46 protein-coding genes and 1 riboswitch (2 of these 47 cut by a window edge) are annotated in these 57,363 nt (G+C 67.8%); of the genes, 22 read left to right on the top strand and 24 right to left on the bottom strand.

Annotated features, from left to right (window positions below; genetic code table 11):
* A protein-coding gene (locus PDM28_RS14005; RefSeq protein WP_311182496.1) for a response regulator transcription factor crosses the window boundary here: on the bottom strand, positions 1-368 show its 5' portion. Its footprint begins 334 nt before the window's first position; the window shows 368 of its 702 coding nt (coding positions 1-368); its start codon is at positions 366-368; its stop codon lies off the left edge, out of view.
* A gap of 131 nt (positions 369-499) precedes the next feature.
* Between PDM28_RS14005 and PDM28_RS14010 the strand changes: the two genes are divergently transcribed.
* From PDM28_RS14010 to PDM28_RS14020, 3 genes are all read left to right on the top strand, one after another.
* Positions 500-2,212, top strand: a complete 1,713-nt coding sequence (locus tag PDM28_RS14010; RefSeq protein ID WP_311182497.1) for an ArnT family glycosyltransferase — start codon at positions 500-502, stop codon at positions 2,210-2,212.
* 109 nt (positions 2,213-2,321) lie between these two features.
* Entirely contained in the window at positions 2,322-3,056 is a 735-nt protein-coding gene (locus tag PDM28_RS14015) for a phosphatase PAP2 family protein (RefSeq protein WP_425507604.1), read from the top strand.
* 80 nt (positions 3,057-3,136) lie between these two features.
* Positions 3,137-5,116 carry a M2 family metallopeptidase gene (locus PDM28_RS14020; RefSeq protein ID WP_311182498.1) on the top strand — a complete coding sequence of 660 codons (1,980 nt, stop codon included), beginning with the start codon at positions 3,137-3,139 and terminating at the stop codon, positions 5,114-5,116.
* Positions 5,117-5,242: 126 nt separating this feature from the next.
* On the opposite strand, the gene PDM28_RS14025 is transcribed toward PDM28_RS14020, so the two are convergent.
* Entirely contained in the window at positions 5,243-5,629 is a 387-nt protein-coding gene (locus tag PDM28_RS14025) for a hypothetical protein (RefSeq protein WP_102945417.1), read from the bottom strand.
* A gap of 49 nt (positions 5,630-5,678) precedes the next feature.
* On the bottom strand, positions 5,679-6,845 hold the full coding sequence (locus tag PDM28_RS14030; protein ID WP_311184698.1) for a multidrug effflux MFS transporter: 1,167 nt from the start codon (positions 6,843-6,845) through the stop codon (positions 5,679-5,681).
* Positions 6,846-7,192: 347 nt separating this feature from the next.
* Positions 7,193-7,294, top strand: a riboswitch (glycine riboswitch).
* 86 nt (positions 7,295-7,380) lie between these two features.
* Between PDM28_RS14030 and gcvP the strand changes: the two genes are divergently transcribed.
* From gcvP to PDM28_RS14045, 3 genes are all read left to right on the top strand, one after another.
* Entirely contained in the window at positions 7,381-10,260 is a 2,880-nt protein-coding gene (gene gcvP / locus PDM28_RS14035) for an aminomethyl-transferring glycine dehydrogenase (protein ID WP_311182499.1), read from the top strand.
* Between the two features lie 260 nt (positions 10,261-10,520).
* Complete coding sequence (locus PDM28_RS14040; RefSeq protein ID WP_311182500.1) at positions 10,521-10,835, top strand: hypothetical protein; 315 nt, start codon at positions 10,521-10,523, stop codon at positions 10,833-10,835.
* A 115-nt stretch (positions 10,836-10,950) separates the two neighbouring features.
* Complete coding sequence (locus tag PDM28_RS14045) at positions 10,951-11,331, top strand: hypothetical protein (protein WP_311182501.1); 381 nt, start codon at positions 10,951-10,953, stop codon at positions 11,329-11,331.
* Positions 11,332-11,411: 80 nt separating this feature from the next.
* Here PDM28_RS14045 and PDM28_RS14050 read toward each other — a convergent pair whose 3' ends face one another.
* Both PDM28_RS14050 and PDM28_RS14055 read right to left on the bottom strand, forming a co-directional pair.
* A complete protein-coding gene (locus PDM28_RS14050; protein ID WP_102945413.1) occupies positions 11,412-12,806 on the bottom strand; it encodes an amino acid permease in 1,395 nt (464 codons plus the stop codon).
* A gap of 136 nt (positions 12,807-12,942) precedes the next feature.
* Positions 12,943-13,653, bottom strand: coding sequence for an AraC family transcriptional regulator (locus PDM28_RS14055; RefSeq protein WP_102945412.1), 711 nt, complete (start codon positions 13,651-13,653; stop codon positions 12,943-12,945).
* A gap of 170 nt (positions 13,654-13,823) precedes the next feature.
* Between PDM28_RS14055 and PDM28_RS14060 the strand changes: the two genes are divergently transcribed.
* Together PDM28_RS14060 and PDM28_RS14065 are read left to right on the top strand one after the other, a co-directional pair.
* Positions 13,824-15,908, top strand: coding sequence for a catalase (locus PDM28_RS14060; protein ID WP_311182502.1), 2,085 nt, complete (start codon positions 13,824-13,826; stop codon positions 15,906-15,908).
* Positions 15,909-15,920: 12 nt separating this feature from the next.
* Positions 15,921-16,337, top strand: a complete 417-nt coding sequence (locus PDM28_RS14065; protein ID WP_311182503.1) for a hypothetical protein — start codon at positions 15,921-15,923, stop codon at positions 16,335-16,337.
* 127 nt (positions 16,338-16,464) lie between these two features.
* Here PDM28_RS14065 and PDM28_RS14070 read toward each other — a convergent pair whose 3' ends face one another.
* Positions 16,465-16,809 carry a SymE family type I addiction module toxin gene (locus PDM28_RS14070; protein WP_311182505.1) on the bottom strand — a complete coding sequence of 115 codons (345 nt, stop codon included), beginning with the start codon at positions 16,807-16,809 and terminating at the stop codon, positions 16,465-16,467.
* A gap of 368 nt (positions 16,810-17,177) precedes the next feature.
* On the opposite strand from PDM28_RS14070, the gene PDM28_RS14075 reads away from it, so the two are divergent.
* Positions 17,178-17,717 carry a hypothetical protein gene (locus PDM28_RS14075; RefSeq protein WP_311182506.1) on the top strand — a complete coding sequence of 180 codons (540 nt, stop codon included), beginning with the start codon at positions 17,178-17,180 and terminating at the stop codon, positions 17,715-17,717.
* Here the strand turns inward: PDM28_RS14075 and PDM28_RS14080 are convergent.
* From PDM28_RS14080 to hflK, 7 genes are all read right to left on the bottom strand, one after another.
* Positions 17,683-18,501 carry a hypothetical protein gene (locus PDM28_RS14080; RefSeq protein ID WP_311182507.1) on the bottom strand — a complete coding sequence of 273 codons (819 nt, stop codon included), beginning with the start codon at positions 18,499-18,501 and terminating at the stop codon, positions 17,683-17,685. The two genes, PDM28_RS14075 and PDM28_RS14080, sit on opposite strands and share 35 nt — an antisense overlap.
* Positions 18,502-18,565: 64 nt before the next feature.
* Positions 18,566-18,790, bottom strand: coding sequence for a hypothetical protein (locus PDM28_RS14085; RefSeq protein WP_102945405.1), 225 nt, complete (start codon positions 18,788-18,790; stop codon positions 18,566-18,568).
* Between the two features lie 89 nt (positions 18,791-18,879).
* Entirely contained in the window at positions 18,880-20,136 is a 1,257-nt protein-coding gene (locus PDM28_RS14090) for a HipA domain-containing protein (RefSeq protein WP_311182508.1), read from the bottom strand.
* Positions 20,133-20,390: a helix-turn-helix domain-containing protein gene (locus tag PDM28_RS14095; RefSeq protein WP_311182509.1), complete on the bottom strand. Its 258-nt coding sequence runs from the start codon at positions 20,388-20,390 to the stop codon at positions 20,133-20,135. The genes PDM28_RS14090 and PDM28_RS14095 overlap by 4 nt, the downstream gene beginning before the upstream one ends.
* 290 nt (positions 20,391-20,680) lie before the next feature.
* Positions 20,681-21,973, bottom strand: coding sequence for an adenylosuccinate synthase (locus PDM28_RS14100; RefSeq protein ID WP_070207108.1), 1,293 nt, complete (start codon positions 21,971-21,973; stop codon positions 20,681-20,683).
* A 218-nt stretch (positions 21,974-22,191) separates the two neighbouring features.
* On the bottom strand, positions 22,192-23,055 hold the full coding sequence (hflC, locus tag PDM28_RS14105) for a protease modulator HflC (protein ID WP_102945402.1): 864 nt from the start codon (positions 23,053-23,055) through the stop codon (positions 22,192-22,194).
* Positions 23,052-24,185, bottom strand: coding sequence for an FtsH protease activity modulator HflK (gene hflK / locus PDM28_RS14110; RefSeq protein ID WP_311182510.1), 1,134 nt, complete (start codon positions 24,183-24,185; stop codon positions 23,052-23,054). The genes hflC and hflK overlap by 4 nt, the downstream gene beginning before the upstream one ends.
* A gap of 187 nt (positions 24,186-24,372) precedes the next feature.
* Here hflK and PDM28_RS14115 point away from each other — a divergent pair, with 187 nt between their 5' ends.
* Both PDM28_RS14115 and pilH read left to right on the top strand, forming a co-directional pair.
* Positions 24,373-25,368 carry a YhdH/YhfP family quinone oxidoreductase gene (locus PDM28_RS14115; RefSeq protein ID WP_311182511.1) on the top strand — a complete coding sequence of 332 codons (996 nt, stop codon included), beginning with the start codon at positions 24,373-24,375 and terminating at the stop codon, positions 25,366-25,368.
* 89 nt (positions 25,369-25,457) lie between these two features.
* Positions 25,458-25,841, top strand: a complete 384-nt coding sequence (gene pilH, locus PDM28_RS14120; RefSeq protein WP_102945400.1) for a twitching motility response regulator PilH — start codon at positions 25,458-25,460, stop codon at positions 25,839-25,841.
* A gap of 37 nt (positions 25,842-25,878) precedes the next feature.
* Here the strand turns inward: pilH and PDM28_RS14125 are convergent, their stop codons facing one another.
* Positions 25,879-26,778 (bottom strand): DnaJ C-terminal domain-containing protein, encoded by a 900-nt coding sequence (locus PDM28_RS14125; RefSeq protein WP_070207113.1) that lies wholly within the window; start codon positions 26,776-26,778, stop codon positions 25,879-25,881.
* A 223-nt stretch (positions 26,779-27,001) separates the two neighbouring features.
* Between PDM28_RS14125 and PDM28_RS14130 the strand changes: the two genes are divergently transcribed.
* The 3 genes from PDM28_RS14130 (at position 27,002) to PDM28_RS14140 (ending at position 28,973) form a co-directional block, all read left to right on the top strand.
* On the top strand, positions 27,002-27,484 hold the full coding sequence (locus PDM28_RS14130; RefSeq protein WP_311182512.1) for a peroxiredoxin: 483 nt from the start codon (positions 27,002-27,004) through the stop codon (positions 27,482-27,484).
* A gap of 30 nt (positions 27,485-27,514) precedes the next feature.
* Positions 27,515-28,111 (top strand): ferritin-like domain-containing protein, encoded by a 597-nt coding sequence (locus tag PDM28_RS14135; protein ID WP_311182513.1) that lies wholly within the window; start codon positions 27,515-27,517, stop codon positions 28,109-28,111.
* An 82-nt stretch (positions 28,112-28,193) separates the two neighbouring features.
* Positions 28,194-28,973 (top strand): hypothetical protein, encoded by a 780-nt coding sequence (locus PDM28_RS14140; protein ID WP_311182514.1) that lies wholly within the window; start codon positions 28,194-28,196, stop codon positions 28,971-28,973.
* Positions 28,974-28,993: 20 nt separating this feature from the next.
* On the opposite strand, the gene pbpC is transcribed toward PDM28_RS14140, so the two are convergent.
* The 6 genes from pbpC to prpB form a co-directional block, all read right to left on the bottom strand.
* Entirely contained in the window at positions 28,994-31,321 is a 2,328-nt protein-coding gene (gene pbpC / locus PDM28_RS14145; RefSeq protein WP_311184699.1) for a penicillin-binding protein 1C, read from the bottom strand.
* 50 nt (positions 31,322-31,371) lie between these two features.
* Complete coding sequence (locus tag PDM28_RS14150; RefSeq protein WP_311182515.1) at positions 31,372-36,282, bottom strand: alpha-2-macroglobulin family protein; 4,911 nt, start codon at positions 36,280-36,282, stop codon at positions 31,372-31,374.
* A 111-nt stretch (positions 36,283-36,393) separates the two neighbouring features.
* A complete protein-coding gene (gene prpF, locus PDM28_RS14155) occupies positions 36,394-37,584 on the bottom strand; it encodes a 2-methylaconitate cis-trans isomerase PrpF (RefSeq protein ID WP_311182516.1) in 1,191 nt (396 codons plus the stop codon).
* A 49-nt stretch (positions 37,585-37,633) separates the two neighbouring features.
* Positions 37,634-40,252, bottom strand: coding sequence for a Fe/S-dependent 2-methylisocitrate dehydratase AcnD (acnD, locus tag PDM28_RS14160; protein WP_311182517.1), 2,619 nt, complete (start codon positions 40,250-40,252; stop codon positions 37,634-37,636).
* Positions 40,253-40,330: 78 nt separating this feature from the next.
* Entirely contained in the window at positions 40,331-41,488 is a 1,158-nt protein-coding gene (prpC, locus tag PDM28_RS14165; protein ID WP_102945394.1) for a bifunctional 2-methylcitrate synthase/citrate synthase, read from the bottom strand.
* Between the two features lie 28 nt (positions 41,489-41,516).
* Complete coding sequence (prpB, locus tag PDM28_RS14170) at positions 41,517-42,416, bottom strand: methylisocitrate lyase (protein ID WP_172448103.1); 900 nt, start codon at positions 42,414-42,416, stop codon at positions 41,517-41,519.
* Positions 42,417-42,565: 149 nt separating this feature from the next.
* Here prpB and prpR point away from each other — a divergent pair, with 149 nt between their 5' ends.
* Together prpR and PDM28_RS14180 are read left to right on the top strand one after the other, a co-directional pair.
* Positions 42,566-44,161, top strand: a complete 1,596-nt coding sequence (gene prpR / locus PDM28_RS14175; protein WP_311182518.1) for a propionate catabolism operon regulatory protein PrpR — start codon at positions 42,566-42,568, stop codon at positions 44,159-44,161.
* Between the two features lie 467 nt (positions 44,162-44,628).
* Positions 44,629-47,181: a hypothetical protein gene (locus tag PDM28_RS14180; RefSeq protein ID WP_311182519.1), complete on the top strand. Its 2,553-nt coding sequence runs from the start codon at positions 44,629-44,631 to the stop codon at positions 47,179-47,181.
* A 66-nt stretch (positions 47,182-47,247) separates the two neighbouring features.
* Here PDM28_RS14180 and pdxH read toward each other — a convergent pair whose 3' ends face one another.
* On the bottom strand, positions 47,248-47,847 hold the full coding sequence (gene pdxH, locus PDM28_RS14185) for a pyridoxamine 5'-phosphate oxidase (protein WP_311182520.1): 600 nt from the start codon (positions 47,845-47,847) through the stop codon (positions 47,248-47,250).
* A 41-nt stretch (positions 47,848-47,888) separates the two neighbouring features.
* Between pdxH and PDM28_RS14190 the strand changes: the two genes are divergently transcribed.
* The gene (locus PDM28_RS14190) at positions 47,889-48,719 is read left to right on the top strand and encodes a kinase (protein ID WP_311182521.1); all 831 of its coding nucleotides are present in this window, start codon (positions 47,889-47,891) and stop codon (positions 48,717-48,719) included.
* An 18-nt stretch (positions 48,720-48,737) separates the two neighbouring features.
* On the opposite strand, the gene PDM28_RS14195 is transcribed toward PDM28_RS14190, so the two are convergent.
* A complete protein-coding gene (locus PDM28_RS14195) occupies positions 48,738-48,941 on the bottom strand; it encodes a dodecin family protein (protein ID WP_102945469.1) in 204 nt (67 codons plus the stop codon).
* Between the two features lie 95 nt (positions 48,942-49,036).
* On the opposite strand from PDM28_RS14195, the gene PDM28_RS14200 reads away from it, so the two are divergent.
* Genes PDM28_RS14200 through mdtD form a run of 5 tightly spaced genes read left to right on the top strand, consistent with a single transcriptional unit; the run spans position 49,037 to position 53,473 of the window.
* A complete protein-coding gene (locus tag PDM28_RS14200) occupies positions 49,037-49,579 on the top strand; it encodes a shikimate kinase (protein WP_311182522.1) in 543 nt (180 codons plus the stop codon).
* Positions 49,576-50,685 (top strand): 3-dehydroquinate synthase, encoded by a 1,110-nt coding sequence (gene aroB / locus PDM28_RS14205; protein ID WP_311182523.1) that lies wholly within the window; start codon positions 49,576-49,578, stop codon positions 50,683-50,685. Before PDM28_RS14200 ends, aroB begins: the two co-directional genes overlap by 4 nt.
* Positions 50,686-50,734: 49 nt before the next feature.
* A complete protein-coding gene (locus PDM28_RS14210) occupies positions 50,735-50,989 on the top strand; it encodes a WGR domain-containing protein (protein WP_070207126.1) in 255 nt (84 codons plus the stop codon).
* Positions 50,986-52,059 carry a uroporphyrinogen decarboxylase gene (hemE, locus tag PDM28_RS14215; RefSeq protein WP_311182524.1) on the top strand — a complete coding sequence of 358 codons (1,074 nt, stop codon included), beginning with the start codon at positions 50,986-50,988 and terminating at the stop codon, positions 52,057-52,059. Before PDM28_RS14210 ends, hemE begins: the two co-directional genes overlap by 4 nt.
* Before the next feature lie 10 nt (positions 52,060-52,069).
* Entirely contained in the window at positions 52,070-53,473 is a 1,404-nt protein-coding gene (gene mdtD / locus PDM28_RS14220; protein ID WP_311182525.1) for a multidrug transporter subunit MdtD, read from the top strand.
* A gap of 46 nt (positions 53,474-53,519) precedes the next feature.
* Here mdtD and PDM28_RS14225 read toward each other — a convergent pair whose 3' ends face one another.
* Complete coding sequence (locus tag PDM28_RS14225) at positions 53,520-57,074, bottom strand: hybrid sensor histidine kinase/response regulator (RefSeq protein ID WP_311182526.1); 3,555 nt, start codon at positions 57,072-57,074, stop codon at positions 53,520-53,522.
* 21 nt (positions 57,075-57,095) lie between these two features.
* Positions 57,096-57,363 carry the final stretch of a hybrid sensor histidine kinase/response regulator gene (locus PDM28_RS14230; RefSeq protein ID WP_311182527.1) on the bottom strand. The gene runs 2,933 nt beyond the window's last position, so only the last 268 of its 3,201 coding nucleotides appear in the window; its start codon lies off the right edge, out of view; it ends in the stop codon at positions 57,096-57,098.

Genomic DNA, 57,363 nt, shown 5'->3' on the forward strand with positions numbered 1-57,363 from the left:
CGGCCCTGCGCGCGCACGTGCAGCGCTTCGAGCCGCACCTCCAGTTCCGGCAGTGCGAACGGCTTGGTCAGGTAGTCGTCGGCACCGGCGCGGAACCCGGCGATCTTGTCGGGCAGTTCGTCGCGCGCGGTGAGCATGATGACCGGTACTTCCAAGCCATGTTCCTGGCGCAGGCGACGCAACACCTCCGGACCTTCCATGCGCGGCAGCATCCAGTCCAGGATCAGCGCGTCGTAGTTCTGCGTGGTCGCCAGGTGCAGGCCGGTGATGCCGTCGGGCGCCACGTCCAGCACGTGTCCGCGTGCTTCGAAGTATTCGAACAGGTTGGTGACCAGCTGGCGGTTGTCTTCGATGACCAGGAGCCGCATGCGTCGGGTACTCGGGGGCAATGCCCCATGGTAGCGGCTGGATTGTCGGAATCAGGTCGCAATCAACCCATTCGACACATTTCCTACATGAAATAGGCCAAAGTCCCCCCTTTCCATGCGAGCGGCCGCCCTTGTCGACGACTCTGCTGCGCCATCACTGGCGCCTGTTGACCCTGCTGGCCCTGCTGCTGGCATTGGCGGCCGGCATCGGCCTGCGTGCGCCTACCCCGCCGGACGAGCCGCGCTTCGTGCTGGCCGCGCGCGCCATGGTCGAGACCGGGCAGTGGCTGTTGCCGCACCGGGGCAGCGAGCTTTACGCAGAGAAGCCGCCGGTGTTCATGTGGATGCAGGCGGCCACCTACAAGGTGATCGGCCATTGGAACCTGGCCTTCCTGCTGCCCTCGCTGCTGGCCGCGCTGGCCACGCTGTGGCTGAGCTGGGACCTGGCAGGGCGCCTTTGGAACCGACGCGTGGCATGGTGGGCGGTGCTGGCGCTGGCCAGCTGCCTGCAGTTCGGCCTGATGGCCAAGCGCGCGCAGATCGACATGGTGCTGGTGGCGCTGACCACGCTGTCGCTGTGGGCGTTGCTGCGCTACCTGCTGGAACGTCCGGACAAACGCCTGCTGTGGGTGGCCGGCTTCGCCGCCGGGCTCGGCACGGTCACCAAGGGCGTCGGCTTCCTGCCCCTGCTGGTGCTGCTGCCGTGGGCGCTGTGGCGCTGGAAAGGACGACCGCACGGCGCCGCCGCCCTGCCCCGCGCCCGCGCGCTGCTATGGCTGATTCCCGCCTTCGTGCTCGGCACGGCGGTGTGGCTGGGACCGCTCGGCATCGCACTGCTGAATGATCCGTCGCCGGAGCTGCAGGGCTATGCGCGCGAGCTGCTGTTCAAGCAGACCGGCACCCGTTACGCCAACGCCTGGCACCACGTGCAGCCGGCCTGGTATTACCTGCAGGTGATCGCCACCCTGTGGCTGCCGGGCAGCCTGCTGCTGCCCGCGCTGCTGCCGGGCTGGTGGCGCCGGCTGCGCCGCGGCGATGGCCGCTGGTGGCTGCTGCTGGGCTGGTCGCTGCTGGTGCTGCTGTTCTTCAGCGCCAGCCCGGGCAAGCGCGAGGTCTATATCTTCCCGATGCTGCCGGCGCTGTGCGTGGCCGCTGCGCCCCTGCTGCCCGGCCTTCTTCGCCGCGCCGGCACGCGCTGGCTGCTGCTGGCCTATGTGCTGGTGCTGGGCGTGGCCGCCACGGGCATCGGCGCGGAGTTGCTCGCCGATGGCGCGTGGGCGCATGCGCAGCTGGCCAAGCGCGGCATGCCGGACGTACTGCTGCCGGTACTGGGCGGCTGGCTGCTGGGCTTTGGCGTGCTGGTGCTGCTGCTGGCGGCGTGGCTGCGCCAGCGCCGCGCCGGCCCGCTGGTGGTGATCACCGCGCTGCTGCTGTGGAACCTGCATGGCTGGGGACTGATGCCCGCACTGGGGCCGTACAGCTCCGCCTCGGCGCTGATGCAGCAGGTCGGCGAGCGCATCGGCCCGAGCGCCAAGTTGGGCGCACTCGCCTGGCGCGAACAGAACCTGCTGCAGGCCGACCGCCCGGTGACCGATTTCGGCTTCAAGCGCCCCTGGGACGACCAGTGGCATGACGCGGGCCCGTGGCTGGCGCAGGCCCCGCACAACCGGTGGCTGCTGGTGCTGGAACAGGCGATCAGCCCGTGCGTGAAGCGCGACCAGGCGGTGATGATCGGCAGTTCCAACCGCAATCAGTGGTGGCTCGTGCCCGGCACAGCGTGGGATCCGGCCTGCCATGCCGCGTTGCCACGCGATGCAGGGGCTGGCGTCGACGACGGCGACTGAATCACAGAGGCACGGTGCTGCCGGTTAACGCGTGGGCAACAAAGCTCCGACCGCCCTCCGACACGCCGCTGACGACGATGGCGCCGGTTTCCCCGCCGGCCTTGCCTTGATGCTTCCTGTTCCCGCTTCGTCCGTTTCCTTCGCGTCGAGCACGCCCGCGTCGACGTCCGTGTTCCTGCGTCGCCACCTCGCGTGGCCGCTGCTGGCCGTACTGGCCGCCAGCGGCCTGCTGATGGGCGCCGGTGGCGACCAGTGGCTGGCCGACCAGGTGTATCGCCTCGAAGGCCACCATTGGCTGCTGCAGAACGCCTGGCTCACCAGCCAGCTGATCCACAAGGGTGGCAAGTGGCTCAGCGCTACCGCCACGCTGGTCGCGATCCTGCTGTGCTTCCATGCCTGGCGCAGCGAACGGGCGGCGGCGTGGCGCTGGCCGCTGCTGTACCTGGTGCTGGCGGTGGCGCTGGGCACCGGCGCGGTGTCCCTGCTGAAGTCGGTCACGCACATGGACTGTCCATGGGATCTGTCGCGGTACGGCGGCCTGCGCGAATTCGTGGGCCTGTTCGAAACGCGGCCACAGGGCATGCCACGCGGTGCATGTTTCCCGGGCGGCCATTCCAGTGCCGGCTATGCGTGGGTCAGCCTGTACTTCCTGGCCTTGCTGGTGCACCCGTCCTGGCGCTGGCAGGGACTGGCGGTGGGCCTGGTGGCCGGCGGCATCTTCGGGGTGTCCCAGCAACTGCGCGGCGCCCATTTCCTCTCGCATGACCTGTGGACGCTGGCGACCTGCTGGACGGTGTCGCTGTTGCTGTACCTGCTGGTCCGCCGGCGCTGCCAGCCACGGTAGGGCCCGGTACCTGTGGCCCTTGCGGTGCGGCGACGGCCCCACTAGCCTTCGCCGGTCTGTCACCACCCAAGGATGTCCCCGTGAACCACCGCCCGCTCCTGCTGGCCCTGGCTGTCGGTGCTGCCGCACTGACCCTGGCGGCCTGTCAGAAGGAACCGTCCCCGGCCGATGCGCCGGCCGCCGGCACCGCCGCGCCGACCGAAACCGCAGATCAGTTCATTGCCCGCGTCAACGCCGAGTACAAGGCCCTGTACCCGGAAATGACCTCGGCCCAGTGGCTGTCCTCGACCTATATCAATGACGATTCCGAGCGCGTGGCGGCCAAGGCCAACGAGCGCTGGCTGACCATCCTCAATGGCTGGATCGCCCAGGCCGGCACGTACGACGGCAAGCCGATGAGCGAGGACACCAAGCGGCAGATCCACCTGCTCAAGCTGATGACCGCCATGCCGGCCCCGCGCGACCCGGCCAAGCTGGGCGAGCTCACCCGCATCGCCAGCCGCATGGAAGGCGCCTACGGCTCGGGCAAGTACTGCACCGACGAAGCCAACCCGGCCACCTGCCGCCAGCTCGGCGACCTGGAGCAGGTGCTGGCCAGCAGCCGCGACTACGACAAGCAGCTCGACGCCTGGCAGGGCTGGCACGCCACCACCAAGCCGATGCGCGCCGACTACCAGCGCTTCGTCGGCCTGGTGAATGAAGGCGCCAAGGAAATGGGCTTCGCCGATGCCGGCCAGATGTGGCGCAGCGGCTATGACATGCCGGCCGAGCAGATCGGCCCGGAAACCGACCGCCTGTGGGAACAGGTCAAGCCGATGTACGAGCAGCTGCACTGCTATGCGCGTACCAAGCTGGACGGCACCTATGGCAAGGACAAGGCCGAGACCGAAGGCGGCCTGATCGCCGCGCACCTGCTCGGCAACATGTGGCAGCAGGACTGGTCCAACCTGTGGGACCAGCTGGAGCCGTACCCGGGTGCGGGCAGCCTGGATATCACTGCAGCCCTGGAAAAGCAGTACCAGACCAACCTGAGCGGCGCGCTGGCCAAGGCCGGCAGCAGCAATGGCAACGTCGAAGCGCTGTTCAAGGCGCAACGTGACGCCGAACTGCGCACCGCCAAGCAGATGACTGAACGCGCGCAGGACTTCTACGTGTCGCTGGGCATGCCGGCGCTGCCGAAGTCGTACTGGGACAAGACCCAGTTCATCAAGCCGCTGGACCGCGACGTGGTCTGCCATGCCAGCGCGTGGGACATGAACATGGACGGCGACGTGCGCACCAAGATGTGCATCAAGCCCAACGAAGAAAACTTCACCACGATCTACCACGAGCTGGGCCACATCTATTACGACCTGGCCTACAACCCGCTGCCGCCGTTGTTCCAGGGCGGTGCCAACGATGGCTTCCATGAAGCCATCGGCGACACCATCGTGCTGGCGATGACCCCGCAGTACCTGAACTCGATCGGCCTGGTCGACAAGCCGCAGGAAAGCCGCGAAGCCACCATCAATGCGCAGATGCGCATGGCGCTGAGCGGCGTGTCGTTCCTGCCGTTCGGCCTGATGATCGACCGCTGGCGTTGGGGCGTGTTCGACGGTTCGATCACCCCGGACAACTACAACAAGGCGTGGTGGGACCTGAAGGCCAAGTACCAGGGCGTGGCCCCGGCCAGCGCGCGTGGCGAGGAGTTCTTCGACCCGGGCGCGAAGTACCACGTGCCGGGCAACACCCCGTACACACGCTACTTCCTGGCGCGCATCCTGCAGTTCCAGTTCTACAAGGGCCTGTGCGATGCGGCTGGTTACAAGGGGCCGCTGCACCAGTGCAGCTTCTACGGCAACAAGGAAGCCGGGCAGAAGTTCTGGGCGATGCTGAGCAAGGGTGCCAGCCAGCCGTGGCAGGCGACGTTGAAGGAGATCACCGGCGGCGACAAGCTCGATGCCGGCCCGATGATTGAATACTTCACGCCGGTCAATGAATGGCTGAAGCAGCAGAACCAAGGGCAGATGTGCGGGTGGCAGCCGCCGGGTGCCGCGGCCGCTGCGCCGAAGGCGCCGTAAGATGGAAAAAGCCGGCTGAAAGGCCGGCTTTTTCTTTTGGGGTTACGCAGCCACGCAGGGCGTGGCTCTACCCCAATACGACGGTAGAGCCACGCCCTGCGTGGCTGAGCCACCGGTACGCGTGTGTCAGGACTTCGGCTTCAGGGAGGCCGCGAGTTCGGTCTTGAACTGGTCGAAATCCTTGCCTTCGGCCTTGGCTTCGGCGTGTGCGGCGTCCTTCAATGCATCCGAATACACCAGGCGCACGGGCGTGCCCTGGCGTTCGTGCAGTTCGGCCGCCTGCATGATCAGCGCCAGCACGCGGGCCGCGCTGGGGGTCTGGCCGGCGATGCGGCCGTCCATGCCCAGCACCCACTCACCGTCGCGGCGGACCACGCCGGCCAGCAGCGTGCGCTGCTGGTCGCGCAGTTCGGCATGCGGTTCCACCGGCGAGGCATGCGCCTTTTCACGGTTGGCTTCTTCGATTTCGCGGCGCCGGCGCAGGTCACGGCGCAGTTTGGAGGTGGTCGACATCAGGGGACTTCCGGACTGCATCAATGGGGACAGAATAGCGCACGGGGGCTCAGCCCAGGCTTGCCGCCGCCTCGCGTCGGCGTTCACAGCGGCGCTCCCAGAACCAGAAGCTGGCGCCGATGGCGAAGAACCCGGCGTAGCCCAGCGCCAGGTGCAGCGGCGTGCCGCTGAGCAGCGGCGAGACCGCGCCGGCCACCACGGTGTTGATCATCAGCTGGATGAACATCTGCATGGACGAGGCCAGACCGCGCTGGTGCGGGTACATGTCCAGCACCGCCAGCGCCAGGATCGGGAAGATCAGCGCCATGCCCACGCCACCGATGAAGATCGGCAGCACCGCCCACGGCAGCGCGATCTGCCCCACGGCCAGAACATAGGCCAGGTTCACCAGCGCCGACACCGCACACAGGCTGAAGCCGATGGCCACCTGGCGCTGCGCGGTGATCCGTCCGGCCATGCGCCCGGACAGGAACGAGCCCATGGTCATGCCACCGATGGTGGGAATGAACAACCAGGCAAACCCACCCTGCCCCAGCTGCAGGTGCTGCATCACGAACACCGGTGCCGATGCGATGTACAGGAAGATGCCGGAGAAGTTGAAGGCACCGGCCGCCGCCAGCCGCAGCAGGCGCGGGTTGGTACCCATCTGCACATAGCTGCGCAGCAGCGCGCCGGTGGACAACGGCGTGCGCGCTTCCACCGGGTGGGTTTCCGGCAGCCACTTGCCAGTGGCCACCAGCAGCACCAGCGCAAACGCCACCAGGAACCAGAAGATCAGCGGCCAATCGCCGCCGCCGAGCAGGATCCAGCCGCCGATGATCGGCGCGATCGCCGGGGCGATGCCGAAGATCATCGAGACCTGGCTCATCAGCCGCTGCGCGTCGGCACCGTGGTACAGGTCGCGGATCACCGCACGGCCGACGATCACGCCGACGCCGGCGGTCACGCCCTGCAGCGCGCGGAACACCAGCAGGGTGGTCAGGTCGCGCGACAGCGCGCAGCCGATGGACGCCGCAATGAACAGCACCAGCCCGCCCAGGATCACCCGGCGACGGCCGAACGCGTCAGAGAGCGGACCATGCGCCAGGCTCATCAGGCCGTAGAACAGCAGGTACACGCTCACGGTCTGCTGCACCGCCACCTGGTCGACCTGCATGCGCTCGCCGAGCAGCAGGAACGCCGGGAAGATGGTGTCGATCGAGAACGGACCGAACATAGCCAGGCCGGCAAGCAGCAGGGCCAAACGGCGGGTGGAGGGCGAGGGGCGGTCATCGGGGCTTCCGTCAGCGGCGTGCGCGAACGCACGCGGGGCGCCCGGCCGCAACGCGGTGGCGCCTGATGAATACGAGGATCCGGCCATGATAGGCCGTCCGCCTGCCTGGCACCATGCCCGGGCGCCGGTTACGGCCCTGTCCGCGCCCCCTGTTCAGGTGCTGGACGGCCGCTGCGGGCCGGGTCGCTGGGCTATAATCGCCGGGCTACATGGTGGGAGAAGCGGCGCGTTGTCCAGCGCCCGCTGCCGAAGGCGCAACGCCCGTAATCGCTCAGGCCCGATACCACCCGCACCAAAACTCTGGAGAGACCGGCCAGTGCCGGCGCCGAAGGGGCACGAAGCGCGCAGATGCGTACTTCCAAACTCTCAGGCAAAAGGACAGAGGGGCACCCAGGAAGACCGCGAGGTCCGGTGGTTCGTTGTCGTTTTCGACACGCCCGGCCCCAGGGCTTCCGAACGTGCGTGCCCACTCTTTTGGATGCCAGCCATGTCCCAGAACACCCCCTCCCTGCGCGAGCTTGAACACCACAACGCGTTCGTCGAACGCCACATCGGCCCGAACGACGCCGAAATCGCGCAGATGCTCGACGTGGTCGGCCACGCCTCGCTGGACGCCCTGACCGACGCCATCGTGCCGGCCGGGATCAAGTCGCCGGCCCCGCTGGCGCTGCCCGACTCGCTGACCGAAGTGGAAGCATTGGCCAAGATCCGCGCCATTGCCGACAAGAACCAGGTGTTCCGCACCTTCATCGGCCAGGGCTACTACGGCACCCATACCCCGAACGTGATCCTGCGCAACGTGCTGGAAAACCCGGCGTGGTACACCGCGTACACCCCGTACCAGGCCGAGATTTCGCAGGGCCGCATGGAAGCGCTGATCAACTTCCAGACCCTGTGCGCCGACCTGACCGGCATGGAGATCGCCAACGCATCGCTGCTGGACGAAGCCACCGCCGCCGCCGAAGCGATGACCCTGGCCAAGCGTTCGGCCAAGAGCAAGTCCGACACCTTCTTCGTGCATGACGCCGTGCACCCGCAGACCCTGGAACTGCTGCGCACCCGCGCCGAGCCGCTGGGCATCGTGCTGCGCGTGGGCACCCCGGCCGAAGCTCTGGAAGCCGACTCCTATGGCGTGCTGCTGCAGTACCCGGACACCTTCGGCCACGTCGGCGACTACAAGGCCCTGGCCGACGCCGTGCACGCGCGCGGCGGCCTGGTCGCCGTGGCCACCGACCTGCTGGCCCTGACCCTGATCGCCGCCCCCGGCGAATGGGGCGCGGACATCGTGGTCGGCAACAGCCAGCGCTTCGGCGTGCCGTTCGGCTTCGGTGGCCCGCATGCGGCCTTCATGGCCTGCCGCGACGCCTACAAGCGCTCGATGCCGGGCCGCCTGATCGGCGTCTCCATCGACGCCCAGGGCAATGCGGCGTACCGCCTCACCCTGCAGACCCGCGAGCAGCACATCCGCCGCGAGAAGGCCACCTCCAACATCTGCACCGCACAGGTGCTGCTGGCGGTGATGGCCTCGATGTACGCCGTGTACCACGGCCCGGACGGCCTGACCCGCATCGCCCGCCGCACCCACCGCCTGGCCGCGATCCTGGCCGCCGCGCTGCGCGCTGCCGGCGTCAACGTGGGCGAACACTTCTTCGACACCCTGCACGTCAAGGACATCGACGCCAAGGCGATCCACGCCAAGGCCGCCGCCGCCCGCATCAACCTGCGCGCGATCGACAGCGAAGCGGTCGGCATCAGCCTGGACGAAACCACCACCCGCGCCGACATCGTCGCGCTGGGCCAGCTGTTCGGCGCCACCGTGGACGTGGACGCGCTCGACGCCGCCACCGCCGACGCGCTGCCGCCGGGCCTGGTGCGCACCAGCGCGTTCCTGACCCACCCGGTGTTCAACACCCACCACAGCGAACACGAGCTGCTGCGTTACCTGCGCTCGCTGGCCGACAAGGACCTGGCGATGGATCGCACCATGATCCCGCTGGGCAGCTGCACCATGAAGCTCAACGCCACCGCCGAAATGATCCCGGTGACCTGGCCGGAGTTCGCCAACATCCACCCGCTGGCCCCGGCCGACCAGGCCACCGGCTACACCCAGCTGATCGACGGGCTGGAGGCGATGCTGGTGGAATGCACCGGCTACGACGCGGTGAGCCTGCAGCCGAATTCCGGCGCGCAGGGCGAGTATGCCGGCCTGCTGGCGATCCGCGCCTACCACCGCTCGCGCGGTGAAGCGCACCGCGACATCTGCCTGATCCCGGACTCGGCGCACGGCACCAACCCGGCCTCCGCACAGATGTGCGGCATGAAGGTGGTGGTGACCAAGACCGACGCCAACGGCAACGTCGACGTGGAAGACATCCGCGTCAACGCGGAAAAGTACAGCGACCGCCTCGCCGCGCTGATGGTCACCTACCCGTCCACGCATGGCGTGTTCGAGGAAGAGATCATCGAAATCTGCGAGATCGTGCACAAGCACGGTGGCCAGGTGTACACCGACGGCGCCAACATGAACGCCCTGGTCGGCGTGGCCAAGCCCGGCAAGTGGGGCTCGGACGTGTCGCACCTGAACCTGCACAAGACCTTCTGCATTCCGCACGGCGGTGGCGGCCCGGGCGTCGGCCCGTGTGCGGTGAAGTCGCACCTCGCGCCGTTCCTGCCGAAGGTGCTGGGTGGCGAAGGCGACGTCGGCATGGTCAGCGCGGCCAGCTTCGGCAGCGCCTCGATCCTGCCGATCAGCTGGATGTACATCACCCTGATGGGCAGCGCCGGCCTGCGCAAGGCGACCCAGGTCGCCCTGCTCAATGCCAACTACATCGCAAAGCGCCTGGCCCCGTACTACAAGACCCTGTACACCGGTCGCAACGGGCTGGTGGCGCATGAGTGCATCCTCGACGTACGTCCGCTGGAGAAGACCTCCGGCGTGGTCGCCGAAGACGTCGCCAAGCGCCTGATCGACTTCGGCTTCCACGCCCCGACCCTGAGCTTCCCGGTCGCCGGCACGCTGATGGTGGAACCGACCGAAAGCGAATCGCTGCACGAGCTGGATCGCTTCATCAACGCGATGATCCAGATCCGCGAAGAAATTGCCGCGATCGAAGACGGCCGCCTGGACCGCGAAGACAACCCGCTCAAGCACGCCCCGCACACCGCCACGGCGGTGTCCGGCAGCGAGTGGGGCCACGCCTACCCGCGCGAACTGGCCGCCTTCCCGCTGGCCAGCCTGCGCCAGCAGAAGTACTGGCCGCCGGTGGCGCGCGTGGACAACGTGTACGGCGACAAGAACGTGATGTGCGCGTGCATCCCGATCGACGCGTACAAGGAAGATGAGGGCGTGGAGGTCTAAGACCTCAACGCTGGAAACGACAACGGCCCGCGCAAGCGGGCCGTTTGTTTTGGGGCAACCGATCGCGCATCGGCAAACGGACACGGGCGGTAGGGTCGCATCCCAATCGACCGCCGATATCCCTGCAACACCCGGTAAGGCATGGACCCTCATCGAAGGCGCCCAACCGAAGCACGTCGCACCAGCACGATCAAAAGCTTGAAGCCTCACACGCCAACGACAATCACACTGAATGCTCCAACCGCATCGAGCTGACTACCATGGTGAATACAACCTCCTCTTCCTGGGCTGCATCCGTGCCCTCGACCAGGACGCCCGAAGCTACCCGCGTATCCGCCGAGCGCGCACGCGTAGTTGCCGGTTCCGTCACCCCGGGCAGCATCCGCAACGAGGACGTTCCGGCGCTCACAAAACAACTCGACGAAGCGCTGGCACCGCATCGCGAGGCGGCCTTGTTCCGTTCACTCTCCGACCCCAAGCCGCAGGAACGCGCAGCGGCGAGCGAGCGCAGTGCCTTGACTGCCAGCATCCTTCGCGAGTCCCGCATGGCCAATGGCGGAGCATCCAACTTCTGAGTTCCACATTGACGGCGACCTGGCCCACCGGTGGACCAGGTCACTTGCGATGGAAAGCTGAAGGCGTCGGGCGGCCCGTGACGCCACGCTTTGCGGTCCCCGTCGCACCGAGCAGATGTTCATGGTCAATACCCTACCCGCCCCACCCGTATCCGGATCTTCCGCCGCCATTCGTGCGCTCGAAACACACGCCGCACGTCCTGCCTCCACCGCTGCCCCCAGCAGCGTCGCCAACGAGCACGTTCCCGAACTCTTCGGACGCCGTGGACTGGTGCGCCTCGCCTACCCGGCGCCCGAGCCGACCGAAAACGCGGCATATGGTCTGCCGCGCGGCCGCAGCTATTTCATCGATGACACCAGCATGAAGATCCCACGCGCAGCGCCAATCAAGCCGACGCGGATCGGTTCGGGCGGGCCGCACGCCATGCCGTTGGCGGCGGAGGGTGCGCGATCAGCGTCGCAGCCCGTCGCCCGCAGCGGCCCGGAAGGCCGGTAACGTTGCAGACATCCCGCCAAATGCCTACGGCCCGCTTTCGCGGGCCGTATCGTTTCAGCGTTTCGTCTCACAGACCCGCATCAGCAATCCCCGCGGCTCCGCCTCACCCGCCTTGCAATCTCGCTGCTCGCGGCAATCACCGCCGTCAGCGTCGCCATCGACAGGAACTGCAGGCGGGTGTGTTCTTCAGAGAGCAGCAGGCCGAAGATCAGCGCCAGGATGCACAGCGCGGCCACGGTCAGGTACGGGTAGCCGGCCATGCGGAACGGCAACCGGGTCCCGTCGCGGTTGGCGCGGTGGCGCAGGATCAGCTGCGACAGCAGCGCCATGGTCCACACCAGCAGGCAGGTGGAGCCGACGATGTTCAGCAGCACCGGCAGCACCTGGTCGGGGAACAGCAGCTCCATGATGGTGGCGGCGAAGCCGAACAGCACGCTGGCCAGCACCGCCACGATCGGCACCTGGCGCGGGTCGGTCCAGCCCAGCACCGCCGGCGCTTCGCGGCGCCGGGCCAGCGAGTACATCATGCGCGAGGCGCCATACAGGTTCGCATTCAATGCCGACAGCAGCGCGATCACCGCGATCAGGGTGATCGCCGCCGCCGCGCCCGGAATGTTGGCTACTTCCAGCACCGCCGCGAACGGCGACTTCAGCGACTCGCTGTTCCACGGCACCACCGCGATGATCACGGTCAGCGAACCGATGTAGAACACCAGGATGCGCCAGGCCACGGTGCGGATGGCGCGCGCGATGCTGCGCTCCGGGTCCTGGGTTTCCGCCGCGGCCACCGCCACGATCTCGGTGCCGCCGAAGGCGAACACCACCACCAGCAGCGCCGCGCCGATCCCGGCCAGGCCGTTGGGGGCGAAACCGCCATGCGCAGTGAAGTTGCTCAGGCCCGGCGAGGTCACGTTCGGCAGCCAGCCCATCAGCAACGCGACGCCGATCAGGATGAAGCCGATGATCGCCACCACCTTCAGGATGGCGAACCAGAATTCGAACTCACCAAAGTTCTTCACTCCGAGCAGGTTGATCGCAGTGAACACCAGCATGAACGCCAGCGCCGCCATCGGCACCGGTATCACCGGCCATACCGTGGCCAACAGGCCCGCCGCACCCACCGCTTCGGCGGCAATCACGATCACCAGCTGCACCCACCACAGCCACCCCACGGTGGCGCCGGCGGTGGCGCCCATGGCGTCGGCGGCATTGACCGAGAACGCACCGCTGGTCGGCTTGGCCGCGGCCATTTCGCCCAGCGCATTCATCACGATGATCACCAGCGCGCCGGCGACCAGGTAGGACAGCAGCACTGCCGGTCCGGCGGCCTGTACGCCCACCCCGGAGCCCAGGAACAGGCCGGCGCCAATGGCGCTGCCGAGCCCCATCATGATCAGCTGGCGGGGCTTGAGCGCGTGCTCGAGGCGGGTGTTGGGGGGCGAAACGGGCGTGGCCGAGGTCTGGGGTGCGGGCATCGGTGTCGAAGGCGGGCAACAGGTGCGACACGATACCCTTTCCGGGCTGTCGCAGGCATCCTGCTGTGCGTCATGGATGTGGCCGGGTTGGTCGGGGACACGCGTGGCGTGTCGCTACGCGGGAACCGGCGCCCCTTCAGGCCTCGGCGCGGCCGGTGACCTGGGCGCGGTAGGCGCGGGGCGAGACGCCCACCTCGGCCTTGAACTTGCGGGTGAACGCGCTCTGGTCGGTGAAGCCGCAGGCCTGGCCGATGCTGGCGATGGTGTCGCTGCCGTGCAGCAGATGCACGGCCATCTGGATCCGCAGGCGGGTCAGCACCTGCTGCGGGGTCATCTGGAACACCTTGCGGAAGGTGCGCTCGAGCTTGGACAGCGAGAACCCGGTGATGTCCAGCAGGGTCTGCATGCGCACGTTCTCGGCGTAATGCGCGTTCAGGTGCGCCAGCGCCAACCGCAACTGTTCGTACTGGGTGCCCAGGCTGTCCTTCTGGCCGAGGTCGCGGGAAATGCCGATCAGCCCACGGATCTCGCCTTCCACCAGCAGCGGTCGCTTGCAGGTCAGGCACCAGCCCGGCTCGCGGTTGGCGAACAGGTGCAGCTCCATCAGGTTCTCGATGACCTTTCCGGCCAGCACCTGCGCGTCCTGGGTGGCGTAATCGGCGCCCAGCCCGGTTGGGTAGATTTCCGCCGCCGTGCGCCCGATCACCTCCTTGCGCGACTTCAGGCCCAGCCGCCGCAGCATGGTCTGATTGATGTGCGTATAGCGCCCCTCGCGGTCCTTCATGAAGAACAGCACGTCGGGAATGGCATCGAACAGGGCTTCGATGTCGGCAGGTTCAACACGCATGCGGGGCGGAATGAGGTGGGGTTCCCCGTAAGGATACCCCGCCCGACCGACCCGGCGAACGCGTGCGCCGGTGTGAAGCACAGGTGCAGGCAGCGCCCGGTTCGGCGACTGGCGATTAACGCGCGCATCGCCAGTGTTGGGCATTGACCCCCGCCAGCCCGGAGCGCCAGATGGCCACCAGCAAGCCCCGCAGCAAATCCGCCCCGCCCGCCGACCTCCGTGGAGAGGGCGACGAACTGCACCAGCGCGCCGGTGGCACGCACCCGGCGCTGACCACCAACCAGGGCATTCCGGTTGCCGACAACCAGAACTCGCTGCGCGACACCCCGCGCGGGCCGACCCTGCTGGAAGACTTCATCCTGCGCGAGAAGATCACCCACTTCGACCACGAGCGCATTCCCGAGCGCATCGTGCACGCGCGTGGCAGCGCGGCCCACGGCTACTTCGAACTGACCCGCTCGCTGCAGGACTACACCCGCGCCCGCGTGCTGACCGAAGTGGGCGTGCGCACCCCGGTGTTCACCCGCTTCTCCACCGTTGCCGGCGGCGCCGGCTCGGTGGACACCCCGCGCGACGTGCGCGGCTTCGCGGTGAAGTTCTATACCCGCGAGGGCAACTGGGACCTGGTAGGCAACAACATCCCGGTGTTCTTCATCCAGGACGCGATCAAGTTCCCCGACCTGATCCATGCGGTGAAGATGGAGCCGGACCGCGCCTTCCCCCAGGCCGCGAGCGCGCACGACACCTTCTGGGACTTCATCTCGCTGATGCCCGAGTCCATGCACATGGTGATGTGGGCGATGAGCGACCGCGCCATTCCCCGCTCGCTGCGCATGATCGAAGGCTTCGGCATCCACAGCTTCCGCCTGCTCAATGACGAGGGTGAGTCGACGTTCGTCAAGTTCCACTGGCGCCCGAAGCTGGGCATCCAGTCCACGGTGTGGGACGAAGCGGTGAAGCTGCAGGGCGCCGACAACGACTTCCACCGCCGCGACCTGTTCGAGGCGATCACTGCTGGCGACTTCCCCGAGTGGGAACTGGCGGTGCAGCTGTTCACCGAGGAAGAGGCGGAAGGCTTCCCGTTCGACCATCTGGACCCAACCAAGATCATCCCCGAATCGCTGGTGCCGCTGACCGTGATCGGCCGCATGGTGCTGGATCGCTGGCCGGACAACTTCTTCGCCGAAACCGAGCAGGTTGCCTACTGCCCGGCGAACGTCCCGCCGGGCATCGACTTCAGCAACGACCCGCTGCTGCAGGGCCGCCTGTTCTCCTACCTGGACACCCAGCTCAGCCGCCTGGGCGGGCCCAACTTCCACCAGATTCCGGTCAACGCCCCGAAGTGCCCGTTCGCCAACCACCAGCGCGACGGCCACATGCAGATGAACATTCCCAAAGGTCGGGTCGCCTACGACCCCAGCTCGCTGCAGGGCGACAGCCCGCGCGAAACCGCAGATGGGTTCCCCAGCCACGCCACCCCGGCCGACGACGGCCGCAAGGGTCGCGTGCGTGCGGCCAGCTTCACCGACCATTACAGCCAGGCGCGCATGTTCTTCCGCAGCCTGGAAGCGCCAGAGCAGGCGCATCTTGCCTCGGCGTTGGTGTTCGAGTTGTCCAAGGTGGAAACCGCCGCCGTGCGCGAGCGCACCGTGAGCCACCTGCGCAACATCGACGAGTCGCTGGCCAAGCGCGTGGCGGATGGCCTGGCCCTGCCCGCCCTGCCCGACCCTGCTCCCACCGCCACGCCGGCCAAGGACATGCCCAAGGCGCCGGAAGTGCGGATCATCGGCCGCACCAAGGACCTGTTGAAGGGGCGTTGCGTAGGCATCCTGTTCGACGAAGGTTCGGACGCGGGGTTGATCGCCAACCTGCGCAAAGCCGCCGAAAAGGCAGGGGCCACCGTCAAGCTCGTAGCGCCCAAGGTGGGCGGCGGCAAGCTCAGCGACGGCAAGCTGCAACCGGCGGACGGCCAGCTCGCTGGCACGCCGTCGGTGGTGTTCGATGCCGTGGCGATCGTGCTCAGCGCAGACGCCGCCAAGCGGCTGTCCAAGGAATCGGCCGCCATCGACTTCGCCGCAGATGCCTGGGCGCACCTGAAGGCGATTGCCGCCGACGAAGGCGCCCAGCTGCTGCTCAAGACCGCCCGCGTGGGCAAGGACAACGGCGTAGTGGAAGCCGAAGACGCCAAGGCCTTCCTCGCCGCCGCCGCCACCCGCCAATGGGCCCGCGAACCCAAAGTCCGCACCCTTGCCTGAGGAGACACCCGCATGCCCCGCGGAGACAAATCCAGCTACACCGACAAGCAGAAGCGCCAGGCCGCCCATATCGAGAAAAGCGAGAAGGCGGAAGGTCGCAGTGAAGAGGCCGCAGAGCGCATCGCCTGGGCCACCGTGAACAAGCAGGACGGTGGCGGGAAGAAGGCACCTGCGAAGAAAGCGGCCACCAAAAAGGCGGCGAAGAAGTCCACTGCAAAGAAAACTGCGAAGAAGGCGACCAAGAAGGCCGCGAAGAAGACGACAAAGAAAGCGGCCACAAAAAAGGTCGCAAAGAAGGCCACAAAGAAGGCGGCAAAGAAGACGACAAAGAAGGCCGCTACGAAGAAGGCTGCCACGAAAAAAACTGCCACGAAGAAGGCAGCAAAGAAGACCGCCAGGAAGGCCACGAAGAAGGCCGCTGCCCGGTAGGGTTGGTTCCCAAACAACCGCCGATACGCCGTCCACGCTCTTTAACGCATGGACCCGAATCGAACCAGGCTTTCGCAAGCCCCCAAACACGGGGTGTCGGCAAATCCGGCACCCCGTCGTCGTTTCCCTACGCCGCCATTCCCAGCACCGCATTCGACTTCCGCCGCATCGCCAACGCATGCAGCACCGTCCGCCGCGACGCAAACCGCGACGCCGCGCCCACAGGCGGGTGCGCCAACGTCAACAACACCCGACCCGGCGCAATCGACACCACAACCCGGCTGCCGACCTCCAACCCCGCCATGCTCATCCACATGCCGCGCAGGAACAGCGAGGGGACACACAGCTCCTCCCCCTTCGCGCCCGAGCGCCAGTCATATAGCGCGCGGATCTTCAGACTCTCAGGTCTGAACCAATACAACCCGTGCACACCGGTCGCACCGTCAGGCGCAACAACCTTGGAAACATGCATATGCCACCTCCAACGGAAGATGTCCCTCGCCGGGATGGCGAGGGAGTCGGGAGGCTGAAATCCGTGCAAACGATACGGAGCGGCGTTTTCCCCGGGGGTGTTTTATGGCGCCACCCTCCCGACGCAGAAAGTTCCTACTTCAACTCGTTCGCGGAGATTTCAGTCTCCAGGGCACAGCGTGGTCGATGCGATCAGCGATGACCAATCGAATGTTCCGAATGATATTTGACTTTCAGTAGGCAGCATCTTTGGTGCGACGCAATCAGCATCGCCAAGTCGCTCCGCACCGCCTGACTTGACGCCATGTGCGCGAAATCGGCGATACTCGAACATCACCGCAGGACGCGGCTACCGGGGGAAAACGTCTTATGAAGCTCGCACGTACGCTCGCTTTCGCAGCCCTGCTCTCGCCGCTGTCGGTACTGGCCCAATCGGCGCCGGGGAATGCACCGGGCACTGCCCTGCCAGGGGCTTCTGCCTCCCAAACAAGCGACGGCTTCTCCGCCTCGCTGGTGATCACCGCCGATCCGGACTGGCAGCAGAAGTGGGAGAGCCCGCCCGAGGTGGCGCCGCGCTTCGACCTGGCCACCGAGGTCAAGGAAGGCGGTTCGCTCTACATCCTCTCGTTCCTGTCCAATCCGAAGCTGGACGCGCAGGGCATGACCCAGGTGCGCTGCGACCTGCGCATCAGCAAGCCCGACGGGAGCCTGAGCGGCGACGAGCGTGACCTGCCCTGCTTCGTCACCCCGCTGGAGACCGATCCCAAGCTGGTCTACCTGTCCACGGTGGGCGTGAAGTTCACGGCCGAAGCCGGCGACCCGAAAGGCACCTGGACGGTGACGATCAACGTGCGCGACACGCTGCGCAACGTGACTATTCCGCTGCAGTCTTCGTTCGAGATGCGCTGACCAGGGGCACGGCAACCGCCTTCGGTGGCAGTACTACCGACTGCAGGCGTTTGATCGCCGAGATCGGCAGCGCTTCGGCGCGCCTCTGCTCCGGCCACCACAGAAACACGAAGGCGCTGCTGCTGCCCAGCAGGCGCGCCTGCTCCTTGAGGGGTGCTGCATCACCGTTGAGGTGTACGGTTACCGAGGCACCCGCGCCGTTGTCGCGGATGTCTTCGGCCTTCTTCATCGAATACTGGGCCGCGCCGATGGCCATGAAGAACACCACGGCGATGGTCAGGCCGGTCAACGGCCGCATGCCCGAGGTGTCCCAACTGGTCAGCGGCGACTTTGAGAACAGTATCCGCCACCCCCAGTGCCGCGCGCGCAGCGCTTCCACCCTGGCCGGATTGCGTCGCCGCAGTGTATCCGGCCAGCCCAGTACCACCGCCAGGAAGATGCCGCCCGCCAGGATCCCCGCATACATGGGGTCGCGCAGGCCGGCGACCAGGAAGTCGCTGATCTGCAGGTAGTCCAGGATCGACAGATTGAAGCGCAGGTAGAAGAAGTAACTCGACCACAGGCCGAGCAGCGACAGCAGCACGTACCCCGCGCTGACGATCAGTGCCGGCTCCTGCTTCAGCAACCGCCACAACTCCATCACCACCGAATCTTCGCTGCCCTTGACCACCGGCATGACCGACCAGTCGGTAGGCGTGACCTCGCCGGCGACGGCAACCGTGCCGTCCAGCTGCCCGGTCGCGGGTACGTCACCGATGATGCTGTCCCTGTCCTTGTTGTCCATGTCGCCCCCTGTGATGGGACGAGCATCGCCGAAATCCGGCCGGGTGGATAGTCAGGGCGGTCGGTCAGGGGTTTGAACGCATTCCGGTAATGGCCTTGGCGATGCGGCCGATCACATAGACCACCACGCCACCGGGAATCAGCACCATGGCGATGTTGGCCAGCCAGGGAAACTGGCCCATGCGCGGGCCCAGCAGCAGCCCCAGCGCGAAGATCAGCGCCCCCAACAGCATCATGCCCAGCCCCAACTTCAGATAGATGTTGGTGAGCCCGAAATTCCTGCCAGCCATATGGCCTCCTTGCCTGTGTTGTTCTGCCGCGATTTTGCGGCGCGTATGGATGGAACCATGATGGGCGATTGAGCTCAACCCTGCAGATACTACTGCAGCTGCGCGAGCATCTCTTTTATCGGGCCATAGATGATCCCCCGGAGCAACCGAGCTTCCCCGGGATCAACACCGTGAGCGGCGCCGGCTTCATACTCATCGTAGAGTCTGCCGACATGCGCTTGAACGCGTTCGAGAAGGAAATCCAGTTCACGTTCGGCTGCGCGGGCGTTGATTCCGATGGTGGAACCAAACGCGATGACACTGGCTCGGGTCTGCCTGTTGTAAGGCAGGCCTCCCGGCGGGGTAACCGGCACATCAGCGCCCCACGCATTGCGCGCCGCGTAGATGCTGGTACAGATCAAGTCGTAGTGCGGCGCCAGTACCCAGCCGTCTGAAGTGGCGAAGAAGCTGAGGTTCTTCAGGTGGGCATCGGAATTGCCGGTGATCAGGTTGAACAGCCACCAGCGGTACAGTTTGGCTCGCGTATCGGCCCGTGATACACACAAATCGATCAGGGCATTGAATGCTTCCGAGGTCGCTTCACTGTATTTGTAGAGCGCGTCCAACGATAGCATCTGGCACCCATCGAGCACCTGCAACCTGCCTGGTGGCGTCCGGAAAGTACGGTCAAAGCGACGTACGAGGTACACCGGCTCTGGAACTCGCTTGATTGATGCTTCCGCAGTATCCATTCCCACGGCCGACGCCAATCGCATCACGAACCACTCGTTGATGGTGGTCTGCCAGTAGTGCTCGAGTTGCGGATGGTCGGGCTTCAGGATGTGGGTGGAAGGTTCGGATCCCACAGGCTCATACAGCCCGTCCTCAAGGAGGGTCACGGCGAGCTTGTGCTGCGCGCCAGCCAAGGACATCCGTTTGGGCGCATCGTGGCTCAGCGGTACTTGGGGAAGGCGGCGAATGCGCAGCGACAGCGTCTCATCTGACAAGGGCTCAAGCCCGGCCGGTGCGATGCCTTCGCCGTCTGGCAGCAGCGTGAGCGCACCTGCCGATTCACGGCCGTAGTATTGGAGCAGACCGAAATTATCGGCGGCATCTACGCGCGCGTCGCGAGCCAGCAGGACCTTTGCGCCCTCCTCCGGCAAGAGGTTGCTGAAGAACCACTGGATGGGGCGCAGCGAAGCGCCGTCGATGATCGATCCTTGTGCTCGCGGGATTGAAGGCGATAAATCGCCCCCCTGCCAAGCGGGGTCGTAGTCGAATCGCCACAGGTTTCCCTGTTCGGAAAGTCGACCAACAAGCTCGGTGTCCAGCCAGACACACAACAGGCGTGGGCCGGGAATGTTCATTTGTCCGATCGCCTGGATTTGGGCTCCATGAACGCGTCGGGCACCTGCAGAGTCATTTTGATGCCCAGTTCGTCCAGCGCACGCAGGACTCTTCCCAGCTGCACCGAAGGCTTTCCACGTTCGGCATCGCGCATGAAGACGTGGCTGGAGTCGATATAGGCAGCCAGGTCGTCCTGACGGATGCCTTGGTTGCGGCGGACGCGGCGAATGATCTCGCCAATGTCCTCGGGGGTCTTCACGTTGATGTCGATCACGGCCGTCGCCACCGAATCTAAGCAGTTGTTTCTATCATGCAGTGCAAAGAGGGCGTCTGCAACCATTTCTAAACAACAGCTTCGAATTGCTATCCGGCCGGGGGCGAAACACTTAAAACTAAACAACAGCTTCGAAATGGTGCGGGATGCCCATATTGGGTAGGTCTCTACCCAAACTGGGCATCTTCACCTTCAGCGCTTCGAAAAAGCAGAAGCCCCGCTTTCGCGGGGCTTCCTTGCCGGGCAGAGCCCGGCACTACCAGCCAGGCAGGGCCTGGCTCTACCTCATATCAGGCGAACGGGTCCTGCAGGACCATGGTGTGGTCGCGGTCCGGGCCGGTGGAGACGATGCTGATCGGGCAGCCGGCCAGCTCTTCCAGGGCACGCAGGTAGGCGCGGGCGGCAGCCGGCAGCTTTTCCCAGTCGGTGATGCCGTGGGTGTTCTCGCTCCAGCCCGGGAACTCCAGGTACACCGGGGTGCAGTCTTCCCAGCCCTGCGCGTCCAGCGGGGCGTATTCGGTACGCTTGCCGTTGTATTCGTAGGCAATGCAGACCTTCAGCTTTTCCATGCCGTCGAGCACGTCCAGCTTGGTGATGCACAGGCCGCTGATGCCGTTGATGGCCACCGCCCGCTTCAGCGCGACGATGTCCATCCAGCCGCAGCGACGCGGGCGGCCGGTGGAGGCGCCGTACTCGGCACCGCGGTCGCGGATGCCCTGGCCGACTTCGTCGTCCAGCTCGGTCGGGAACGGACCGCCGCCGACGCGGGTGGCGTAGGCCTTGGCGATACCCAGCACGTAGTCGATGGAATCCGCGCCGACGCCGGTGCCGGCCAGTGCGCCGCCCACGGTGGTGTTGGAGCTGGTGACGTACGGGTAGGTGCCGTGGTCGATGTCCAGCAGCGCGCCCTGCGCGCCTTCGAACAGCACGCGCTTACCCTGCTTGCGCAGGTCGTGCAGGATGCCGGCCACGTCGGACTTCATCGGCTGCACGTATTCGCCGAACGCCAGCGCTTCGTCGAAGGTCTTCTGGAAGTCGACCGCGTCGGTGTTGAGGTATTTGGTCAGCACGAAGTTGTGGTAATCCAGCGCGGTGCGCAGGAGCTCTTCGAGCTGGGCCGGGTAATGCAGGTCGGCGATGCGGATGCCGCGGCGCGCCACCTTGTCTTCGTAGGCCGGGCCGATGCCACGGCCGGTGGTGCCGATCGCCTTGCCGCCGGCAGCGCGTTCGCGCGCCTGGTCCAGGGCGATGTGGTACGGCATGATCAGCGGCGCAGCCGGGGAGATCTTCAGGCGCGAACGCACTTCCACGCCGGAGGTTTCCAGCTCGGCGATTTCCTTCTGCAGCGCGGCCGGCGAGATCACCACGCCGTTGCCGATCAGACACAGCGCATCGTCACGCAGGATGCCCGACGGGATCAGGTGCAGGACGGTCTTCTTGCCATTGATGACCAAGGTGTGGCCGGCATTGTGGCCGCCCTGGAAACGCACTACGGCACCGATTTCCTCGGTAAGCAGATCGACGATCTTGCCCTTGCCTTCATCGCCCCACTGGGCACCAAGCACTACGACAGACTGACCCATGACGGGCTCCTCGAATTGTTGCGGCCATCGGGGCCGCGGACGGGTAAACCGTAGCAGGGTCGGCCGGCGCGGAAGTGACGGCTCCAATCGGGGAGCAGTCGGCGGGGGCAGGCCCAGACACGGAAAAAGCCGAACGGGGAGGCCCGTCCGGCTTTTGTGCATTATCCGGGTTTCCGGGGTCGGCCGCCACCCCGTGGGGTGGCGGGTTCAACCGGCGGTCAGCGGTCGTTCTTCATGTACTGCAGGAACGGGTCGTTCTTGTCCAGCACGATCACCCCGTTGCCGTCGGTCATGGAGTTCCGGTAGGCCTCCAGACTGCGGTAGAACGAGAAGAACGCCGGGTCGGCCGAGCCGGCCTTGCCGTAGATGCGGGCCGCCTCGGCGTCGCCGGCACCGCGCAGGCGCTGGGCGTCGCGTTCGGCTTCGGCCACGATCACCGTGCTTTCGCGGTCGGCCTGGGCGCGGATGGTGAGCGACTGCTCTTCACCCTCTGCCCGCAGCTTGGCCGCTTCCTGCTTGCGCTGGGCGCGCATGCGCTCGTACACGTCGCTGATCACCTGGCTGTCGGTCGGCAGGTCGATCTGCTTGATGCGCAGGTCGATGATCTGCATGCCCAGGCCCTTCACCGCCTCGTTGATGCCGGTCAGCTGGCCGGCGATCAGTTCGCTGCGGTCGCCGGACACCAGCTGCTGCAACGAGCGCGAGTTGATCTGGTTGCGCAGCGAGTCGGTGATGATGGGCGCCAGGCGCGCGTCGGCCACGCTGGCGTCGCCGCCGGTGGCGCGGTAGTAGGCGCGCACGTCGGAGATGTAGCCAATGGCGAAGAAGTCGACGCTGACGTCCTTCTGCTCGGCGGTGAAGTAACGCGCCGGCGCGGTGGCCAGCACCTTCAGGCGACGGTCGAAGACGCGCACCGATTCCACCACGGGCACCTTGAAGTGCAGGCCCGGCTTGATGTCCGAACGGACCACCTTGCCCAGGTTCAGCACCATCGCGGTCTGGTCCTCACGGACCACGTACACCGAGCCCAGCAGGCCCAGCACGACGGCTACGGCCAAGCCGATCCACAGGGAACTCTTCATCGGATGGCTCCTTCACGACCGGTCGGTCGCGTGGTCGGGCGCTCGGTGTTGCGCACGCCGTCCACCGGCGTACTGGCCGGCAGCGACGGCATCATTACTTCCGGAGTCACCAGCGGGGTGCTGCTGCCGGTGGCAGCAGCGCCTGCGCGGTTGTCGGGCATGGGCACGTAGATCAGCTGGCGGCCATCGCCGCCGATCACCTTGCGGTTCTCCTTGAGCACGCTTTCCACGGTTTCCAGCCACAGGCGCTTGCGGGTCACTTCCGGCGCGCCCTGGTACTGCTCCTGGAGGAGGCTGAAGCGTTCGGCGTCACCTTCGGCGCGGGCCACGGCGGCCTGCTTGTAACCTTCGGCGGTGGTACGTGCGCGCGAGGCCTGGCCACGCGCTTCCGGCACGACCTTGGCGGCATAGGCCTGGGCTTCGTTGATCAGGCGTTCCTTGACCTGCTGGGCACCGTTGACCTCGTCGAAGGCCGGCTTGACCTCCTCCGGCGGGCGGGCGTCGGGCAGGGTCAGGCCGGTCACGACCAGGCCGGTGCGGTAGGCCTTGAGTGCGGCCTGCAGGCGTTCCTGCGCGACCACCGCGAGCGGGCCGCGGTTGTTGAGCACGGCGTTGAGATCGGCACGGCCGACCTGCTCACGCACGGCGCTCTGCGCGGACTGCTCCAGCACCTGGTTGGCGTCGACCGAACCGAACAGGTACAGGCGCGGGTCGTCGATGCGGTACTGCACGTTGAGCGACACGCGCACGATGTTCTCGTCGCGGGTCAGCACCGGCACGTCGCTGCTGAAGGTCTTGATCTGGGTCGCGTTGACCTTGGTCACCGACTCGATCGGCCACGGCAGCTTGAAGTTCGGGCCCGGCTGCAGGATGCGCGAGAACTGGCCGAAGCGCAGCACCACGCCGCGTTGCTGTTCGCCGATCAGCTGGAAGCTGGAGAACAGCAGCAGCAGGACCACTGCCACCACCACCCAGCGCAGGATGCCGCCATCGAACAGGTCCTTGAGCGGCCCGGGGAAACCGCCCCAGCCACTTCCACCGCCGCTGCCACCGCGGGGACCGAACGGTCCTCGTCGATTCTCGTCGGGGCCTTGTCCGCCCTTGTTGCCGCCGGGTGTATTCCAGGCCATGCACGCTCCATCAGTAATAAGGTTGCCTGCGGGCCAGTCCCGCACCGTCAACCGTGAATCCCGCTCGATTCTACTAGATGGGGCTGGCCGACAGGATTGGAAGGGCGAATGCGTCGCAGGCCGCGATTCATCACCCCGCCCGCCCCTGCCGGGTAAGGTGGAGCCCCCCACTTCCCGAGGCCCAACCATGGCACTCCCCGACCGCTTCACCGCCTTCCGCATCCACCAGGACGAGGCCGGCCACCGCAGCGGGCTGGAGTCCGTCGCCCTGGACCAGCTGGCGCCGGGCCAGGTGGTGGTGCGGGCCGAGTGGTCGTCGGTGAACTACAAGGACGCACTGGCCGGCACCGGCAAGGGGCGGATCCTGCGCCGTTTCCCGCTGGTCGGCGGGATCGACGTGGCCGGCACCGTAGTCGCATCCACCGACCCGGCCTGGCGCGAGGGCGACGCGGTGCTGGCCACCGGTTGCGGGCTGAGCGAGACCCGCGACGGTGGCTACAGCCAGTACGTGCGGTTGGAGTCCAGCGCGGTGATCGCCCGCCCGGCCGGGCTGGGCGCGCGCGAAGCCATGGTGATCGGGACCGCCGGCTTTACTGCCGCGCTGGCCCTGCTGCGCATGCTCGACAACCGGCTCACGCCAGGGCACGGGCCGCTGGCGGTCACCGGGGCCACCGGCGGGGTCGGCTCGCTGGCGGTGGACATCTACAGCCGCGCCGGGTTCGAGGTGCATGCGATCAGCGGCAAGCCCGACCAGGCCGGGTACCTGCTCCGCCTGGGCGCGCGCGAGGTGCTGCCGCGCGAGGCCCTGGCCACCACCCGGCCGATGGAGTCGGCCCGCTTCGGCGGTGGCCTGGACAATGCCGGTGGCCCGATGCTGGCCAGCCTGCTGGCGCAGACCGTGCCTTACGGCAGCGTGGTCAGCGCCGGACTGGCCGCCAGCCCGGCGCTGGACATGACGGTGATGCCCTTCATCATCCGTGGCGTCTCGCTGCTCGGGGTGTCGTCGTCTTCGGCCCCACGTGCGCTGCGCGAGCAGGTCTGGGAGCGGCTGGGCAGCGACTGGGCGCCGCAGCACCTGGACACGATCTGTACCCGTGAAGTGGGTCTGGACGGGTTGCCAAGCGTATTCGAGGCGATGCTGGCCGGCGGCTCGCACGGACGCACGGTGGTGCGGATCGACTGAGCGTTGCAGCGGGGCGACGGACGGCACGGGGGATGCTTCACGCTGACACAGGCGCAGCACTACACTGCGGGCATCACTTGGGGAAGCACATGGCACGCATTCTGATCGTTGACGATTCACCGGTGCAGCAGCTGGGCATCAAACGCATCGTTGAAAAGCTGGGGCATGAAACGATGGTCGCCGAGGACGGTGCCGCCGGCGTCGAGAAAGCCAAGGCCGAGCTGCCCGATCTGGTGCTGATGGATGTGGTGATGCCGAATCTCAACGGATTCCAGGCCACCCGTACGCTGGCGCGCGAAGCGACCACCAAGCACATCCCGGTGATCCTGGTGACCACCAAGGACCAGGACACCGACCGCATGTGGGGCATGCGGCAGGGTGCCAAGGCCTACATCACCAAGCCGTTCTCCGAGGACGAACTGTCCGAAGTGCTGGAGCGCGTTTTCAGCGGACAGACGCCGCCGGCAGGTTGATCGGCGCAGGTAGTGCCGGGCCCTGCCCGGCAACCCCTTAAATCTTTTCGCCGAACGCCTTGGCCAGGCTGCGGTACGCCTTCTTCTGTGCGTCGTCGGTCGGCACCGGGGCGATGATCTCCAGTTCCACGATCTGGTCGCCGTCCGGGTTGCCCGGCAGGCCACGGCCGCGCAGGCGCAGCTTGCGCCCGGCATCCGAACCGGCCGGCACCTTCAGTTCCACCGCCCCGCCCAGGGTCGGCACGCTGATCGAGGTGCCCAGCGCGGCCTGCCACGGGGTGACGTCCAGGGTGTACAGGATGTTGCGCCCGTCGACCTCGAACTGCGGGTGCGCGGCGTATTCCACTTCCAACAGCAGGTTGCCGCCGTTGGTGCCCTGCCCGGTCAGGCGGATCACCTGGCCGGGGCGGATGCCCTTGGGGACGCGCACGTCCAGCTGCTTGCCGTTGACGGTAATGCGCAGGCTGTCACCACCGTAGGCCGCTTCCAGCGGCACCGAGAGCTTGGCGCGGGTGTCGCGCACCGGCTGCGGGCCCGCCCCGGCGCCACCGAAGCCACTGGCCCGGCCTGCACCACCGCCGCCGCGCTGGCGCGCGAACAGGCTTTCGAAGAAGTCGCTGAAGCCACCGCCACCGGCGCCACCGCCGAACACTTCCTCGAAGTCGAAGCCCTGCGCGCCGCCGTAGTTCGGCGGGGCGTGGAATTCTTCGCCCGGGCGATAGCCCTGGGCCTTGAGCTGGTCGTAGGCCGCGCGCTTCTGCGGGTCGCGCAGCGCCTCATAGGCTTCGTTGACCGCCTTGAACTTCTCTTCCGCGCCGGCCTCCTTGCTGACGTCGGGGTGGTACTTGCGCGCCAGCCGGCGGTAGGCGGTCTTGATTTCAGCATCGCCTGCGCTGGGTTCCACACCCAGGGTGGCGTAGTAGTCCTTGAATTCCATCCATACACCTCGAATAAGTTCGGCCGCCCGCGCCGGCGGGGGCCCTGCGCGCAATTCTAGCGGCTGGCCGCCCAACTGCCGTGATCGGCGAATGATCCAGCGCAATGCAGCGGCCATCTGGCCGGGGTACGGTGCAGGAGATGGGAATGAACAGGCGCTTTTCAACGTTTTGACATGGCCCTCCCATGGCCCTGACTACCCTGCCCTTGAATCAGGAGACCCCATGACCATCCACGTTGACGACCGCATCCCCGAAGTCACCCTCAAGCGCATCCGCGAGGGGATGGAAACCCTGGACACCACGGCGCTGTTCGATGGCCGCAAAGCGGTGCTGTTCGCGGTGCCCGGCGCATTCACCCCGACCTGCTCGGCGCAGCACCTGCCCGGCTTCGTTGAACGCTTCGCCGAATTCCGCAAGCGCGGCATCGACGTGTTCTGCATGGCGGTCAACGACCCGTTCGTGATGAAGGCATGGGGCGAGAGCCAGCAGGTGCCGGATGGGCTGCAGCTGCTGTCCGACGGCAATGGCGACTTCACCCGCGCGCTCGGCCTGGAACTGGACGCCAGCAGTTCCGGCATGGGCATGCGCTCGCGCCGTTTCGCGCTGTATGTGGAAAACGGCGTGGTCCGCGAAACCTTCATCGAAGAGCCCGGCAAGTTCGAGGTCTCTTCGGCCCAGTACGTGCTGGAGCACCTGCCCAGCTGACACTCCCGCAACAAAGGAAACCGGCCAGCCATGTCAAAGCCAGCCAAGCAGAAAGCGACTACCCAATCCGAACCCACCCAGCCGGCGCCGCGCCCCAGCGGCATCAGCGACACCGCCACGCTGCGTGCGCGGGCGCGGAAGAACATCGACGACGGTGCGATCACCGATACCTACAGCGCCGACCGCAAGGCAGTGATCAAGCTGCTCAACGATGCGCTGGCCACCGAGTACGTGTGCGTGCTGCGTTATTACCGGCACTACTTCATGGCCAAGGGCATGCTCGCCGACGCGGTCAAGGGCGAGTTCCTGGAACACGCCCAGCAGGAACAGGCGCACGCGGGCAAGCTGGCCGAGCGCATCGTGCAGCTCGGCGGTGAGCCGGACCTCAACCCGGCCACGCTGACCCAGCGGTCGCATGCCGAGTACAAGGAAGGCAAGGACCTGCGCGACATGGTCCGCGAGAACCTGATCGCCGAGCGCATCGCCATCGACAGCTATCGCGAGATGATCAACTTCGTTGGCGACCGCGACACCACTACCAAGCGCATCCTGGAAGAGATCCTGGCCCAGGAAGAAGAGCATGCCGACGAGTTCGCCGACCTGCTGGAAGGCTGGATTGGAGAATAGCGTCACACAGTAATCTCCCGGCAATGCAATCGCATTGCCGGGGGTGCTATGGTCGGGCCGATCCCACTGCAAGGACTGCATCGTGACCATCGCACTGTCTCGTGCGCCGCTTGTTGCGGCCCTGTTCGCCTCCGCCACCGCCCTGGCCCAGCCGGCGCCCGTGCCGGAAGTGCGCACGCCCCCTGCCCCGCATTGCCTGGACGCGCGCGCGGTACGCCAGATGGAGCAGGCCAGCCCGGATGCCATCGCCGTACTCGGCAGCAACGGCCAGGCCTACCGCCTGGATTTCGCAACGGCCTGCCCGGGCGTCAACGACGCCGAACAGGTGCGGCTGGATGCGCCGGATGGCTGGGCCTGCGGCCGGCCCAGCGAGCGGCTGGTGGTGGACGGGCGCAGCTGCCCGCTTTCGGCGGTCAGTGTGTTGGACAACCGCAGCTTTGCGGAAGTGGCACGCGAGAGCAGCCGCCAGTTTGCAACTACGCTGGAGGCGGTGACCGTGACCGCCAAGGGGGCTGCGACGAGCGAGAGGCGGCAAGCGTTCCGGGGTTCGCCGGAGTTCTGTTTCGCCACCCGGAACGTGCGCGGCTGGAGCGAAGACCCCAACGGCGTAGTGGTTGAAACCAACCCGCGCCGCAACGGTGGACACAAGTTCTACCGGGTCGAGCTGGGCAGCAGCTGCAGCATCCTGGCCGGCGCCACCGAGGTGGACTTCCAGTCCGGCTTCCAGAACGGGCTGATCTGCGGCAATCCGGGCGACCGCATCGTCATGCAGCCCAGCGGCATCGAAAACGATGGCCGTTCGTACACGCCGCGATTTGCGCGCCCCGGCTGCGCGGTTATGGCGGTCTATCCCAAGGAATAATGCCGACCGACGGTCGGCACCTACCGCAACACCCGGAACCGCACCTGGGTCCAGGCACCGTCGGCGGCGAGCGCGGTGAGCGTGTGCTCGCCGGCCTGGTCGAACTCGCGCTGGAAGGTGCGCGCGCCTTCGGTGCGTGCGATCCAGCGGTCGTCCAGCAGCCAGTCCACCGCCTGCTCGCTGCCCAGTGCGCGCAGCTGCAGCCGCACGCCGTGTTCGGCGTTGGGTGCGCGGGCCAAGGTGGCACGGTCGTTGAGCCCTTCGATATGCAGGCTGCCGGCGCTGCTGCGGCCATCGTCGCGGCAGTCGGGCGACAGCGCCGGCAACTGCGCGGCACGGCGCTGGGCCAGCGGCAGCCACGGCGACACCAGCGCCGGCCAGCGCGCGATCTCGCGCTGGGCTGCCTCATGCGGCAGCGTGCACTCCGGTGACAACCGCAAGCCGCTGCGCGCGTCCACCTCGAAGGCCACCCTCCCCGCCTGCCACAGGCGCGCGTCGCGCTCGGCGAAGGTGGGCGGCACCACGCCGTCCAGTACGTACGCCTGCAGGCGGCGCTGGCACAGCGCCGGCGGCGTGCTGTCGGCACGCTCGCCGGTAGGCCAGCACACCTCTGATTGAGTGACGCTGGCCGGCAGCGGCGCGGCGGCGGCATCACCGCTCTGGCGCGGCAGGCTGTCCACCACTTCGAACATCAACGGCAACGCGGTCACCGCACCGTACTGGCCGGGCAACGGGGTGCCGTCCGGCCGCCCTACCCACACCCCTACGGTGTAATGACGGGTGCTGCCGATCGCCCACGCATCCCGATACCCGTAACTGGTGCCGGTCTTCCAGGCCACGCGCGGGCGGCCGGTGACATCGAAGGTACCTGCGCCGTAGCCGGGGCGCGGGTTGGATTCGAGCATTTCGCGGGTGATCCATGCCGCGCCCGGCGACATCAGCCGCCGCTCGATCACCGCGTCGTCGGCGGTGTAGCGCACGCGTCCGGCGATGCCGTTGCGGTTGAACGCGGCGAAGCTGCCGACCAGGTCCTCGAGGCGTGCCCCGGTGCCGCCGAGGATCAGCGACAGGTTCGGCGCGCTGCCGCGCGGAAAGCGCAGGGTGATGCCGGCATGCGCCAGCCGTGCGGCGAAACGCGCAGAACCCACCCGGTCCAGCAGGTCCACCGCGGGCACGTTGAGCGAGAGGCGCAGTGCGGTGGCCGCGCTGACCGGGCCGTTGAACGCCGCGTCGAAGTTGCCTGGGCGGTACCCGGCAAAACTCTGCGGTGCGTCCACCATCAGGCTTTCCGAATGGATCAGGCCGTCGTCGAGGGCCATGCCGTACAGGAACGGCTTGAGCGTGGAGCCCGGCGAGCGCCAGGCCTGGACCATGTCGACATGGCCCAGCCGCCGCTTGTCGCCGAAGGCGACCGAGCCGACATAGGCGCGCGCTTCCAGGGTGCGGTTGTCGACCACCAGCAGCGCAGCCGAGGTGCGCTCGGGCAACTGCGAGAAGTACGACGACACGCGCTCTTCGAGGGTGCGCTGCAGCCCGATGTCGAGCGTGCTCTGGATGCGCGCCGCCCGGGGTTGCGCGGCGTGCAGGCGCTGGGCCAGCAGCGCGGCGTGCAGCGGCGGCTGCAGGGCGCGGGTTACCACCGGCTCGATGCGTGCATCGTCCACCTCGTCGCGCGACCACACGCCAAGCGCGACCATGCGTTCAAGCACCTTGTCGCGCGCGGCCTGCGCGGCTTCGGGGTGGCGGTCCGGGCGCAGCCGGCTGGGCGACTGCGGCAGCACCGCCAGCAGCGCGGCCTCGGCGTGCGACAACTGCGCAGCCGGTTTGCCCAGGTAGGCCCAGCTGGCCGCTTCCACCCCTTCGATGGTGCCGCCATAGGGCGCACGTTCCAGGTACAGCGCCAGGATCTGCGCCTTGTCCAGGTGCAGTTCCAGCTGCACCGCGCGCAGCAGCTGCTTGGCCTTGCCCCACGGGGTGCGCGTGTGCGGGTCGAGGATGCGCGCGACCTGCATGGTCAGGGTGGAGCCGCCGGAGACGATCCGCCGCTCCAGCACCCACTGCTTGCCGGCACGCAGCAGCGCCCAGGGGTTGACCCCGGGATGCCGCCAGAACCAGCGGTCCTCGTAGTTGAGCAGCGCCTGCAGGTACAGCGGCGAGACCGAATCCGCCGAGGCCGGGTAGCGCCACACGCCGTCCGCGTCGGCGAACGCGCGCAGCGGCGTGCCGTCGCCCGCGACCACCAGCGTGCTGGTGTCGCGCATTTTCGGCAGCGGCGGCGGAAACGCCAGGTCCAGCACCAGCAGCAGCGCCAGCAGCGCCGCCGTGCCCCAGCGCAGGCCCGGCCACAGCCGGCGCCGCCACCGGGCGGGCCCCGGCGTCGGCCGGGGCCCGCGCGTGCTCACGGCTGGACCACCGTGAGGGTGGTCGGGGTGCTGCGGCCCACCCCACGCAGGTCAGGACGGTACATGTCTTCCACCAGCGGCGGCGGCACCGTGTAGGTGCCCGGGGTGACGGCGCGCACCAGATAGAACACCTTGGCGGTACTGCCACGCGACAGCTTGAGCGCGGCCACGTACCGGTCGTCGCGGAATTCTTCATGGCGCAGCGTGGCCGCGTCGCCCCGGTCTTCCACGCGCAGGCCGTCCACCACCACGTCGGCCCACTGCTTGGCATCGCCCAGGTTGAAGTTCTCGATCTCCAGGCCGGCCGGCAGCAGGTCGGTCAGCAGCGCGTCGGGCATGTCCACGTTGGGGGTGACGCTGACCCGCACGATCAGGGCCTCGCCTTCCTTCAACGCACGCGGGGTCCACGGCTTGCCGTCGGTGGTGAACCAGCTGCGTTCCACGCCCAGGGTGCGGTTGTCCGGCTCCGGCGCGGTGCGCGGAATGCCGGCCACTTCCAGGCTGGCGAACATCGGCGGCTCGCCCTTCGGACTGAAGCGCACGCCCTTGGCCAGGGCGGCGTAGTCGAAGCTGCGCCCGAACATGCGCCGCGCGGCGATGGCTTCGACCTCGCCACCGATGGCCAGCTCGCCCGACACCTGCTTGCTCTGGTTGGCGGCCAGCGCCTTGCCGAGGCGCGCGATGGCGACCTGCTCCTGCGTGCTCAGCCACATCCAGCCGTTGTTGCGGCGTGCATCCAGCGCGCGACCCAGTTCCACGGCGCGGGCGTCATAGGCGGGCTTGGCCAGCTTGCGTTCGTGCAGCAGCGCGATCATCAAGGCGTCGTCGCGCACGGCGCTGCCGTAGTCGCCGAAGTACTGCGGGCGCTCGCTGCTGGGCTTGGCGAAGCCGGCCGCAATGGCGGCGTCGCCCCGCTTGTGGTCGCCCTGCAGCGACAGCGCGATGCCCAGGTGGACCAGCGACAGACCGGTCAGCGACTTGCTGCGTTCGTTGTCGTACAGCGCGCGCAGGGTGCCCAGCGGGGCGCGGTTGACCCGGGCCAGCACGTAGCCGGAGTAGGCCTGGTTGGCGAACTTCAGGTTCTCGCGGCGGTCTTCGCCGTAGAACGGGTTGCCGCCGGAGAGCAGGTCTTCGCTGAGCCGGTTCAGCGCCTTCTGCAGCACGCCGTCGGGCACCGCGAAGCCGGCGTCCTTGGCATCGAGCAGGAACTCGGCGATGTACGGGGTCAGCCACGGATTGACGTAGCCGTCGTCGCCCCACATCGAGAAGTTGCCGTTGGCCACCTGCATCGACGCCAGCCGGCCAAACGCGCCTTCCATGCGCTCGCGGCGGGTTTTGGCATCCAGCCCGTCGGCACCGAGCATGGCCGAGGTGGCCTCGTCCAGCATCAGCGCGGCGTAGCCCTTGCTGGTGGTCTGCTCGGCGCAGCCGTAGGGGTAGTTCAGCGCGCCGTTGAGGGCGCTGGCAAACGGGATCGGCGGCAGCGCGCTGACCAGCATGCGCGCGGTGACCGAATCGGCCATCAGCCCGTCGGCCAGGCCGGCGCCCATCTCCACGTCGGCCAGCGGGTCCAGCGTGCGCGTCTGCGCCCGCAGCACCTGCGGCCACGCGGCGCGCACCGGCAGGTCGTAGCGGCGGTCGACCTTGAAGCCGTTGGCTTCCACCCGCACCCGCACCTTGGCCACGGTATAGCCTTCGCGCGCCTGCAGCGGGAAGCTGAGCGTGTTCTTGGCGTCGGCGTTGAGCTTGAGCGTGCGGCTGGGTTCGCCCAGGCTCAGCGGCCCGATGCCATCGACCTGCACCTTGAACTCACCGGGCGTGCCGGTGAAGTTCTGCACGTCCAGGGTGACGGTACTGCGGTCGCCCGGGGCGAGCACGCGCGGCATGCTGGCTTCGGCCAGGATCGGCGCGCGCACCACGGTTTCCAGGTCGCGCTTGCCGTACTGGTCGTCGGAGTACACCAGCGCCGAAACGCGCAGGGTGCCGTTGAAGTCCGGCACCTTCAGCGCGATCCGGGCAATGCCCTTGGCGTCCAGCTTCACCGGACCGGAGAACAGGTCCACGGTCTGCACGCGCGCGGTCGGCCGCTTGGCCTGCGGCAATGCCGCCAGCGCCATGTCGCCACCGAACTTGAGCTTGCCGCTGCTGCCGTCGAAGCTTTCGATCACGCGGCTGTAGATGTCGTACGCATCGACGCCCAGGCGACGCTGGGCGAAGAAGTGTGCCGAGGCGTCCGGCACCGGGAAGCGGGTGATGTTGAGGATGCCCACGTCCACCGCCGAGACCGTCACGTGCGCCAGCTTGCCGGCCAGCTGCGGTGCGCTGACCGTGACCGGCAGGGTCTGCTCCGGCCGCATCTGCTTCGGCGCGGACAGGCCCACGGCCACGGTGCGCGCCTTGCGGTCCATCGGCACATGGACCACGCCGACCGCACGCGCCGGCGTGATCTTGCTCGGGGCGCTGCCGCCGCGGAACACCAGCGCGGTGATGTAGACGTCGTGGCGTTCCCAGTCGGCGGTGACCGGAATGTCGAAGGTGCTGCCGGGCTTGGCGTCGATCTCCTGCACGTACAGCATCTTGTCGCTTTCAACCATCAACAGGCCCTTGCCGGCGTGCGGTGGGGTGACGGTGACGCGCAGCGTGTCGCCCGCTTTATACGCGGTCTTGTCCAGGCCCAGCTTGACCTTGTCCGGGCGTGCATCCAGCCCACGGTTCTCGTCGTTCCAGCTCCAGCCGGCGTGGAACGGGTAGCGGCTGGTCAACCCGGTGGCCGGGTCGAACACATCCAGCCGGTACTCGCCCCACTCCACCGGGAAGTCCACGCCCACCGCCGCGCTGCCGGCGTCGATGGTGCGGGTGTCCTTGTTCTCGAAGCGGCGGCTGAAATCGTAGTCCCAGCGATTGTCGTTGAAGGTCCAGTGGTAGTCGCGCAGCTCGCGCACCAGGGTGACCTTCAAGCCCTTGCCCGGCTGCGGCTTGCCGGCCGCGTCCACCCGCATCACTTCAAAGCGGGCGTTGCTGTTGGCGTCGGCCCCGTCGTCCGGGTTGAACAGCGGGCGCACGCCGACCAGCACCGGGGCCGGCCACATCACCCGCTTCAGGGTGCGGGTGACTGTGCGACCGCCGGTCTCGTAGACGCTGCCGGACAGCACCACCGCCACCGGCGCGCTGGCCTTGACCTCGGCGGGCAGCTCCACGTCCTGGCGCAGTTTGCCGTCGGCCGGGAATTCGGTGTCGATCACATCACGCGCTTCGCGCGGCAGTTCCAGGGTCGGGTCGCCGAAGAAGTAGCCCGGCAGCGACTCCACCGGCGACTGTTCTGCAGCCACCGCCAAGCGCGCGGTGAAACGGTTGCCGTCGGCCGGCGCGCCGTACAGGTAGGCCGCGTCGGCCTGCAGCTTCAGCGGCTCGCCGGGCTTGAGGGTCTTCTGCGCGCTGTCCAGGTCCAGCTTCATGCGCTCGGGCAGGAACTCTTCGATGCGCAGGGTCATGCCCTGGATCGCTTCCTTGCTGGCCGGGTTGGTACGGAATTCAACCTGCCAGCGCCCGGTGGGCGCTTCCACCGGAATGGTCTGTTCGAAGCTCAGGTAGCCCTGCTCGCCCGGCTGCAGCCGGGTTTCGCGGAAGGTCTTGCCGTCGGGCTGCTTCAGGCGCAGGAACACCGGTTGTGGCTTGACCGGCTTGCCGTCGTTGTCGCGCAGCAGCGCGGAGATGCGCACGGTCTCGCCGGGGCGGTACAGGTCGCGGCCGGACCAAGCGAACACGTCGAACCAGGCGTTGTCGCGGCCGGCCACGGCGAACTCGCTCAGGTCCAGCGCCGGCTGGTTGAACGGCAGCATCGAGGTGTCCGGACCGCTGCTGGCGATCAGCACGTGGCCCGCGTCCAGCGTGTAGTTGAGCAGCGCGTTGCCGTTGCCGTCGGTGCTGCCCTTGAGCACCACCTCGCCCTTGGCGTCGAGGATGCGCAGGTCGACCTTCTTCAGCGCAGCGCCGCTCTGCAGCGAGGCGGTGTGCACGAACAGGGTGTCCTTGTAGGCGCGGGTGTGCAGGCCGATGTCGCTGACGGTGAAGAAGGCGGTGTCGAATTCACTGTCGAACGAGCCGCTGCGCTTCATCACCGCGAAATACAGGCCGGGTTCCTGCAGTTCCTTGATGTCCTGGGTCGGCAGGTAGGTGAGCACGCGCTCGTTCTGCTTGCCGCCGAGCACGAAGCGGTTGAGGTAAACCGGCTCGGCCAGCTGCGACATCGGGGTCTTGTCGCCGTACTCGCTGTCCAGCTCCCAGCTGCCGCGACGGCCGCCGCGCTGGTACTGGCTGAAGAAGCTGGGCAGTTCCTTTTCGCGTACGCGCAGGAACTCCACGTCCACTTCGCCCACGTTGACCGAGACCACCGGCAGGCCGCGGCTTTCCCGCGCCGGCAGCACGCTGCCCTGCGAGGCGAACCCGGCCACCGGCTTGAGTTCGCCGGTGAACACCTTCTGGCGCAGCTCCTTGCCGATCCGGCTGCCGTCGGCGGCGAGCAGGTCCGGGGACACGATCAGGGTGTATTCCTTCGCCGCTTCCACGAACGGGTAGCGCAGGGTCTTGCCGTCATCGGACAGGGTCCAGCTGCTGTCCTCGGTGCCGACCTTCTCGCCGAAGCGGACCAGTTTGTCGAAGTCCTGGGTGCCGACCAGCGGCCGCGAGAACTCCAGCGCCAGCGACAGGCCGTCGCTGCTCTGGTCCGGGAAGGCCCTCAACAGGGTGAACCCGGTGACCGCTTCGGCCTTGGCCGCGATCGGCGCGCCGGAGGCGGTGGGCAGCTGACCGCTGTCGTTGCGGTTGCAGCCGGTGATGCCTGATGCCAGCCCGGCGACCAGCGCCAGTGCTGCGATTCCCTTCCAGATGCCCTGACGGACCGTGGCCATACGTCGCTCCTTGAACCAGGGCTTCATTATGCACCGCGGGGTTACAGGCTGGCGGACGGCGTGCGTGGGACACGCATGGCGTGTCCCACACGGTGCCCAAACCGTTCGCGATTAAACGGTGCCGGCCGGCACGCGCACCGCGCCTTCCATCAACACCCGGGCGCTGCGGCTCATGATCGCCTTGGTCACCGTCCACTGGCCGTCTACCAGCTGCGCCTCGGCGCCCACCCGCAACGTGCCGGACGGGTGCCCGAAGGTCACCGCGCCACGCTCGCCGCCCCCGGCCGCCAAGTTGACCAGGGTGCCGGGAATGGCGGCGGCGGTACCGATCGCCACCGCCGCGGTGCCCATCATGGCGTGGTGCAACTTGCCCATCGACAGCGCACGCGCGTGCAGGTCGATGTCGCCGGCGCCGATCTGCTTGCCGCTGGACGACACGTAGTCCTGCGCCGGCGCCACGAATGCCACCTTGGGCGTGTGCTGGCGGGTCGCGGCTTGGTCGATGTGGTCGATCAGCCCCATGCGCACCGCGCCGTGCGCGCGGATCGCCTCGAACCGGGCCAGCGCGGCCTTGTCGTCGTTGATCGCCGGTTGCAGCTCGGTCCCGGTGTAACCCAGGTCGGCGGCGTTGAGGAAGATGGTCGGAATGCCGGCGGTGATCATGGTCACCTGGAAGCTGCCCACGCCGGGCACCTCCAGGGTGTCGACCAGGTTGCCGGTGGGGAACATCGAACCGCCCTCGCCTTCGCCGTCATCGGAGGGGTCAAGGAACTCCAGCGGGATCTCGGCTGCCGGGAAGGTCACCCCGTCCAGCTCGAAATCGCCGATCTCCTGCACCTGCCCGTCCACCACCGGCACGTGGGCCAGGATGGTCTTGCCGATGTTGGCCTGCCAGATCCGCACGGTGCAGGTGCCGTTGTGCGGGACCCGCGACGGGTCGATCAACCCATTGCTGATCGCAAACGGGCCCACCGCGGTGCTGAGGTTGCCGCAGTTGCCGCTCCAGTCCACGAACGCGGTGTCGATGGACACCTGGCCGTACAGATAGTCCACGTCATGATCCGGCACGGAGGCTTCAGAAATGATCACGCACTTGCTGGTGCTGGACGTCGCCCCGCCCATGCCGTCGGTGTGCTTGCCATACGGGTCCGGCGAACCGATCACGCGCATCAGCAGCGCGTCACGCGCCGGACCGGGCTGCTGCGCGGCAGCGGGAAGGTCCTGCAGGCGGAAAAACACGCCTTTGCTGGTACCACCGCGCATGTAGGTGGCCGGAATGCGGAGCTGGGGGAGATAAGACATGCAAGCGGTCCTGGGAAATGAGACGGTCCGCTGCCGGACCGTCGTGGAGTCATGCCACCTGGCTGGATTCCAGGAAGTCCTGCGCGAAGCGCTGCAGCACGCCACCTGCTTCGTAAATGGCCACTTCTTCGTCGCTGTCGAGGCGGCAGGTGACGGGCACCACCACGTCCGTACCGTCGCGGCGGTGGATGACCAGGGTCAGCTCCGCGCGCGGGGTGCGTTCGCCGATGACGTCGAAGGTTTCGGTGCCGTCGATGCCCACGGTCAGGCGCGTGGTGCCGGGCTTGAACTCCAGCGGCAGCACGCCCATGCCGATCAGGTTGGTGCGGTGGATGCGCTCGAAGCCTTCGGCGACGATGGCCTCCACGCCGGCCAGGCGCACGCCCTTGGCGGCCCAGTCGCGCGAGCTGCCCTGGCCGTAGTCGGCGCCGGCGATGATGATCAGCGGCTGCTTGCGCGCCATGTAGGTTTCAATCGCTTCCCACATGCGCATGACCTTGCCTTCCGGCTCGACCCGGGCCAGCGAACCCTGCTTCACGGTGCCGTCTTCATTGCGCACCATTTCATTGAACAGCTTCGGGTTGGCGAAGGTGGCGCGCTGCGCGGTCAGGTGGTCGCCGCGATGGGTCGCATAGGAATTGAAGTCTTCCTCGGGCAGGCCCATCTTCGCCAGGTACTCGCCGGCCGCACTGGAAGCCAGGATCGCATTCGAGGGCGAGAGGTGGTCGGTGGTGATGTTGTCGGGCAGCACCGCCAGCGCACGCATGCCGGCCAGCGTGCGCTCGCCCGCCAATGCGCCTTCCCAGTACGGCGGTCGACGGATGTAGGTGCTCTGCGGGCGCCAGTCGTACAGCGGGCTGACCTGCGAGCTGTACTCCACGCGCACGTTGAACATCGGGTTGTACACGCTGCGGAACTGCTCGGGCTTGACCGCCGCCTTCACCACCGCGTCGATCTCGGCATCGCTGGGCCAGATGTCCATCAGCCGCACCTCGTTGCCCTGCGCGTCCACGCCCAGCACGTCCTTCTCGATGTCGAAGCGCACCGTGCCGGCAATCGCGTAGGCGATCACCAGTGGCGGCGAGGCCAGGAAGGCCTGCTTGGCATACGGGTGGATGCGGCCGTCGAAGTTGCGGTTGCCCGACAGCACGGCGGTGGCGTACAGGTCGCGGTCGATGATTTCCTGCTGGATCGCCGGATCCAGCGCGCCACTCATGCCGTTGCAGGTCGTACAGGCGAACGCGACGATGCCGAAGCCGAGCTTTTCCAGGTCCGGCAGCAGGCCGGCTTCTTCCAGGTACAGCTGCACGGCCTTGGAACCCGGTGCCAGCGAGGACTTCACCCACGGCTTGCGCAGCAGGCCGCGCTCGTTCGCCTTGCGTGCCAGCAGGCCGGCAGCGATCACGTTGCGCGGGTTGGAGGTGTTGGTGCAGCTGGTGATGGCGGCGATGATCACCGCGCCGTCCGGCATCAGGCCCTGGGCCTGTTCGGCCTTGCCCGCTTCCAGCTTGGCCGCGTCGGCAATGCCGCGCTCGGCCAGTGCGCTGACCGGCAGGCGGCGGTGCGGATTGCTCGGGCCGGCCATGTTGCGGACCACGCTGGACAGATCGAAGCTCAGCACGCGCGGGTACTGCGCGGTGGCGAGGTCGTCGGCCCACAGGCCGGTGGTACGCGCGTAGGTTTCCACCAGCGCCAGCTGCGCTTCCTCGCGGCCGGTCAGGCGCAGGTAGTCGATGGTCTGGCTGTCGATGTAGAACATCGCCGCCGTGGCACCGTATTCCGGGCACATGTTGGAGATCGTGGCGCGGTCGCCGATGGTCAGCGCGGCGGCGCCTTCGCCGTAGAACTCCAGCCACGCACCGACCACGCGCTGCGCGCGCAGGAATTCGGTCAGGGCCAGCACCACGTCGGTGGCGGTGATGCCCGGCTGCGGCTTGCCGGTGAGCTCCACGCCCACGATGTCGGGCAGGCGCATCCACGAGGCGCGGCCAAGCATGACGTTCTCGGCTTCCAGGCCGCCCACGCCGATGGCGATCACGCCCAGCGCGTCCACGTGCGGGGTGTGGCTGTCGGTGCCCACGCAGGTATCGGGGAAGGCCACGCCGTCCTTGACGTAGATCACCGGCGACATTTTCTCCAGGTTGATCTGGTGCATGATCCCGTTGCCCGGCGGAATCACGTCCACGTTCTGGAAGGCCTGCTTGGTCCAGTCGATGAAGTGGAAGCGGTCTTCGTTGCGGCGGTCTTCGATGGCGCGGTTCTTCTCGAATGCCTGCGGGTCGTAGCCGCCGCATTCCACGGCCAGCGAGTGGTCCACGATCAGCTGCACCGGTACCACCGGGTTGACCTTGGCCGGGTCGCCACCGCCATCGGCGATGGCGTCGCGCAGGCCGGCCAGGTCGACCAGCGCGGTCTGGCCGAGGATGTCGTGGCAGACCACGCGGGCCGGGAACCACGGGAAATCGAGATCCTGGCGGCGCTCGATCAGCTGCCGCAGCGAGGCCTCAAGGGTGGCCGGGTCGCAGCGGCGCACCAGGTTTTCCGCCAGCACGCGCGAGACATACGGCAGCGTGGCATAGGCGCCGGGCTGGATCGCGTCGACCGCGGCCCGGGTATCGAAATAGTCCAGCGCGGTGCCGGGGAGGTTCTTGCGGTAATCAATGTTCATGGCTGGCGGTAGCTGCTCGTTGGCGGGCCGAAGCGGTAAGACGGCCAAGGCACCCCGAGGGGTGCCTTGGCGTTTGCATCACTTGCGTTCGTCGATCGGCACGAAGGCCTGGTCTTCCGGCCCGGTGTAGTTGGCGCTGGGGCGGATGATCTTGCCGTCGATGCGCTGTTCGATCACGTGCGCGCTCCAACCGGAGGTGCGCGCGATCACGAACAGGGGGGTAAACATGGCGGTCGGCACGCCCATCATGTGGTAGCTCACCGCGCTGAACCAGTCCAGGTTCGGGAACATCTTCTTGATGTCCCACATCACCGATTCCAGGCGCTCGGCGATGTCGTACATCTTCAGGTTGCCCTGCTCGGCCGACAGCTCGCGGGCCACGTCCTTGATCACGTTGTTGCGCGGATCGCTGACCGTGTACACCGGATGGCCGAAGCCGATCACCACTTCCTTGCGCTCGACGCGGGCCTTGATGTCCGCCTCGGCCTCGTCCGGGGAGTCGTAGCGCTTCTGCACTTCGAACGCCACTTCATTGGCGCCGCCGTGCTTGGGGCCGCGCAGCGCGCCGATGCCACCGGTGATGCAGCTGTACATGTCGCTGCCGGTGCCGGCGATGACGCGGCAGGTGAAGGTGGAGGCGTTGAACTCGTGCTCGGCGTACAGGATCAGCGAGGTGTGCATCGCCTTGACCCACGACTGCTGCGGCGGCACGCCGTGCAGCAGGTGCAGGAAGTGGCCACCGATGGAGTCGTCGTCGGTCTCCACGTCGATGGCGCGACCGTTGTGGCTCCAGTGGTACCAGTACAGCAGCATCGAGCCGAGGCAGGCCATCAGCTTGTCGGCGATGTCGCGCGCGCCGGGGTGGTTGTGGTCGTCCTTCTCCGGCGACACGCAGCCGAGCACGGACACGCCGGTGCGCATCACGTCCATCGGGTGCGCCGACGGCGGCAGCTCTTCCAGGGCGGCCTTGACCGCAGCCGGAATGCCGCGCAGCGACTTCAGCTTGGCCTTGTAGGCGGCCAGTTCGGCGCGGTTGGGCAGCTTGCCGTGCACCAGCAGGTGGGCGATTTCCTCGAACTCGCTGGTATTGGCCAGGTCCAGGATGTCATAGCCACGGTAGTGCAGGTCGTTGCCGCTGCGGCCGACGGTGCACAGTGCGGTATTGCCGGCGGCGGTACCCGACAGGGCGACGGACTTCTTCGGCTTGAAGCCGGGGGCGGTGGTTGCTTCGCTCATGATCCCTCCAGAAAACAATGGTGCGACGTTACTTCTTGGCGGCGAACAGCGCATCGAGCTGCTGCTCGAAGGCGTGGTAGCCGATACGGTCGTACAGTTCCTCGCGCGTCTGCATGGCGTCCACTACGTTCTTCTGGTGGCCATCGCGACGAATGGTCTCATACACGTTCTCGGCGGCCTTGTTGGCCGCGCGGAACGCCGACAGCGGGAACAGCTGGATCGCCACGCCGGCCGAGGCCAGTTCGTCGCGGCTGAACAGCGGGGTCTTGCCGAATTCAGTGATGTTGGCCAGCACCGGCACCTTCACCGCGTCCACGAAACGGCGGTAGGTGGCCAGGTCGTAGGCGGCCTCGGCGAAGATGCCGTCCGCGCCAGCCTCCACGCAGGCGATGGCGCGCTCGATCGCCGCGTCCACGCCGTCGACCTGGATGGCGTCGGTGCGGGCGATCAGGAAGAAGTCCGGGTCGGTCCTGGCGTCGGCCGCAGCCTTGACCCGGTCGACCATCTCACCCTGGGTCACGATCTCCTTGCCGGGGCGGTGGCCGCAGCGCTTGGCGCCGACCTGGTCTTCGATATGGCAGGCGGCGGCGCCGGCCTTGATCAGCGACTTCACGGTGCGCGCGATGTTGAACGCGCTCGGCCCGAAGCCGGTGTCGATGTCGACCATCAGCGGCAGGTCGCAGACGTCGGTGATCCGGCGCACGTCGACCAGCACGTCTTCCAGGGTGTTGATGCCCAGGTCGGGCAGGCCCAGCGAGCCGGCCGCGACGCCGCCACCGGACAGGTAGATCGCGCGGTAACCGGCACGCTTGGCCAGCAGCGCATGGTTGGCGTTGATCGCGCCGATCACCTGCAGCGGCGACTCGGCAGCCAGCGCTTCACGGAAACGGGCGCCGGCGGAGGAAACAGGGGTGCTCATGGGCAACATTCCATCGTGGTTGACCCGGCAATGGGCGCAAGGGGCATGCCAACTGGCAAGTGATTGATTTCGTTCATAACGGGCGCAGAAACACGTGTTTCACCTTGAAACATTGAAACGCATGTAACATGCATGCAACTGAAACATGGCCCTGCCCGATGTCGATCCGCCTGCCCCGCCCCCGCCTGCCCGACCCCGACCCCGGCGCCCTGCCGGTGATCTGGACGGTGAGCGTGTCGCGCCTGACCGGGCTGCTCGGCGATGTGATTCCCGAGTTCGACCGGCGCGCCCGCATCGTGCCGATCAACCTGGGTTTTGAAGAGGCGGTGGATGTGATCGGCCAGCGCCTGCGTCGTGAGCACTGCGACGTGGTGATTGCCGGCGGCTCCAACGCGGCCTACCTGCGCAGCCGGCTGGAGGTGCCGCTGGTGCCGATCCAGGCCAACGGCTTCGACCTGATGGAAGCGCTGGCACGGGCGCGGCGGATCGCGCCACGGATCGGGCTGGTTACGCATGCCAGCGACGTGCCCAGCTTCAACAGCTTCCAGCACAGCTTCGGGCTGGACATCGAACACCGCCGCTTCGTCACCCGCGAAGACGCGCGCGACTGCATCGCCGACCTGCGCGCCAACGGCATTGAAGTGATCGTCGGCACCGGCATGGCCATCGACCATGCCGAACAGGTGGGGCTGCCCGGGGTGCTGCTGTACTCGGCCGATTCGGTGCGGCACGCGTTCGAACATGCGCTGGAACTGACCCAGACCCTGGCCCGCTCCGGCGCGACACTCCCGCGCCGGCGCGTTGCCGGCGCACGACGCGCGGAACGGCCGCTGCTGCTCGGCGACAGCGCGCCGATGCAGGACGTACGCGAACGCATCGCGCTGTACGCCCCGCATGACAGCACCGTACTGGTCACCGGCGCCACCGGCACCGGCAAGGAACTGGTCGCGCGCCAGCTGCACGCTTCCAGCGGACGCAGCGGACGCTTCGTGGCGCTGAACTGCGGTGCGATCAGCGAATCGCTGCTGGAAGCGGAGCTGTTCGGCTACACCGAAGGCGCGTTCACCGGCGCGCGGCGCGGCGGACGGGTTGGGCTGGTCGAAGCCGCCGACGGCGGCACCCTGTTCCTCGACGAGATCGGCGAGCTGCCGCTGCCGTTGCAGACCCGGCTGCTGCGGGTGCTGGAGGAGCGCGAGGTGCTGCGGGTGGGCGCCACCGAACCCACCCCGGTCGACGTAAGGGTGGTCGCCGCCACTCTGCAGGCCCTGGAATCGCTGGTGCAGGCGCAACGCTTCCGCCGCGACCTGTACTACCGGCTGGCGGCGCTGCGCATTGCGCTGCCCACCCTGCAGGAGCGGCCGCAGGACGTGCCCGAGCTGCTGGAGCATTTCTTCCAGCAGCTCGGGCAACGCGCCTCACCGCTGGACGCGGAAGCCACCCAGCAGCTCTGCGCGTATGCCTGGCCCGGCAACGTCCGCGAGCTGCGCAACCTGGTCGACCGGCTGCGCATCCATTGGCCGCTGCAGGCGGGTGCGCTTGGGGTGGCCCAGCTGCGGTCCTGGTTGCCCGAACTGCAGCAGGCGCTCCCCACCGCCGCAGGTGCGGCGCCCGCTCTCCCCGCCATCGCCACCCGGCCTTCACCGGCCGTGCTGCAGCAGTGGCTGGATGACCACCAGGGCAACCGTGAACAGCTGGCGACACGCCTGGGTGTGTCGCGTACGACCCTATGGCGATGGCTGCGCGTTACAGGCTAACGCGCACGCTGCGCGACGTTGCTGGCGCTTACACGCAGACCGGGTGTCATCCGACATTGCATCGGGAAAATTCCGAAACGCATTCGCCCCATTTTGATTCTGCGACATGTTCATCATTGCGCATCCTGCAAGTGCAGGATCCGACAACGCGTACGGTTACCCGGTTGACTTGAACAGAGCGCGCCTATCGCACTGAAAACGACATCTTTGTCTACTGCGGCGGGAATCCCCTTGTTTTCAAGGCGCGGACGCCGAACCTGTCAGGATCCAACGATTGACTGCGGCGATAGCACCAATCGTCTTTGGCCTGTTACGCGCAACGAACCGGGTTCATCAAGAAAAACCCCGTGTGAATTCTTTGCGAGAAGTGGAATGTGCAAGCCCGTACCGCGCCGGTAGGTTCCGGAGCACACCGGCGGCCGTTCCTGCGCCGGTGAGACCCCGCTCATCCTCACCAGGACATCCGCATGTTCCAAGCTACCGCCAGGATCCTCCCCAGCTTCTTCGTCCGCGCTGCCCAGTTGATGCGCGGGCGCCGCGACAGCGTCATCCCGGTCCCGCCGCATGCAACCACGCCCATCCCGCTGACCGGCATCAGCAACCATCCGTCTCTCGCGTTGCCTGCACCGGTGCGGGTGAGCCGGATGCCGGCGTCGGCCGCCAATGCCGAAGCGCCTCGCGCCCCCGGACCCAACGAAGAAGCGCTGGGCATCCTCAGCAGCCAGATCCACCTGCTGCTCGGCCAGACCCGAAACGGCGCCCCTGCCAGATTCGGCCGCACGCTGGACAGGCTGGCACTGGACCCGGAGGCGTCACTGGGCCGTCGCCAGTGCAGCCAGCTGTTGCGCGCGATCAAGGACCTGCCCACGGGCGCCACCGTGCCCGAGCGGCAGAAGCAGTTGCGGATCACGCTCTACGACCTGACGCGCGCCGCGCGTGCCGAAGCGATGCTGCACGAACAGATCGCCCGGCATACCGAACGCGAGAAGCGCAATGCATTGCCGGGATCGCAACGCAGCACCCGCACGGGTGGCATGTTGGGGGTCCGCTTTGGATTGCCGGGCGCGGTGGATGCCGGGGCTGCACTGGGAGCAGCCAAAGACACCAGCGTCGGCACCTTCGACGACCTGACCATCGGCATGGTACGCAGCGGCCGGGTCACGGCTCAAGCCACCGCCCAGGCAAACGTTGCCCCCGGTGTCGGCGTAAACGCGAAGCTCAGCGGTTACTCCAGCGAGGGCGAGGCCGACATTTCAATGTCGATGCGAACCCGGGTCCTGCGCCTGGCCCACGCATCGGTCGAACGCCGGCTCGGCGGCAACGCACTGCAGCGCGCCTTCAACCGCGTCACCGAGCCACGCCGCGACCGCTACGACGAGCGCACCAGCCGCGCGCTGGCACTGCAATCCACATTGCCGGTGCTACTGGGACACCAGGCCGTGGCTCGACCCCTGGCCTTCGGCAAGCGGGGGCTGCTGATCAGCGCCGGCATGACCGTGCACGGCGGCGCGCTGGACGCGGCTGCCAGCTACGGCGTGGGCCAGCTCGGGGCGAGCGGCGCATTGGCGCGCACCGAGTTGCGCGCGTCGCTGCCCACGCGGCTGACCGAACTGGGCGCAGACGGCCTGCCCGCCACCAAGGATGCGGATGTCCACGCTGCGCTGGATGCCCGGATGTCCCAGCGGCTGGCCCGCGTGCTGGACGCGCGGCCTGCCGACAAACACTGGCAGCTGCCTGCGCTGCGCGCCGTGCGGGAGCTCACGGAGCGCCCCGAGGAGGCAGGGAGCCTTGCCCGCCGGCTCGATGCGGTTGCGGACGTCCGCGCCGCCTTCGACCAGCTGCAGGCGCTGGCCGACCTGTCGCTGCGCGCCCCGGCGCACGCGCGCGCACCGCTGGCTTCGCTGGCGCGCGACTGGGGCGCCGCCGGCACGGCTCCCGAGCCGATCATGATCGCGATGCTCGACACGCTGGCGTGGCTGCAGGCAGTCCCGGAGCCCCACACGGGACCGGCGCACGCGCAATGGACGGCGCTGCAGCGCAGCGTCCAGGCAGAAGCGCGGCGCATCCACGACACCACGCTGCCGCACGACCGCGAGTGGATGAAGCGCGCCACCCATGCGTTCCGCGAGCAGATCCAGCGCATCGCCTCCACCAGCGGCACGCTGTCGCTGTCGGCGGCACTGCCCCTGTTCAGCGCCACCGGCGCGGTGACGGTGGACCGCCAGGTTCGCCAGGATCCGGATCCGCTGCGCGACGGCGACTACCTGGTGGTGACCTTCGCTGCAGACCTCGCACCTTCCCTGGGCACCCTTCTTTCGGAGCTGGAGCGCCAGTTCCCGGCCTGGGGAACCCTGCCAGCGGAGCAGGCAAGAGCCGTGATCGATCCGATCAGCGCCTCCTTCAGCCTGGGCGGCGCCATGCGCTGCAGACTGCGCTTCTTCCGGCCGAGCTTCCAGAACGACCCGGACTTCCCGCGGAAGGCCTGCGGCAGCCATGTGTATTCGGTACGCGTGGAAGGTGAGACATCGAAGGGCGTGGACGTGACCGTGCCGGTGCCCCTGGCGCCGGCGGTGGCATCCACGCTCACGCTGCAACACAGCCGTTCCACTACGACGACCCTGTACGAACGTCTTCCCGCCACCACCCTCACCAACACGTTGATGCGCTACCAGTCCGAGTGCTCGGCCACGACGCCGCATGCCGAGACCTGGACCCGGATGCTCGACCTGTATGGGGATGACCTGGACGCGCTGGCCGAGGCGCTGGTCGATTCAAGCTCGGTTGCCGCGCTGGAAGCGCGTTACTGGCTGCAGCGTGAGCCAGCCACCACCCCGGGCGGCGCCACCACCCGGCGGTCCGCGCCGGACACCTCGACGCTGGACGCGTTCAACCTGGAAGCCGACCGCGCGGTGCGGCGCGACCAGCTGTTCGCCCTGTTCGAAGCCGTGGGTGACATCACCACGCGACAGAAGGCGACGTCGGCCCTGATCGGTCCGCTGACCCTGCCCGCCGAAACCTGAGTGGTCCGCACTGCGGTGCACCGGCGCCAGCGCCGGCGCACCGCATGTTTTCAGCAGGCAGGGCGTTTACGGATACAGCAGGCGCTTGCTCCACTGCCCCGTGGCGTCGACCTCATAGCACCAGCGTTCGTGCAGGCGGAACTGCGCGCCGTACCAGAACTCGATCTTGCGCGGCACCACGCGCAGCCCGCTCCAGCCCTCCGGACGCGGCACCTCGCGCCCGTCGAAGCTGGATTCGGCGGTGGCCACGCGCGCATCGAATTCCTCGCGCGAGGCCAGCGTGCGCGACTGCAGCGACGCCCACGCGCCGATCTGGCTCATGCGCGGGCGCGAGGCGAAGTAGGCGTCGGCCTCGGCGTCGCTGACCTGCTCCACGCCACCCTCGATGCGCACCTGGATGCCAGCCTCGCGCAGGCTGCGCCACAGGAACAGCAGCGCGGCGTGCGGGTTGGCCTGAAGCTCGCGGCCCTTGTGGCTTTCCAGGTGGGTGTAGAACACGAAGCCGCGCGCGTCGAACGCCTTCAACAGCACCGTGCGCGCCGAGGGAATGCCTGCGGCCGTAGCGGTGGCCACGGTCATCGCGTTGGGTTCAAGTTCGGCGCTGCGCTTGGCTTCTTCGAACAGCGCGGCGAAGGTGGACAGCGCTTCTGCATGGAGATCGGTCATGGTCGGTATCTTGCGGCTCGGTTTGGGTTTATTGTCACCGCATGCACGTTGCAGCGCACATGTCCCGGAACAAGGAATTTCCCGATGCGCTGGTCGCGCAGGCGCTGGAAGACGCGTTGGCGGTGGACGCACGGGTTCCAGTATTGGCGATAAGCGGCCTGCAGGGCAGCGGCAAATCGACGCTGGCCGCGCAGGTAGTGGCCCTGGCCGGGCAGCGCGGCCTGCGCGCGGCGACGTTGTCCATCGACGATTTCTACCTGACCCGCGCGCAGCGCCAGCGACTGGCGCGCCAGGTGCACCCATTGCTGCTGACCCGCGGCCCGCCCGGCACCCACGACCTGGACCTGGCCCATGCCACGCTGGATGCCATTGCGGCGCGGCAGCCGGTCGCGTTGCCGCGCTTCGACAAGCTGGCCGACGAGCGCATGCCCGCGTCGGATTGGCCGCAGGTGGACGCCGGTCTGGACCTGCTGGTGTTCGAAGGCTGGTTCCTGGGGACGCCGGCACAGGCCGACACCGAACTGGACCCGCCGCTCAATGCGCTGGAACGCGAGGCCGACGCCGATGGCCGCTGGCGCCGCTGGTGCAACCAGGCGCTGGCCGAGCACTACCCTGCCCTGTGGCAACGCTGCCACCGGCTGTGGTTCCTGCAACCGCCGGATTTCGCCGTGGTGCCGCGCTGGCGCTGGCAGCAGGAGCAGAACCTGCAGGCCGCGCACCCCGGGCGCAGCAGCATGAGCCGTGCCCAGCTGGACCGCTTCGTGCAGTACTACGAACGGGTCAGCCGCCAGGCCCTGCGCACCCTGCCGGAGCGGGCCGACCGGGTGGTGGTGCTGGACGAACATCGTGGCATCGTGTCCGCGCCGGGCTGAGCGCGGCACGAGGCGTACTCAGCTCACCAGGAAGGTCACGCGCAGGTTGACCCGCCATTCGGTGATGTTGCCCGAACCGTCGGTGACCACCTTGGTTTCGCTGATCCAGGCCCCCTGGATGCCCTTGACCGTTTCCGAGACTTTTTTCAGGCCGGTGCGGACCGCGTCTTCGACGCTGGTCTTGGAGGCGGCGTTGATCTCGATGACTTTGGCGACTGACATGGAGCTGCTCCGGTTGCGCGCGGGGGATTCCGCGCGGCCCACCATGGGGGTAAACGCGTAAAGGCCGCGACACGGAGGTGTTAGCATCACGGGTAATGAATCCCGCTCCGAACCTGATCCTGATTGGCCCGATGGGCGCCGGCAAGACCTGCATCGGGCGCCGCCTGGCCGAGCGCTTCACCCTCGACTTCGTGGACGCCGACCAGGCCATCGTGGACGCGGCCGGGGCCAGCATTCCCACCATTTTCGAACATTCCGGCGAAGCCGGCTTCCGCCAGCACGAACGCCAGGTGCTGCAGCATCTGCTGGCCGGCCAGGGCCAGCTGGTCTCCACCGGCGGCGGCGCGGTGCTGGACCCGGACAACCGCGCGGCGATCGCCCGGCGCGGCTTCGTGGTCTACCTGCGGGTCAGCGTCGCGGCGCAGCTGGAACGGCTGGCCCGCGACCGGACCCGGCCGCTGCTGCAGCGGCCCGACCGCGCCCAGGTGCTGGAGCAGATGGCCAGCGTGCGCGACCCGCTGTACCAGGGCCTGGCCGACCTCACCCTCGACACCGATCTGTACACGCCGGGCGAGGCCACCGCGCAGCTGGTGCTGCGCCTGGCCACGCATTGGCAGCGACTGGAACCGACCGCATGACCGCTTCGCCCCGTACCGTCGCCGTGGGCGGCGACACCCCCTACACCATCCATATCGGCCCGGGCCTGCTCGGCCAGGGCACGCTGCTGGCCCGGCATGTGCGCGGCCGCCACGTGCTGCTGCTCAGCGACTCCTCGGTGGCCCCGCTGTACCTGGACGGGGTGAAGCGGGCGCTGCAGGCAGAACGCTCCGACCTGATCATCGGCGAGCTGGTGCTGCCGGCCGGCGAGGCGTCCAAGACCCTGGCCAACTTCGGTGCGGCGATCACCGCGCTGGCCGCGCTGGGTGCCACCCGCGACGCCTGCGTGATGGCGCTCGGCGGCGGCGTGGCCGGCGACCTGGCCGGCTTCGCGGCCGCGTGCTGGATGCGCGGCGTGGACTGCGTCCAGCTGCCAACCTCGCTGCTGGCCATGGTGGATTCCTCGGTCGGCGGCAAGACCGCGGTGGACATCCCCGAAGGCAAGAACCTGGTGGGCGCGTTCCATCCGCCGCGCGCGGTGATCGCCGATACCGCGGCGCTGCGCACGCTGCCGCCGCGCGAGCTGCGCGCAGGGCTGGCCGAGGTGATCAAGTACGGTGCAATCCGCGACCCGCTGTTCTTCCAGTGGCTGCAGACCGAGCACGCTGCACTGCTGGCCGGCGACGATGCCGCGCTGGCGCAGGCGATCGCGCGCAGCTGCGAACACAAGGCCGAGATCGTCGCGCGCGATCCGCTGGAACGGGGCGAGCGCGCCCTGCTGAACCTGGGCCACACCTTCGGCCATGCGATCGAGACCGAACAGGGCTATGGCGCGCCGGGCAATGACAACCTCAACCATGGCGAAGCCGTGGCGGTAGGCATGGTGCTGGCCGCGCGGCTGTCGGTCGAGCTCGGCATGAGCCATCCCGACGACACCGCGCGCCTGCGCGACCTGCTGCTGCGCTATGAGCTGCCGGTCGAGATTCCCGCCGGGCTGGATCCCGAAGCGCTGCTGGCGCGGATGCGGCTGGACAAGAAGAACGTGGCCGGCCGCCTGCGCCTGGTGCTGTGGCAGGGCATCGGCCGCGCGCAGGTGGTGGCCGACATCGACGAAGCCGACGTGCTGCGGGTGCTCCGGACCGGCTGAGCCGGCGCAGTGACGGCCGCGTTCCCGGTTCGCGGCTACAATCGTGCCCATGCACGTATTCCTGCAGCACGCCCCGATCGGCACCGAGCGGGCCCACTATCTCGAGCTCACGCTGGTGCCGGACCTCTTCGGCAGCTGGGAGTTGCTGCTCCAGTCGGGCCCGGTCGGGGGGCGCGCGCGACTGCGCCGCCAGCAGTACGACACCCGGGCCGAGGCCCAGGCCGCCTTCGACAAGGCACGCGACGCCGAGCTGCGGCGCGGCTACCAGATCATTGAACGTTTACCCCAAGGACGCACCCCGTGACCGACCCTTCCCGCCACGATCGCCTGCTGCGCGCCCTGCGCCGCGAACCGGTGGACTGCACCCCCGTCTGGCTGATGCGCCAGGCCGGCCGCTACCTGCCGGAATACCGCGCGACCCGGGCCAAGGCCGGCAGCTTCCTGGCGATGGCCAAGACTCCGGACATCGCCTGCGAAGTGACCCTGCAGCCGCTGCGTCGTTTCGATCTTGATGCGGCGATCCTGTTTTCGGACATCCTGACCATTCCCGATGCGATGGGCCTGGAGCTGTACTTCGTGGAAGGCGAAGGCCCGAAGTTCCGGCACCCGGTGCGCGACACCGCTGCGATTGCCCGGCTTGCGGTGCCGGACATGGAAACCGAGCTGCGCTACGTGATGGACGCGGTGCGCGTGATCCGCCGCGAACTGGATGGCAAGGTGCCGCTGATTGGCTTCTCCGGCAGCCCGTGGACGCTGGCCTGCTACATGGTGGAAGGCGGCGGCAGCAAGGACTTCGCGCGGATCAAGGCGATGGCGCTGAACGAGCCGGCCGCGCTGCACCAGCTGCTCTCGGTGGTGACCGACGCGGTGGTGGCCTACCTGGCGGCGCAGCGCGCCGCCGGTGCACAGGTGCTGCAGGTGTTCGACACCTGGGGCGGCGTGCTCAGCCCGGCGATGTACCGCGAGTTCTCGCTGCGTTACCTGAGCCGCATCGCGCGCGAACTGGAGCGCGGCGACGGCGACCAGCGCACCCCGCTGATCCTGTTCGGCAAGGGCACCGGGCTGCACCTGGGCGACCTTGCCGACACTGGCGCCGACGCGCTGGGCGTGGACTGGACCCTGGACCTGGCCGATGCGGTGGCCCGCACCGGCGGCCGCGTTGCACTGCAGGGCAACCTGGATCCGGCCACGCTGTACGGCAACCCGGACGCGATCGAACGCGCCGCCGGGCAGGTGCTGGACAGTTACGCGCGGGGCAACGGCGGTTCGCGCGAGGGGCATGTGTTCAACCTGGGTCATGGCATGTCGCCGGACATGAATCCCGAACACGTGCAGGTACTGGTGGAGGCCGTGCACCGCCTCAGCCAGCGCTGAGGTGCCGGAGATGACGACGCCGAGCTACGCCTCGTTCCGGCCGCTGTTGTGGCTGGTGTCGCTGGCGATCTTCATGCAGATGCTGGACTCGACCATCGTCAACACCGCATTGCCGGCGATGGCGCGCAGCCTTGGCGAAAGCCCGCTGCAGATGCAGTCGGTGGTGTTCAGCTATGCGCTGGCCGTGGCGACCTTCATTCCGGCCTCGGGCTGGATCGCCGACCGCTTCGGCACCCGCCGCACCTTCCTGGCCGCGATCATCCTGTTCACGCTGGGATCGCTGGCCTGCGCATTGGCCCAGACCCTGCACCAGCTGGTGGCCGCACGCGTGCTGCAGGGCGTGGGTGGCGCCATGCTGCTGCCGGTGGGACGGCTGGCAGTGATGCGCTCGGTGTCGCGCGAACAGTTCCTGCGTGCGATGAGCTTCATCGCCATTCCGGCGCTGGTCGGTCCGTTGATCGGCCCCACGCTGGGCGGTTGGCTGGTCGAAGTGGCGTCCTGGCACTGGGTGTTCCTGATCAACCTGCCGATCGGCGTGATCGGCTATGTGGCCGCGCTCAAAGTCATGCCCGACCATTACGCCGAACACCGCACCCGGTTCGATATCGCCGGCTACCTGATGCTCGCCTTCGGCATGGTGGTGTTGTCGCTGGCGCTGGACGGCATCTCCGGCATGGGCACGCCGCATGCGCTGGTGATGCTGATGACGGTGGCCGGGCTGGCCGCACTGGTCGGCTACTGGCTGCATGCCGCGAACTCGACCGCGCCGCTGTTTTCGCTGGCGCTGTTCCACGTGCCCAGCTACCGCATCGGCATCCTCGGCAACCTGTTTTCCCGGATCGGCAGCAGCGCCATGCCGTTGCTGATTCCGCTGCTGCTGCAGGTAGGCATGGGCATGAGCCCGATGAACGCCGGCCTGTTGATGATTCCCGTGGCCGCCGCCGGCATGCTGTCCAAGCGCTATGCGGTCAAGCTGGTGGAACGCTTCGGCTACCGGCGGGTGCTGATGGTCAACACGGTGCTGGTCGGCATTGCCATGGCCAGTTTCATCTTCATGGTGCCGGGCCAGCCGATGTGGCTGCGCGTGGTGCAGCTGGCGGTGTTCGGCGCGGTCAACTCGCTGCAGTTCACCGTGATGAACACCGTGACCCTGCGCGACCTCGACCGCGACTTCGCCAGCTCGGGCAACAGCCTGCTGTCGATGGTGATGATGCTGGCCACCGGTTTCGGTGCAGCCGCCGCCGGCAGCCTGCTGGCCGCGTTCGGTCACCTCGATGCACTGCACGGCGCCACCGCCGCCCTGCACGCCACCTTCGTCTGCGTCGGCGCGATCACCCTCACCTCCACCGTGATCTTCTGGCAGCTGCCTGATACCCGTCCTTCACCGCGGGATGTGGAAGAGGTCGCCGAATAGGCGACCTCGTAGCAGCGGGCCGCTGGCCCGATGACCTTCTGGCGTTTCAGCGGACTGACAGCACCCGCGCGATCGCCTGCTCCAGCAGGTCGCCGGTCACCGGCTTGCGCAGGAAGCCCTGGAATCCAGCCTGGCGCACCTGTTCCTCGATGCCTGGGTCGGTGCGCGCGGTCACCGCCAGCAACGGCATCGCATAGCCCTGGTTGCGCAGGTGACCGGCCAGTTCCATGCCGCCCAGTCCCGGCAGGTCCAGGTCGAGCAGGACCACGTCGAACGCGGTGTCGCTGACTTCGCGCAGGGCCGCCAACGCATGCCCGGCATGCACCACCTGATGCCCGCGTGCGCCGAGCAGGCCGACGATCACATCGGCCACGGTGCCGTCGTCCTCCACCAGCAGCAGCCGCAACGGCGGCAACGGCTGGCCATCGGTCGTCCCGGCACCGCCGGCCGTGGCGTCGGCCAGCTGAAGCGGCAACGGCAGGGTCACGCTGAAACGCGTGCCCACCCCGAGCTGGCTTTCCACCCCGATCTGACCCTGCATGGCCAGCGCCAGCTCGCGGCAGATCGCCAGGCCAAGCCCGCTGCCGCCGTACTGCGCGGCGGTGCGCGCGCCATCGGCCTGTTCGAACCGGCGGAACAGGCGCTGCTGCTGGTCGCTGCTGATGCCCGGGCCGGTGTCGGAGACTTCGAAATACAGGCCACGGTCCGGCGCCAGCGCGCGCACCTTGAGCCGCACCTCGCCCTGGGTGGTGAACTTGACCGCATTGCCGAGCAGGTTGAGCAGGATCTGGCGCAGCCGAACCGCGTCCCCGACGCTGCTCAACCCCGCCGGCAGGTCGTTGTCGACCACGAACCGCAGGCCCTTCTGTTCGGCCAGGGCCGCCATCAGCGTGCACACATCCTCGATCACACCCTGCAGCGCGAACGGCTGGTTCTGCAGTTGCAGTCGACCCGACTCGATGCGCGCCAGGTCCAGTGCGTCGTTGACCAGGTGCAGCAGGTGCTCGCCGGCGTGGCGGATCGACTCGGTGTAGCTGCGCTGCTGCGGGCTCAGGGGTGAGCCGAGCAGCAGCTCGCTCATGCCCAGCACCCCGGTCATCGGCGTGCGCACTTCATGGCCCAGGTTGGCCAGGAACCGGGTCTTGGCGGCCGAGGCCTGCTCGGCCAGTTCCTGCTTGTGCAGGGCCAGCTGGTAGGCGTGGCGTCGCTGCACGCGGCGCCGGTACAGCCAGGCGAACAGGCTCATCATCAGCAGCGCGATCGAGGTCATCACCAGCAGGCCGGACACGCTGCGCCACCACGGCGGCTGCACGCGGAATTCCAGCACCTGCACCCGCGACCAGACCAGGTCGGCCGAACGCGCCTGCACTTCCAGCCGGTAGCGTCCCGGCGGCAACCGCGAGAACACGCGCTCGCCGCCTGGCCCTACTTCCACCCAATCCGGGTCATAGCCGGCCAGGCGGTAGCGGTAGCTGTTCGACGACGAATCGGCGAACGACAGCAGTCGCGCCACGATCCGCAGGTCGCGGTCGGCGTCGGCGATTTCCAGCGGCTCCAGGTGGGTGAGGTCGAGCATCTGGTCGCCGCGCCGCACTTCAACCCGCTCGATCACCAGCGGCGCGCGCCGCGTCGCCGGCCGCACCTGGTCCGGGTCGAACAGCACCACGCCGGCCGGGGTGCCACCGGCGACGTGCCCGCTGGCGGTGCGCACCAGCGTGCCGCGGCGGAACTCCTGGCTGGGCAGGCCATCGCGCACGCCGTACTGGCGCACGCTGCCCTGCGCGGCATCGACGCGGATCAGGCCGCGCGCGCTGGCCGCCCACACGATGTCCTGCGCGTCGACCACCAGACCGGTCGCCGACAGCTTCGGGTAGCCCTCCTCCGCACCGACCAGCGCGTCGCGCTCCAGCCGCTCGCCGCGCCAGCCATAGCGGACCAGTTGTCCTTCTTCCGACACCCAGATGCTGCCGTCGTTGGCGCGTGCCATGGCATGGATACCCGCGCCCGTGCCGCCGGGCAACGGTTCGAACCGCGCACGCGCAGGCACCCACTGCAGCAGGCCCTGGCTGGTCCCCAGCCACAGGTGGTCCTGCGGCCCGCACAACAGGTCCTGGACCATCTGGCCGGCAGCCAGGCCGCGGGTACCGGCCAGCACCTGCTGCAGGACCCGGCCGTCGGTGTCGCGCTGCTGCAGTCCGCCCGACGCGGAACTCCAGATCCGGTCGCCGTCGCACAACGCCAGCGTCTCCACCGTGCCGTCCAGGGCGGCATCGGTCTGCGCGTCATGGCCCCAGCGCTGCAACGCACCGCTACGCGGGTCGTAGCGCAGCACCGCCTCATCCGAGCCGATCCAGACCTGGCCACGTCGATCCTCCAGCACCGACTGCAGCCACTTGCTGCCGTTGACCCAGGTGCGATGCTGCTCGACGCTGCCGGACACGGGGTCGAAGCGGTCCAGCGCGCCATGCGTGCCGACCGCCCAGACGCCCCCATTGGCCGACGCGGCCATGCCCAGCACATAGCCATTGCGCAGCGAGGCGGGATCGTCCTCCAAGCGCGACAGCACCGAGAACTGCCACCAGCGCGGCAGCAGGTGCCACAAGCCGCTGTTGCTGCTGGCCAGCCAGATGCCGCCTTCGCGGTCCTCGTAACCGCCGGTCCAGTTGGGCCGCACCTGGCCGCGCGCCACCGCGCTGTACAGCGGCACCTGCTGGAACCGGCCCTGGTAGACACGGCCGAGCCCGGACTGCGTGTCGAGCCAGTAGCCGCCCTGTTCGTCGCGCAGCATCATGCCCAGCACCTGGTCGCCGGCATCCACCTTCCAGGGCGCAGGCTCGAAGCTGCCATCGGGGCGGCGCACCACGGTGCCGGCAACGGTGCTGATCCACAGGCTGCCGTCCAGTTCGGCGGTCAGCCCGTTGATGAAGGCGGTGGGCAGCCGGGACATCGGAACGCGCTCGAAGTCGCGACCGGTCCAGCGCGCGAGCCCGGCCTTGGTGCCCACCCACAGACTGCCATCGCGGGTGGTGGCCATGTGCGTCACCGACGCGGCCGGCAGGCTGCGCTTGTTGCCGGGCTCGGGCATGAAGCGGGTGATGACCCCATCGCGGTCGAGTCGATGCAGGCCGCCTTCGTAGGTGCCGAACCACAGCGCGCCATCGCCGGTGGAGGCCAGGCTCCAGATCGTGTTGCTGCCGATGATCGGGTTGCTGCGGCGGTCGAAGAAGCGCAGTTCGCGGCGGTCGGCGGACATCATTGCCAGGCCCGCGTTCTCGGTACCGATCCACAACTGGTTGCGCGCGTCCACGTGCACGCTCCAGATCTGGTTGTCGCGCAGTCCGTCCTCGGCGCGCCAGACCCGGTAGTTGCGCCCGTCGAAGCGCGCCAGGCCGTCGTTGGTGGCCAGCCACAGATACCCGTAGCCATCCTCGGCCATGCGGTTGACCGTGTTGGAAGGCAGCCCGTCGAACACGGTCAGCTGGCGCGGCGTAGGCGGGATCGGCTGCGCCACCGCCAGTTGCGGCCACAGCAACAGCAGTCCCAACAGGAGCAGCCAACGCGTAGGCACCACCAAATGGATCTCCTGGATCGGACCGGGCATGATCTGACGCAATCGGCCCGATCAAGACGGGATGGTAAACGGTTCTGTCCGGCGCAGGGCCTGGCGCAACGTAGTGGCGCTGACCGGTTTGCGCAGCAGGTCGCCGCCACCCGCCGCGAGGACCCGGCCGGCGAGCCCGGGGCGGGCCTGCCCGCACATCGCCAGCACCGGCGTGTCCGGGTGCGTGGCACGCAGCAGGCCCAGCAGGTCGACGCCGTCCAGGCCAGGCAGGTCGGTGTCGACCAGCACCGCGTCGAATCCGCCGCCGGTCAGTTCGGTCAGCGCTGAC

Origin of the sequence: Stenotrophomonas aracearum (assembly GCF_031834615.1) — a bacterium.
GTDB lineage: Bacteria > Pseudomonadota > Gammaproteobacteria > Xanthomonadales > Xanthomonadaceae > Stenotrophomonas > Stenotrophomonas aracearum.

What these genes read in the sequence shown, in the direction of transcription:
- PDM28_RS14015 (WP_425507604.1), top strand. Translation starts at nt 2,322, where the DNA reads ATGCTTCCTGTTCCCGCTTCGTCCGTTTCCTTCGCGTCGAGCACGCCC.
- PDM28_RS14025 (WP_102945417.1), bottom strand. Translation starts at nt 5,629, where the DNA reads ATGTCGACCACCTCCAAACTGCGCCGTGACCTGCGCCGGCGCCGCGAA.
- PDM28_RS14030 (WP_311184698.1), bottom strand. Translation starts at nt 6,845, where the DNA reads ATGTTCGGTCCGTTCTCGATCGACACCATCTTCCCGGCGTTCCTGCTG.
- gcvP (WP_311182499.1), top strand. Translation starts at nt 7,381, where the DNA reads ATGCCAGCCATGTCCCAGAACACCCCCTCCCTGCGCGAGCTTGAACAC.
- PDM28_RS14040 (WP_311182500.1), top strand. Translation starts at nt 10,521, where the DNA reads ATGGTGAATACAACCTCCTCTTCCTGGGCTGCATCCGTGCCCTCGACC.
- PDM28_RS14045 (WP_311182501.1), top strand. Translation starts at nt 10,951, where the DNA reads ATGTTCATGGTCAATACCCTACCCGCCCCACCCGTATCCGGATCTTCC.
- PDM28_RS14050 (WP_102945413.1), bottom strand. Translation starts at nt 12,806, where the DNA reads ATGCCCGCACCCCAGACCTCGGCCACGCCCGTTTCGCCCCCCAACACC.
- PDM28_RS14055 (WP_102945412.1), bottom strand. Translation starts at nt 13,653, where the DNA reads ATGCGTGTTGAACCTGCCGACATCGAAGCCCTGTTCGATGCCATTCCC.
- PDM28_RS14060 (WP_311182502.1), top strand. Translation starts at nt 13,824, where the DNA reads ATGGCCACCAGCAAGCCCCGCAGCAAATCCGCCCCGCCCGCCGACCTC.
- PDM28_RS14065 (WP_311182503.1), top strand. Translation starts at nt 15,921, where the DNA reads ATGCCCCGCGGAGACAAATCCAGCTACACCGACAAGCAGAAGCGCCAG.
- PDM28_RS14070 (WP_311182505.1), bottom strand. Translation starts at nt 16,809, where the DNA reads ATGCATGTTTCCAAGGTTGTTGCGCCTGACGGTGCGACCGGTGTGCAC.
- PDM28_RS14075 (WP_311182506.1), top strand. Translation starts at nt 17,178, where the DNA reads ATGAAGCTCGCACGTACGCTCGCTTTCGCAGCCCTGCTCTCGCCGCTG.
- PDM28_RS14080 (WP_311182507.1), bottom strand. Translation starts at nt 18,501, where the DNA reads ATGGACAACAAGGACAGGGACAGCATCATCGGTGACGTACCCGCGACC.
- PDM28_RS14085 (WP_102945405.1), bottom strand. Translation starts at nt 18,790, where the DNA reads ATGGCTGGCAGGAATTTCGGGCTCACCAACATCTATCTGAAGTTGGGG.
- PDM28_RS14090 (WP_311182508.1), bottom strand. Translation starts at nt 20,136, where the DNA reads ATGAACATTCCCGGCCCACGCCTGTTGTGTGTCTGGCTGGACACCGAG.
- PDM28_RS14100 (WP_070207108.1), bottom strand. Translation starts at nt 21,973, where the DNA reads ATGGGTCAGTCTGTCGTAGTGCTTGGTGCCCAGTGGGGCGATGAAGGC.
- hflC (WP_102945402.1), bottom strand. Translation starts at nt 23,055, where the DNA reads ATGAAGAGTTCCCTGTGGATCGGCTTGGCCGTAGCCGTCGTGCTGGGC.
- hflK (WP_311182510.1), bottom strand. Translation starts at nt 24,185, where the DNA reads ATGGCCTGGAATACACCCGGCGGCAACAAGGGCGGACAAGGCCCCGAC.
- PDM28_RS14115 (WP_311182511.1), top strand. Translation starts at nt 24,373, where the DNA reads ATGGCACTCCCCGACCGCTTCACCGCCTTCCGCATCCACCAGGACGAG.
- pilH (WP_102945400.1), top strand. Translation starts at nt 25,458, where the DNA reads ATGGCACGCATTCTGATCGTTGACGATTCACCGGTGCAGCAGCTGGGC.
- PDM28_RS14125 (WP_070207113.1), bottom strand. Translation starts at nt 26,778, where the DNA reads ATGGAATTCAAGGACTACTACGCCACCCTGGGTGTGGAACCCAGCGCA.
- PDM28_RS14130 (WP_311182512.1), top strand. Translation starts at nt 27,002, where the DNA reads ATGACCATCCACGTTGACGACCGCATCCCCGAAGTCACCCTCAAGCGC.
- PDM28_RS14135 (WP_311182513.1), top strand. Translation starts at nt 27,515, where the DNA reads ATGTCAAAGCCAGCCAAGCAGAAAGCGACTACCCAATCCGAACCCACC.
- PDM28_RS14150 (WP_311182515.1), bottom strand. Translation starts at nt 36,282, where the DNA reads ATGGCCACGGTCCGTCAGGGCATCTGGAAGGGAATCGCAGCACTGGCG.
- prpF (WP_311182516.1), bottom strand. Translation starts at nt 37,584, where the DNA reads ATGTCTTATCTCCCCCAGCTCCGCATTCCGGCCACCTACATGCGCGGT.
- acnD (WP_311182517.1), bottom strand. Translation starts at nt 40,252, where the DNA reads ATGAACATTGATTACCGCAAGAACCTCCCCGGCACCGCGCTGGACTAT.
- prpC (WP_102945394.1), bottom strand. Translation starts at nt 41,488, where the DNA reads ATGAGCGAAGCAACCACCGCCCCCGGCTTCAAGCCGAAGAAGTCCGTC.
- prpB (WP_172448103.1), bottom strand. Translation starts at nt 42,416, where the DNA reads ATGTTGCCCATGAGCACCCCTGTTTCCTCCGCCGGCGCCCGTTTCCGT.
- prpR (WP_311182518.1), top strand. Translation starts at nt 42,566, where the DNA reads ATGTCGATCCGCCTGCCCCGCCCCCGCCTGCCCGACCCCGACCCCGGC.
- PDM28_RS14180 (WP_311182519.1), top strand. Translation starts at nt 44,629, where the DNA reads ATGTTCCAAGCTACCGCCAGGATCCTCCCCAGCTTCTTCGTCCGCGCT.
- pdxH (WP_311182520.1), bottom strand. Translation starts at nt 47,847, where the DNA reads ATGACCGATCTCCATGCAGAAGCGCTGTCCACCTTCGCCGCGCTGTTC.
- PDM28_RS14190 (WP_311182521.1), top strand. Translation starts at nt 47,889, where the DNA reads ATGCACGTTGCAGCGCACATGTCCCGGAACAAGGAATTTCCCGATGCG.
- PDM28_RS14195 (WP_102945469.1), bottom strand. Translation starts at nt 48,941, where the DNA reads ATGTCAGTCGCCAAAGTCATCGAGATCAACGCCGCCTCCAAGACCAGC.
- PDM28_RS14200 (WP_311182522.1), top strand. Translation starts at nt 49,037, where the DNA reads ATGAATCCCGCTCCGAACCTGATCCTGATTGGCCCGATGGGCGCCGGC.
- aroB (WP_311182523.1), top strand. Translation starts at nt 49,576, where the DNA reads ATGACCGCTTCGCCCCGTACCGTCGCCGTGGGCGGCGACACCCCCTAC.
- PDM28_RS14210 (WP_070207126.1), top strand. Translation starts at nt 50,735, where the DNA reads ATGCACGTATTCCTGCAGCACGCCCCGATCGGCACCGAGCGGGCCCAC.
- mdtD (WP_311182525.1), top strand. Translation starts at nt 52,070, where the DNA reads ATGACGACGCCGAGCTACGCCTCGTTCCGGCCGCTGTTGTGGCTGGTG.
- PDM28_RS14225 (WP_311182526.1), bottom strand. Translation starts at nt 57,074, where the DNA reads ATGCCCGGTCCGATCCAGGAGATCCATTTGGTGGTGCCTACGCGTTGG.